The 44,988-nt window shown below is 35.5% G+C and carries 31 protein-coding genes; 13 read left to right on the top strand and 18 right to left on the bottom strand.

The window, feature by feature from the left end; translation table 11 throughout:
- From BT156_RS20125 to BT156_RS20095, 7 genes are all read left to right on the top strand, one after another.
- Nucleotides 1–316: integrase core domain-containing protein (locus BT156_RS20125; RefSeq protein ID WP_228430213.1), on the top strand; the 316-nt coding region annotated here is incomplete at its 5' end.
- A gap of 145 nt (nucleotides 317–461) precedes the next feature.
- Nucleotides 462–869, top strand: coding sequence for a nuclear transport factor 2 family protein (locus BT156_RS20120; protein ID WP_072412725.1), 408 nt, complete (start codon nucleotides 462–464; stop codon nucleotides 867–869).
- A 75-nt stretch (nucleotides 870–944) separates the two neighbouring features.
- Nucleotides 945–1,382: an NmrA family NAD(P)-binding protein gene (locus BT156_RS20115; protein ID WP_072412724.1), complete on the top strand. Its 438-nt coding sequence runs from the start codon at nucleotides 945–947 to the stop codon at nucleotides 1,380–1,382.
- Between the two features lie 14 nt (nucleotides 1,383–1,396).
- Nucleotides 1,397–1,756, top strand: coding sequence for a nitroreductase family protein (locus BT156_RS20110; RefSeq protein WP_072412723.1), 360 nt, complete (start codon nucleotides 1,397–1,399; stop codon nucleotides 1,754–1,756).
- Between the two features lie 175 nt (nucleotides 1,757–1,931).
- Nucleotides 1,932–4,436 (top strand): PIG-L family deacetylase, encoded by a 2,505-nt coding sequence (locus tag BT156_RS20105; protein WP_072412722.1) that lies wholly within the window; start codon nucleotides 1,932–1,934, stop codon nucleotides 4,434–4,436.
- Nucleotides 4,437–4,536: 100 nt separating this feature from the next.
- Nucleotides 4,537–6,228, top strand: coding sequence for a sodium:solute symporter family protein (locus tag BT156_RS20100; protein WP_072412721.1), 1,692 nt, complete (start codon nucleotides 4,537–4,539; stop codon nucleotides 6,226–6,228).
- Between the two features lie 32 nt (nucleotides 6,229–6,260).
- Nucleotides 6,261–6,779: a DUF2911 domain-containing protein gene (locus tag BT156_RS20095; protein WP_072412720.1), complete on the top strand. Its 519-nt coding sequence runs from the start codon at nucleotides 6,261–6,263 to the stop codon at nucleotides 6,777–6,779.
- A gap of 217 nt (nucleotides 6,780–6,996) precedes the next feature.
- Here the strand turns inward: BT156_RS20095 and BT156_RS20090 are convergent, their stop codons facing one another.
- The 15 genes from BT156_RS20090 to BT156_RS20020 form a co-directional block, all read right to left on the bottom strand.
- Nucleotides 6,997–8,064: a glycosyltransferase family 4 protein gene (locus BT156_RS20090; RefSeq protein ID WP_083582418.1), complete on the bottom strand. Its 1,068-nt coding sequence runs from the start codon at nucleotides 8,062–8,064 to the stop codon at nucleotides 6,997–6,999.
- 11 nt (nucleotides 8,065–8,075) lie between these two features.
- On the bottom strand, nucleotides 8,076–9,296 hold the full coding sequence (locus tag BT156_RS20085) for a DUF1972 domain-containing protein (protein WP_072412718.1): 1,221 nt from the start codon (nucleotides 9,294–9,296) through the stop codon (nucleotides 8,076–8,078).
- 126 nt (nucleotides 9,297–9,422) lie between these two features.
- Nucleotides 9,423–10,499: a glycosyltransferase family 4 protein gene (locus tag BT156_RS20080; RefSeq protein WP_072412717.1), complete on the bottom strand. Its 1,077-nt coding sequence runs from the start codon at nucleotides 10,497–10,499 to the stop codon at nucleotides 9,423–9,425.
- A gap of 1 nt (nucleotide 10,500) precedes the next feature.
- Nucleotides 10,501–11,733: a glycosyltransferase family 4 protein gene (locus BT156_RS20075; protein ID WP_083582416.1), complete on the bottom strand. Its 1,233-nt coding sequence runs from the start codon at nucleotides 11,731–11,733 to the stop codon at nucleotides 10,501–10,503.
- Entirely contained in the window at nucleotides 11,681–12,421 is a 741-nt protein-coding gene (locus BT156_RS20070) for an acyltransferase (protein WP_072412715.1), read from the bottom strand. Before BT156_RS20070 ends, BT156_RS20075 begins: the two co-directional genes overlap by 53 nt.
- Entirely contained in the window at nucleotides 12,418–14,727 is a 2,310-nt protein-coding gene (locus BT156_RS20065; protein WP_072412714.1) for a hypothetical protein, read from the bottom strand. Before BT156_RS20065 ends, BT156_RS20070 begins: the two co-directional genes overlap by 4 nt.
- Before the next feature lie 133 nt (nucleotides 14,728–14,860).
- Complete coding sequence (locus BT156_RS20060; RefSeq protein ID WP_072412713.1) at nucleotides 14,861–16,150, bottom strand: O-antigen ligase family protein; 1,290 nt, start codon at nucleotides 16,148–16,150, stop codon at nucleotides 14,861–14,863.
- Between the two features lie 3 nt (nucleotides 16,151–16,153).
- Complete coding sequence (locus BT156_RS20055; RefSeq protein ID WP_072412712.1) at nucleotides 16,154–17,269, bottom strand: glycosyltransferase family 4 protein; 1,116 nt, start codon at nucleotides 17,267–17,269, stop codon at nucleotides 16,154–16,156.
- A complete protein-coding gene (locus BT156_RS20050) occupies nucleotides 17,260–18,486 on the bottom strand; it encodes a lipopolysaccharide biosynthesis protein (protein WP_072412711.1) in 1,227 nt (408 codons plus the stop codon). The genes BT156_RS20055 and BT156_RS20050 overlap by 10 nt, the downstream gene beginning before the upstream one ends.
- Nucleotides 18,483–20,630 carry a GumC family protein gene (locus BT156_RS20045; RefSeq protein WP_139255534.1) on the bottom strand — a complete coding sequence of 716 codons (2,148 nt, stop codon included), beginning with the start codon at nucleotides 20,628–20,630 and terminating at the stop codon, nucleotides 18,483–18,485. Before BT156_RS20045 ends, BT156_RS20050 begins: the two co-directional genes overlap by 4 nt.
- A gap of 10 nt (nucleotides 20,631–20,640) precedes the next feature.
- Nucleotides 20,641–21,372 (bottom strand): polysaccharide biosynthesis/export family protein, encoded by a 732-nt coding sequence (locus BT156_RS20040; RefSeq protein ID WP_072412709.1) that lies wholly within the window; start codon nucleotides 21,370–21,372, stop codon nucleotides 20,641–20,643.
- A gap of 6 nt (nucleotides 21,373–21,378) precedes the next feature.
- On the bottom strand, nucleotides 21,379–21,819 hold the full coding sequence (locus BT156_RS20035) for a response regulator (protein ID WP_072412708.1): 441 nt from the start codon (nucleotides 21,817–21,819) through the stop codon (nucleotides 21,379–21,381).
- 123 nt (nucleotides 21,820–21,942) lie between these two features.
- On the bottom strand, nucleotides 21,943–25,464 hold the full coding sequence (locus BT156_RS20030; RefSeq protein ID WP_072412707.1) for a PAS domain S-box protein: 3,522 nt from the start codon (nucleotides 25,462–25,464) through the stop codon (nucleotides 21,943–21,945).
- 2 nt (nucleotides 25,465–25,466) lie between these two features.
- Entirely contained in the window at nucleotides 25,467–26,609 is a 1,143-nt protein-coding gene (locus BT156_RS20025; RefSeq protein WP_072412706.1) for an FIST signal transduction protein, read from the bottom strand.
- Nucleotides 26,610–27,965 (bottom strand): sigma-54-dependent transcriptional regulator, encoded by a 1,356-nt coding sequence (locus BT156_RS20020; protein WP_072412705.1) that lies wholly within the window; start codon nucleotides 27,963–27,965, stop codon nucleotides 26,610–26,612. It abuts the gene before it with no gap.
- Nucleotides 27,966–28,763: 798 nt separating this feature from the next.
- Here BT156_RS20020 and BT156_RS20015 point away from each other — a divergent pair.
- The gene (locus BT156_RS20015) at nucleotides 28,764–29,630 is read left to right on the top strand and encodes a tail fiber domain-containing protein (protein WP_072412704.1); all 867 of its coding nucleotides are present in this window, start codon (nucleotides 28,764–28,766) and stop codon (nucleotides 29,628–29,630) included.
- Nucleotides 29,631–29,652: 22 nt separating this feature from the next.
- Here BT156_RS20015 and BT156_RS20010 read toward each other — a convergent pair whose 3' ends face one another.
- The gene (locus BT156_RS20010) at nucleotides 29,653–30,624 is read right to left on the bottom strand and encodes a LacI family DNA-binding transcriptional regulator (protein ID WP_072412703.1); all 972 of its coding nucleotides are present in this window, start codon (nucleotides 30,622–30,624) and stop codon (nucleotides 29,653–29,655) included.
- A 243-nt stretch (nucleotides 30,625–30,867) separates the two neighbouring features.
- On the opposite strand from BT156_RS20010, the gene BT156_RS20005 reads away from it, so the two are divergent.
- The 4 genes from BT156_RS20005 to BT156_RS19990 all read left to right on the top strand — a co-directional run bounded on the left by BT156_RS20005 (nucleotide 30,868) and on the right by BT156_RS19990 (nucleotide 36,618).
- Nucleotides 30,868–33,285, top strand: coding sequence for a TonB-dependent receptor (locus BT156_RS20005; RefSeq protein ID WP_072412702.1), 2,418 nt, complete (start codon nucleotides 30,868–30,870; stop codon nucleotides 33,283–33,285).
- Between the two features lie 108 nt (nucleotides 33,286–33,393).
- Nucleotides 33,394–34,515 (top strand): amylo-alpha-1,6-glucosidase, encoded by a 1,122-nt coding sequence (locus BT156_RS20000; RefSeq protein WP_072412701.1) that lies wholly within the window; start codon nucleotides 33,394–33,396, stop codon nucleotides 34,513–34,515.
- 57 nt (nucleotides 34,516–34,572) lie between these two features.
- The gene (locus BT156_RS19995) at nucleotides 34,573–35,211 is read left to right on the top strand and encodes a uridine kinase family protein (RefSeq protein WP_072412700.1); all 639 of its coding nucleotides are present in this window, start codon (nucleotides 34,573–34,575) and stop codon (nucleotides 35,209–35,211) included.
- Between the two features lie 3 nt (nucleotides 35,212–35,214).
- Nucleotides 35,215–36,618 carry an MFS transporter gene (locus BT156_RS19990; RefSeq protein ID WP_072412699.1) on the top strand — a complete coding sequence of 468 codons (1,404 nt, stop codon included), beginning with the start codon at nucleotides 35,215–35,217 and terminating at the stop codon, nucleotides 36,616–36,618.
- A gap of 669 nt (nucleotides 36,619–37,287) precedes the next feature.
- Here BT156_RS19990 and BT156_RS22675 read toward each other — a convergent pair.
- Together BT156_RS22675 and BT156_RS19985 are read right to left on the bottom strand one after the other, a co-directional pair.
- Nucleotides 37,288–37,455: a bacteriocin-like protein gene (locus BT156_RS22675; protein WP_435522182.1), complete on the bottom strand. Its 168-nt coding sequence runs from the start codon at nucleotides 37,453–37,455 to the stop codon at nucleotides 37,288–37,290.
- Between the two features lie 63 nt (nucleotides 37,456–37,518).
- Entirely contained in the window at nucleotides 37,519–43,389 is a 5,871-nt protein-coding gene (locus tag BT156_RS19985; RefSeq protein ID WP_072412698.1) for a T9SS type A sorting domain-containing protein, read from the bottom strand.
- A gap of 241 nt (nucleotides 43,390–43,630) precedes the next feature.
- On the opposite strand from BT156_RS19985, the gene BT156_RS19980 reads away from it, so the two are divergent.
- The gene (locus BT156_RS19980; protein ID WP_072412697.1) at nucleotides 43,631–44,956 is read left to right on the top strand and encodes a hypothetical protein; all 1,326 of its coding nucleotides are present in this window, start codon (nucleotides 43,631–43,633) and stop codon (nucleotides 44,954–44,956) included.
- Nucleotides 44,957–44,988: the final 32 nt, after the last annotated feature.

Genomic DNA, 44,988 nt, shown 5'->3' with positions numbered 1-44,988 from the left:
CTTGATTTTCCATTCAGATAGAGGGATACAATATGCGTGTACAGAATTTACATCAATAGTCGGAAAAAACATTACTCGAAGCATGAGCGGAAAAGGAAATTGTTATGACAATGCTGTAGCTGAGAGCTTTTTCAAAACTCTGAAAACCGAACTTGTCTATCAAAATAAATATGAAACTAGAGATCATGCTAAAAACTCTGTGTTTGAATATATAGAAACATTTTACAACACTCACAGAAGGCATTCGGCTTTAGGAAATTTAACCATAAAAGAGTATCAAAATTTAATGTCTAATCAATCTAAAAATGTAGCATAAAGAGTATATAAATTTTGTCTCAAAAATAGTTGCAAGTTCATAGCACACTTACTTTCAATGTGGAAACTAATACTATTTTTAAATTTTCATCTTTATAAATTTGTTTAAAATTATATAAATAGATCAACAATATAAATAACAAAATATGACAACGGAAGTAAGAACAATTATCGATAAAATGTTTGAAGAATTTGCCAATCAAAACATTGATGGAATCGTTGAAACATTCAGTGATAATGCAGAATGTATCTATCATGGGACACAAATAATGCCTGCAGCAAAATTTAAAGGAAAAGAAGGCGTTCGTATGTTTTTTGAATTTAATATCAATGCACTTCGGGTAGTTTATTTCAATAAAACTCAATTTATTGAGGAAGGCAATAAAGTCGTAGTTCTAGGAAATGAGCATTTTATTTCCAATGAGGATAACTCTCACATCAGAAATAGCTGGGTACAGGTTTATACTGTAACCAATGGATTAATTTCCCGTATGGAAGAATTTGCTACTTCCGCACAACCGGAGCAATATGGCGGAAATGCCGGAGAACAGTGAATATAAAAGCATATTTACATTTATCTTATTCATTTATTATAAGATTTTCAATACAATTAAAAAACAAGTTAACGTATGGTTCTAATTACAGGCGCAACGGGAAATCTTGGATACGGTGTGATAGATCAATTATTGAAAATCGCGACCACAGATAAATTTGTTGCCCTAGCAAGAAATGAAGAGAAAGCATCTTCACTAAAAATAAAAAGGGTAGAAGTTCGGATGGGTAATTTTGAGGAGCCGGATAGTTTGGAAACTGCTTTTGCTGGTGTTGAGAAATTATTACTGATTTCTACAATGGAACAAAACCGGTTTGAACAACATAAAAATGTAGTAGATTCTGCTGTAAAAGTAGGTATTAAACACATTGTTTATACAGGTTTGGGAATCAGGGATATTCAAACTTCTCATGTTAAAGATTTGATGATTGACCATTTTCAAACCGAAGACTTATTGGGAAGAACAACGGCTCCGATTAACGAATTTCTAAAAGAAGTATATCAATTAAAATAGAATATCGATACATAATGAACATTATAGAAGCATTAAACTGGCGATATGCCACTAAAAGAATGACAGGAGAAAAACTTGATGAAGTTCTTGTAAACGAAATTATCGAAGCCGCTAGATTAACGCCAACTTCCGTAGGATTGCAGCCTTTTCATATTATCAAAATAAGTAATCCGGAAATCAAAAAACAGATTCAGCCTATTGCCTTTGGACAGCCACAGATTTTAGAAAGCTCGCATCTGCTTGTTTTTGCATCTTGGGATAAAGTTACAGATGAACAAATTGATATCGTGTACAACTACACAAATAATGAAAGAGGTGTCCCATTGAAAAAAGTAAGACAACCGATAGAACAGTTTGTAACAGAGATTAAATAAGATTAAAAAAATAAAATCATCTGCCAGAAGTTCTGTTTTTAAGTAGAAGTTTTAGGCAGATGATTCTACTGGATATGCAAATGAAATTTCCAGTTTGAGCTAAGTTAAACTGGTTTTTCTTTTAAGGTTGAAAGAAAAACGATTTACTTATATTTGCCTCGCAAAGCAAATTCAAATGTTCAAAAAAGTAATCATTGTATTTATTCTTGGCTTTTATTCGGTTTTTTGTTCGGCCCAACAGGTTCGGCCCTCCAAATCATCTGAAATTTACCGTGAACTCAAAACTCTTAAACAGCTGCCTAAAGTTTTATACCTTGCGGCTCATCCCGATGATGAAAATACAGGATTACTCTCCTGGTTAATCAACGATCAAAATGTAGAAACGGGCTATCTATCTTTAACCAGAGGTGATGGTGGTCAGAATTTATTGGGTACAGAACAGGGGGCTGCATTGGGTTTGATCAGAACGCATGAGCTTTTAGAAGCAAGAAAGTTGGACGGCGCCCAGCAGTTTTTTACCCGTGCGATTGATTTCGGTTTCTCTAAAAACACGACTGATACCTTTAAACAATGGAATGAAGACAGCATTATCGCTGATGTAGTTTGGGTAATCCGTAAATTCCGTCCTGATGTTATTATTTGTCGTTTTCCTCCTACTGCTGCGGCAGGCCACGGACAACATGCAGCTTCGGCCGTGGTTGCGGAAAAAGCTTTTAAGCTGGCAGGCGATAAAACCGCTTTCCCGGATCAACTAAAATATGTTAATGCATGGCAGCCAAAACGAGTATTGTGGAATACTTTCCGCTTTGGTGCAGTCAATACAACAGCTGAAAATCAACTAAAAGTTACTGTTGGTCAATATGATGCGCAACTGGGAATGGGCTATGGTGAATTGGCTGGATTAAGCAGAAGTTTACATAAAAGCCAGGGTGCGGGAACACAGTCTGTAGCCGGCATCAAAACTGAATATTTTTCCCATGTTATTGGCGAACCTGCAAAAGCAACACTTTTTGACGGAGTAACTAAAACCTGGACTTCACAAGGAAGCGCTGATATCGACCAATCATTAGATAAAATTATTTCAACTTTCAATTTTAATAATCCAGACCAGAGTTTACCTGCCTTGCTTGTTTTACGAAAAAAGGTCATGGCACTAAAAGATGCAGACCTAAAAAAGGATAAAATTAAATCTCTTGACAACATCATTTTAAGCTGTGCCGGATTTATGGGCGAGGTGGTGACCAATCAGGCTGAAGCTGTTGCCGGGGAGCATTATAATTTCAGGTTAAATTTGATTTCAAGAGCTGAAAATCCTGTCGTTTTAGACAATGTAAAATGGTTAAGTCAGTCAGAAAGTTTCAACAGAAAACTCTCAAAAGATTCTTTAATTACCATTCAGCATGACATTCAGATTCCTGCAGATGCAGCACTCACAGAACCTTATTGGTTGGCAAAATCTCCTACGAATGCAGCCACTTTCTCTGTTCCAAATGATACTTTAGTCGGTTTGCCTGAGGCAGAATCACCACTGAATGTTTTGCTTGATTTAAAAATAGGTTCAGATAAGCTTCAGGTTAAACTTCCTTTATCTTTCAAAAAATTAGATCCGGTACGTGGTGATGTGGTAGAAGCGTTGCGCATTGTTCCTGCATTGGAACTGAAATTTACACAATCACTTTATGTAGCCAAAGAAAATGAAGATTTACATTTGAGTTTAAATATTAAGGTTAATTCCAGCAAAAAGTTCAATAATGGAAAAGTAAACCTGATGTATAACGGAGAATGGTTAGGCGGCGCTGATTTAAATTCGCTCAATGGGAAAGATACGACCATCGATTATATTATTCCAAAAACTAAGCTTACTTCAATAAAGTCAGATCGTTTTCAACTGGATGCCAATTTTGTTGCAGATGGAGTCACTTATAATAAAAAACAAATATTAATTCAGTATCCGCATTTACCTTCCTTACAATATTTTGCGCCTGCAACGGTAACTGTAATGAAAGGCGATATTCAGGCAAAGGTTAAAAAAGTAGGTTACATACAAGGTGCGGGCGATTTCATTCCTGAGTTTCTGCGCATTGCAGGTATTCAGGTAGATGTTTTGAAAGACGAAGATTTTTATGGCAACATAGATGAATCTGCTGGAAACGGCAGTCAAAACAAGCTATCGCAATATGATGCCATCGTATTGGGTGTTCGTGCCAACAACACAGAAAAAAAATTAGGTCGCTGGATGCCTTTTTTATGGTCTTATGTAAAAGCCGGAGGTAATTTGGTGATGCAATATAACACCAATCAGGATACAACCGTAGACCAATTGGGGATGTACAATTTCAATATTGCCAATAAGAGGGTTACCGAAGAAAATGCTGAGGTTAAGTTTTTAAATCCAAATCATAAATTACTGAACTTTCCAAACAAAATTACTGCGGATGATTTTAAAGGATGGGTACAGGAGCGTGGCGCCTATTTCCCTGATCAATGGGATGCAGCGTATGAACCGCTTTTTGAAATGCACGATACAGGTGAAGAGCCTCTGCAGGGATCAACATTATATGCTAAATACGGGAAGGGTAATTTTATTTACACCCCGTTGGCATTTTTCAGACAGCTGCCTGCAGGAAATGTTGGGGCGGCACGTTTATTTTTTAACTTTTTATCTGCACAGAAAAACTGATGAACAAACCACTTAAAAATTGGAATATTTGGTACATACTATTAGCAGTTGCATTAGTGTTGCAGATCGCATTTTATTATTTGTTTACTAAATTTTGGGCATGAGTACTATAGATTGGACAGTTCTTATTTTTACATTGGTTGCAGTGGTTGTTTACGGCGTATTGATCGGTCGTGGCCAAAAAAGCAACGAATCCTACCTGAAAGCAGATAATAAAATGCCCTGGTACATTGTGCTTATAGGGATTATGGCTACGCAGGCAAGTGCCATTACATTTTTGTCAGCACCGGGGCAGGCTTATACGGACGGTATGCGTTTCGTTCAGTATTACTTTGGTTTGCCTTTGGCGATGATTGTGATCTGTATTACTTTCATCCCGATTTTTCAGAGATTAAATGTTTACACGGCTTATGAATATTTAGAAAACCGTTTTGATAAAAAAACAAGGGTACTCACTTCACTTCTTTTTCTTTTTTCCAGAGGTTTATCAACAGGAATCAGCATTTACGCTCCGAGTATCATCTTGTCAAGCGTTTTAAACTGGAATATTTATTTAACGAATGTTTTGACGGGTGGAATTTTATTGATTTACACCTATATTGGCGGTGCAAAAGCGATCGCCCACACTCAAAAATTACAGTTTCTCATTATTCTGGGAACCATGGCTTTTGCAGGTTATCTGCTTATTGAAAATATGCCGAATGGAATTGGTTTCAAAGATGCACTTTATCTGGCGGGAAAATCCGGAAAACTCAATGTAATCACCACAGAATTCGACTGGAAGGATAAATACAATATTTGGAGCGGGCTTATTGGTGGTTTTTTTCTGGCACTTTCTTATTTTGGAACAGACCAGAGTCAGGTCGGGAGGTATATTACAGCGAAAGACAATACCAATGCAAAAATGGGCTTGCTGTTGAACGGATTGGTGAAAATTCCGATGCAGTTTGCTATTCTCCTGATCGGTGCCTTGCTTTTCGCTTTCTTTTCTCTAAAACCGGCTCCGATTTATTTTAACGAACGCTCTTATCAACATTTAAAAGAAACACAACCTGAACAGGCCGCGGTTTTTGAAAAAGAACATCAGAATCTGCAAATAAAATTTAATGCAGAATCAAAAGAAATTCTACAATTGAAAGAAAATCATTCTCCCCGCCTTAACAAAACAATTCAGGATTTTAAAAATACACAAACCCAGGTAAAAGCACTTCACGGCAGGGTAGAAGAAGCGATCAATCATTCAAACTATAATGCTGAGAAAACGGATACCAATTATATTTTCCTGTATTTCGTAAAAAATACCTTGCCTGTAGGGATGATCGGTTTACTGTTTGCCGTCATTTTTCTGGCCAGCTGGGGTTCAATTTCCGCAGCCCTGAATTCCCTTGCCGCCTGCTCATTAAAAGATGTTCATTTGATATTTAAAAAAGAAATTCCTGATGATGCAACCGAACTGAAGTACAGTCGCCTGCACACTTTGGCCTGGGGTATATTCTCAATCGGCGTAGCCATGTTTGCCACTCAGATGGGTTCCCTTATCGAAGCGGTTAATGTATTAGGTTCTCTTTTCTACGGCCCGATATTGGGGATTTTTCTTGTCGCATTTTATTATAAAAAAATCGGCGGTTCCAATGTATTTATTGCTGCCATTTTATCAGAAATTGTGGTTATTGCTGTTTATAACTTCGATATCGTTTCTTTCCTTTGGCTTAATGTAATCGGAGCAGCGGCGGTCATTATATTTTCAGCAATCGGGTTATTGTTTTATAAGCCGAAAGCAGTAAATTCGTAAACAAACAAAATAAACATACAAACAAAAATATTATGAAAACAATCATTAAATCTGCTGCAGTAATTGTTGCGACAATGACAATCTCCTTGAATGCCTTTGCACAGGACACTAAAAAACCTGCCAGCCCTCCGGCTACTGCAACGGGGAAAATTAAAGATGCAACCGTTACCATTGCCTATAGCAGTCCGTCTGTTAAAGGGCGTACCATATGGGGTGGTTTGGAAGCTTATAATAAAGTTTGGCGTGCGGGTGCCAATGAAGCAACTACTTTCGAAACGGATAAAGACATTACCGTTCAGGGTAAAAAACTGCCTGCAGGTAAATACAGCTTTTTCTTAATCCCTAAAGAAAGCGGAACCTGGACTGCAATTTTTAACAAAGAGCCAAAACAATGGGGTGCTTATAAATACGAAGAAGCAAAAGATGCTTTACGTGTTGATGTAAAAACAAAAGCTTTACCAGCAACACAGGAAACTTTAGTGTATAAAATAAACAATAATGGATTCACAATGGATTGGGATAAGATCTCAGTTCCTGTAGAGATCAAATAAATTTGAATATCAGAAATTAAAATCCCGGTTAATCCGGGATTTTTTTTGTGAAAATTTTGATATTTGGAGTTGCTATACTTAGTACCAAAAAGTTATAATAAACCAAAAGTGAAAAAAATACTAGAACCTTATTAGGATTTAAAACCACGCTTCACTGCCGACTAAATATCATTTTTTCAAATGCCAACTCTTATATGATTTCATTTATAAGAGCTGTTTATGAATTTTCCATTTGTTTGATGTTATTTTTCCATGTTACAAAAAGATTGATAGTTTTGATCAGCTTAAATATTAGGATGAACGCAAGGAAAGAGAATAATATGGTGTAAATTGAATAGCTTTTGAAAAAAATTGCCTGAATAGCTAGAATCAAAATATTGATTGATAAAAAGATCAAAGTAATTTTTTTGTGAGACAGCCCCAATTGTAAAAGGTGATGATGGATGTGTGTTTTATCTGCTTTGAAGGCAGATTTACCTCTTAAAATTCTATCAGTATATACTCTTACAGAATCTATGACCGGGATGGTAAATACAAACAGAATGAAGAAGATGCCATAAGGGAAATGAGCTGTACTGTGGTCAAATTTCGTAATATAAATACCCAGACAAATTAATAGATATCCTAAAAATAATGCCCCTGAGTTTCCTAAAAATATTTTGTTTTTTTGAGAAAAATTGTACTTGAGGAAAGCAAGGATACTGCCAATAAACAAAATGCCAATTTTTGCAAGGCTAATGTTACCTTCTATAAGCATGATAACGAAAAAAAGACCAAAACTTATTCCCGCAACGCTCCCTGCCAATCCATCTATTCCATCGATCAGATTAAAGGAGTTCACTGCAGTAGTAATAACCAAAACGGTAAGAATATATTGCAGGTAAATGTTGATTTCATAGACTCCTAACAGTCCGTACAAAGAAGATATTCTGATTCCGGATGTTGCTATTATTACACTCACACAGAGTTGTATCCCCAGCTTATAGATTGCCTTGATGTCCGTTTTGTCATCTAAAGTTCCTACCAAAAGCATAATGTATGATGTGATGATGATGGGAAGTATCTCTTTCGGGCTGTTACTGACGGTAACACCCATTAGTAAAATAACAACAATGCCTATGACTAAGCCTCCAATTAAAGGAATTGCCGTCTGATGAACTTTTCTTGAATTGGGAACATCTACTAATTTAAGTTTTTGGGCAGCAGTTCTCATCAGCGGAATGATACACATTGATAGAGTGAAAGCAAGGATTCCCAGTATGGATAGTTCTATTAAATTTTTCATGGTGTTTGATTTTAAGCGGTTTTATTTGAACTGTTGAATAGTTGTATATTTTTCAAATGTTCCAGATTATATTTTTCAAGAATTTTTTTGTCTAATTCTGAAATCACAGGGTAAACATTGGTTTTTTTATTGACCGTAAAGGTTTCTTCAATTAGCTGACTGTATTTTTTTGCGATTTTTTTCCAGGTATATCTTCTCTCTGCTATTTTCTTCATCTGTACGGCACAATTCTGCAGATCTTCTTTTTTAATTTCAGTTAAGACATTTTTAAGATCTTCCTCATTGGAGAAATAAAAAGCCTGGTGCTCTGTTGTGGTTCTGTTGTAAGAAACTCCATTGCTTATAATGGGCAATCCTAAAAACATCGCTTCTACTAAAGAAGGATTGGTACCGCCTGCAGAATGCCCGTGAATGTAGACAGAAGCATTTCCGCGGATAAGGTCTATGAGTTCCTGATCATAAATAGGATCCAGAAGGTGAATATTTTTAAAGCCTGAATATTGCTGTTTCATATCGATACCATACTGGCTGTTTTTCCAGTTGCCAACCAATACCAGTTTTCGGTCAGGAAGTTCACTGAAAACTTTTAGAATAGTATGGACATGATTTTCCGGTTCTATTCTGCAGACTTTTACTGCATATTCTTCTGATAAAAAAGGGTATTTTTCTCTGTTTTCAGAATTTGGAGTCAAATTGACTTTTGTATGGTCTGCACCATATTCTATGACTCTGCTGATCGTTTTATATCGTAAAGAAGTATAATCCTGAATAGACTCATTATCAGAAATATCAATATGAGAAAACCCCACAGCCAGTTTTTCTGCCCACCACAAATATAATTTTGCAGGTAAAGACCATTTGTCTCTTTTCCATTCTATACCATCAATCGAAATGATGATTTTTTTCCGCGTAAATAGTTTTACAAATGGTAATAACCACGCGCCTGCAACTCCTAAAACCAATAAAACATCACTTCGGAATAATGCGTGAAAAATAGACCAGGTATCATAGGGGATACTTTGAATCCCATTGGCATCAAGAGGAAGGTATTTTAGTTTTGCGCCTTTCCAGCTTTTGATTCTTTCTTCTTTTGTATATTTTTTTGACGAGCAATAAACTGTGAAATCGTAAGTATCGGCAAGCTCTTCTACAAGGTGCGCCGTCAAAGTTTCGAATCCTCCATATTTAGCGGGTAAACCCACAGTTCCGATAATGGCTACTTTTGTCTTCATAATAGATGTATTTGATAACAGTATTACTATTCATATTCCAAAAATAAAATTGTTTTTAAGTAATTAAAAATCAGTAACTTAAATCTTATTATACACGGTGCCAAGTTCCAAAAAATGGAAAATAAATTACAAATTGGAAATAATCTGCAGAGATTCTTTTTCAAAATAGGCTTCTGAAAACAAAAGACTTGTCTGATAAGATGTCTCGCTGAAAGATTGGTACACGTCTGAATTGCTCAATATATAAGTAATCTTTTCAGATAATTCGTCGACATTTTTAGAGTTGATCAAAAATCCGTTTTTACCGTCTTTCACCAATTCGGTCACCCCGCCAACCGGAGGAACAATTGCCGGAAGACGATAGCGCATTCCTTCCAGAATAGTCAGTCCGAAAGTCTCTATCCAAAGATCTGGATGCGATAAATTGACAATGATGCTTGCTTCCCGATAAAAAGGATGGGTATTGGTTTGTGTAGGATAGATGGTAAGATTATCCGGAATTGTTTTTCCTCTAAAATACTCCTGTATTTCTTTTTCAGAAGCATTCACAACCAATTTGAATAGGTAGCTGTTGTTTTTTTCTGCTAATTTTAAAAATTCGTCAACGCCTTTGTATATTTTTAAAGAACAGATCATCAGGACAATAGGAACGGGCTTTTCCACATATTGGAACTGATCTGCCTGATCTGTAAAATCACTTTCCAAAACATTATAGAGAATGACCTGACGATCTATCAGAGATTCCTGTTGTAAGAGATACTCTGAAACAAAAACGATCTTATCAGCAGTGCGTTTTGCCATTCCGAAAAGAAAATTTTTAAATATTTTAGGTTTAACGGAGGTTTCGTGGATATGATAAATGATTTTGCAGCCTTTTATTTTTCCGGCAATCGCTGCCCCAAAAGGAAGTACCGTATTAATATAGACGACGTCTTGCTTTTTTAGAAAAAACAAAAGCTTGATCATCAAAAGAAACTGACTCACAAAAAAATTAGCTATTCTGACCCATGAGCTGGGAGAGAACCGATACCAAAAGAAGTGATTTTTAACGTTGGGTATATCGGAAAGAAACCCTGTTCTTCCCCCGGAAGTAAAAAGATGGGTGTCTATTTCGTTTTTTGTCCAGGCTTTCAAAAGCTGCATCAGCACTTTCGGACTTCCGCTGTAATCGTTCAATAAATGGATGGCAACAATTCTTTTCATCTTAAAGCTGGTTATAAATGTTGTTGAGATGTTCTCCTCTTTTTTCCCAGGAGAATCTTTCAAGATAATGCTTTCTGGCTCCGGTACTCATTTCTTTATGAAGATTTTTATCCAAAAATAATCTGAGCAATGCGCCGCTTAAGCCTTCTACGGTCTTATTATATTTCTGTTGGGGAACTGTAATACCACACTGATGATTCACAAATTCTCCTGGACCTTCATTTTGAAGGCATACCACCGGTAATCCAAACGAAAGCGCTTCCGGAACCACCATTCCTGCTCCTTCGTGGGAAGGAAAAAGAAATACGGAAGCTTTTTGGTACATTTTCATCAGGTCTCTTCGGTCGATCCATTCAATGATTTCAATATAATCATTCATCTGGTTTTCGGTAATAAGATGCAGGTAAAATTCTTTTTGTTCACCTGTTCCTACCAGTATCAGTCTGCATTGCGCCCTGTTTTTTTCCGAAAGTTTATTGATAAATCCGGCAAATGATCTTATGGTTAAATCAAAACCTTTTAACGGAACAAATCTTCCCACGCTCATCACCGTAAAATCAGATTTTACAGCAATCTCATTGCTTTGAAAAAAATCTTCTGAAGCTACGGACGGACAGAGGGAATATTTGTTTTCAGAAAGGTTGAGCTTTTCAGGAACTCCCTTATTCATACACCAGATATGATCTGAATGTTTGATGGTGTTCTTCAATGAAGGCGAAAAATTCCAGAAGAAATTTTTAATCATCCATGTGAGACGGTCTTTTATAAAATATTTTTTCGAATAATCTTGCAGATATTGCTTTGGAATCAGCGGATGATGTCCTACAGGTCCCCATACCATTGGTTTATTAAGCTTCCATAAAAAACTTGGGGTCCAGTCGTTATGAAAATTGACGTTATGCACAATATCAAAGTCTAGTTTTTGTTTTTTAATAAACGAAACAATACCTTTCTGCCACAGATAATAGTACAGCATTGCTCCCCGGTTTCCCTTTTTCCAGAAACGCATCCAATAGGGAAGATCAAAATAGAGAAAACTCATATTCTGATAAATGGTATCAGGATTTTCTGCCATATATTTCTCAATATGTTCTCTGTTATTTTCCCTTGTGATAGCGATCACTTTTCGGAATCTGGCAATTTGATACACAAAATTCCAGCCCATCGCATCTTCTGAACCTTTATACGGATTCACTGCGTAGCAGGTTGCCAGTACAGTTTGATTGGTTGTCATGAGCTCTTGTTTTTAATAGTTTTGCAGGAATACCTCCTATAATGCTGTTGTCGGGAAAAGATTTTGTAATGACACTTCCTGCCGCCAAGATGCAGCCATCACCAATCTCTACACCGTCTAAAATGGTAACTTTACTGCCGATCCAGCAGTTTTTCCCGATTTTGATCCCTTTTCTGCTAACCCCCTGATGTCTTATAGAAATATCAAGATCTTCATAATTATGATTCTCCGGATGACAGCTCAGGTACTGTCCAACGATGCATTCATCGCCGATTTCCAGTCCTCCGGAACCTCCCAGATACGCAAACTCTCCGATGCCTACATTGTTTCCTATTTTTATCTTTTCTCCGATATTATTGAAAGAAGTGGAAACGATGATTCTGCTGAAAGCTCCGATGGAAACATTATTTCCGAACTCTATTCCCTGTTTTGACAATGAAGAAACATAGACATCACTTCCCAGTCTCAGGAATTTCCCCCATTTCATTTTTGAAGGATTGAAAAAGCTGACTCTTTTCCCTAAAAGCATTCCTTTTGGATTTTTAAAGAAGAAAATAACCTTTAATCCCCTGATGATGCTCCAGAGTTGAATCCATATCAGCTGAAGAATGGCTCTGGAGTTCAATGCATCATCTATCGTAAAATCAGGATTTCTAAGTCTTATGATTTTTTCAACAATTGTTCTCATTTTGCCGTAATTATGGTGTTCATTATAGTGCCTAAAGTGGTTTCAAGATCATTATTTTCGATGGAAAGATATTTTATATTCTGGTCTTTCTTTTCCAGTTTTGAAAACAATTGGCTGTATTCTGCAGTCAGATCACATATAGATTTGTAAGAAAGTTCTTTTTTTCTACTGAGGATTTTTTCGGGTGTAGCATAAAGAAAGAAATTAAATTTAGGTTTCATCAAAAAATGGTATCCGCCTTCTGTAACAGCCTTTGGAAGTTGAATATTACTCCGTTTTGCATCAGCAATAAAGTCGAAATAATATCGGTCATACAAAACTATTTTTCCTCTTAAGACATATTTGAGGTAAATGATAAACTGCCCTAAAATATAATCTGTGTAATAATACCCGAATCTGAATAAGGAAGAAACAGAGCTTTTATTGTTCCCTTGTCTTGGCAGAGAATTTACCGCATCCTGGTGTGCTTTTTCCTTACCTTTGGTCCAGACACTTAAAATAGGAAGAAGGGAAGGTCTGTGTCTCAAGACTTTTACAGGTCTTCGGTACCGTTTCTCTATCAGCTCAGAAACTTCAGAAATGACGGTGGATTTTCCCGCTCCGTCTACACCGCTGAATGTCATGATAAATCCTTTTTCTGAGAAAGAATCTTTCAGATAATAGTATACATTTTTCACAAAATGGAATCCTTTGTTGCAAGCTTGCTTTTTCAGAGCTTTTATGATTGTTTTTTTATCATCTGTTTTTTGAGAATCCACATGTTCTGAAACAAAATTCTTATACAGATCCGGAATTTCCGATTCATTAAGATGATAAAACAGGTGAATAAACCGGGCTGTATCTTTTTCCGAAACTTGATGGACTCCAAATCTGTTTTTGATTTTGTTTTCCAGAACTTCATTTGTATTCATGATCTGCAGATATTTCCATTTCAGCTGAGAGATGAGGTCAAGGTTAAGAATTTCATTATGCTTGGTGATAATTCTTACAGAGTACATAAACGATTTTTTAACGGTTGTAACGTTTTGTACAAGACTGTTGGCAGATAAAAAAGCTATCATCTTTTTTGCATTTCGGGAAGATATAATCATATCGATATCAGAATTTAATTTCAGATTTTCAGGAGCTTCGTTGTGAAATTTTAATGTAGCATAAGGGGTATGATACAGCTGATCAAAAACATCCATGATCAAAAGTTCTCTCTCTGTATTATTTTCTGTAAGAAAAATATTCAAAGCTTCAGTCCAGGTCTGTAAAAGCCAGTGAATCTGTACATGCCATTTTTCCTGTTCCGAATATATTTTAAGATATGATAATAGGTTGGTGAGAAGATAGAATTTTAAATACTTTTCAAGTTCTTTATCGTCATACTGAAAGGCTATTGCATTTTTTTCCTTAATCTCTTTAAAAATATTTTTCCAGGACTTTTTCTGAATTAAAATACCGTTTTGGATGATGAAATGAAAAAAATCAAACCCTTTTGGTCTTTCGAAGGATGCCAGTTCCCAATCATAAATTGCCAGTGTATGATCTTTTATATAGCAGTTCCAGGAAGTAAAATCACCATGAGAAAAAGAAAGATCTATGCTTTCATTTTCATTGATATAGGTAAGAATCGTATTGAGTTTTCTTATCATGTTGGGCGGGATTCTTTCGTCTCTGATTGCACTGAAATGTTCTTTCAGGCTCTGAAAATACTTCCATTCCGATATTCTGCAGCTTCCCTGATATCTTTCTTTAACTCCCTGCAGAGCTTTGGCATGAATTTCCCCAAACTCATTTTTTCTATTCCCGTTTTCAGAAATATCGCTGAGCTGCAAAATGCTTTCATTATAAAGTAAAGCCGATGGAACAGTATACAGGCTGCTTTTTGCGGCATAGCTAATAGCGGTCCATTCTTTTTTAATGAGTTTTTTTGCATTTACGGTGTCTGCTATTTTATAAAAGCACCCATTAGAGAATAAGAGACATTTATTATTAGGACCTACAGTTCCTGTAAAAATGGCCCAATCGTTTTCAATGTCGAAAATAGGTTTTTCATCTGCGATATAATGCAATGTCTCTTTCTTGAAAGCCAGTTTCTGTAAACGAAGTACAAATAGTAATTTAACAAGCAATGAGAATATTTTTGCCTTAAAGGTGGCTATATTATAGAATTTTAAAAATAGCGGTTTTTTTGAATTTGAGTTCCAAAACCATCTCACACTTCCATCGGGATTAGGGATGTAGGAAAAAGAAATTTTCACGCTTCCCGGCTGCTGTTTTGTAAACAATCTGTATCCTGTATTCTTAAATATATTCTTCATGGCGTTTCTTGTATAGTAAAATAGGATGTAAATAGTTTGCCAAGTATTTAAATGTCTATATTTCAGTATTTTATATTTGATTGTTTGGTTTTTATTTTCCAAAAAATGGAAAAATAGTGTAAAGGTTGGAATTTCAGACTGTAAGATCCGGCCGTTTTTTTCTTAATATAATTTTTTGGGGACGGGTAAGATGATTATTGTTCCTGAAGGCAATGGAAAAAATGATGATCTGGTAAAACATGATGCCATAATTACTCTCACCAAAGATTCCAAATTCTGTGAAAGAATTAATAACAATAGGAATCAGGATTCCGATCAGCATAAGCTTAGTTTCTTTTTGTTCGGATAAAATGGATTTCACGGTAAAAAATACCTGAAATAAAACAATTGTAAAACCAACGAATCCCAGATTCATCAGTACCTGCATAAAGGTATTATGGGTCATTTTTCCGGGATAGGTATGGGCACTCTGGAAAAACTCTTTGTAGTCGATCCGCATAAAACCAAAACCAAAAAGGGGCTCTCTTGGAAGGCCTTCTGTAATGAGTGCTTTCCAAAAAGGCAGTCTTCCTGTAAGGCTCATTACTTCTTCTAATCTCTCCTGATCACCGCCTTTTAAAATAACCGTGTATACAGCAAAAGGGGCAACCATGGCAACAAGCGCCAGAATAGAAAATTTCAGTGTTTTTTGTTTGGTTTGATTGATGTGAAAAAATATAATAAGCAACACCCCGATCAGAGAAGATCTCGATCCTGTCATATATAGGGCATACATGATGATAAGAATTTTGATGATGGTCCATACTTTATTTTTAAAGCGGTAAAGGTCAAAAATAAGACAGGCACATCCTACACCGGCGAGCATTCCCAGTTCGTTGGGATTCATTAAAGTTCCGCCAAGTCTTGCTTCCTCACCGCCATCTGTGAGACGGAAAAAAACATCCGGAGCTACCCACATTCCAATAACGAAAACCAATTGAAGGATAAAAACCGTGTTTCCAAGCAAATGATAGAGCCTGATAGTATGTCCTTCAAAATAGATATCCAGAATTTTAAGGCTTTTCACAAAAAAGTAGGCAAAAACAAAGCTCTGAAAAGTCATAAACCACTGCAGGGCACTAAAACCCGGGTTGGTACTCCAGGAAAAGGAGATAAACCCCAACATAAGGTAGGTCATGTAAAGAATAGGCGAGAAGATGTTTTTGTAGGCAAGAGAATTGATGCTGCCATACCTGATTATTTTCTGATAAATAAGTATAGATGAAAACATAACGCCCATTCTTCCCACTACTTTTATGGCTCTTGTAATCGCGACATTCTCACTCCATGTAAAAAAGCAGGCAACCATTAATAAAAGGACAATAAAAAGCTGGCTGTTTATTGTTTTTAAAAATTTTTGATGGGATATAGGTAAAGTTTCCATGTTTTAAAGATGATAAAGTCTGGAATTCATTTCAGTGATAATATGTTCCCAATCGAATGCTTTTTCAACCATTTTCAGTGCATTTTGAGAAGTTGTATCATATCGGTTTTTATCTTTCCAGATGGTATATATTTCCCACATGGCCTGTAGTAATAACTCCCGGTCAGGGTAGGGAATGGTAATACCGGCACCATATTCTTCAATTAAATAACCGATATTGGTGTTTTTGGTGACGATACAAGGCTTTCCAAAATTAGCGGCTTCTATAACCGAAACAGGGAGGCCTTCATTTCTGGAAGGGTGCACAAAGACATCCATCTGATTCAGCAGCGAATTCTTTTCATCTCCAAATTTACTTCCCAACAGTTCTACTTTTTTTTCAAGCTGAAGCTCTTTTATTTTTTGCTGAAGTTGATGCTTTTCATTGCTGTCTCCAATGATCCAAAGCTTTGCATCAGGAATTTCTTTGATAAAATCTGAAAAGCTGTCCATAAGAATATCCAGTCCTTTGGTAAAAATATCGAGTCTTCCGATAAAGCCGAACAGGATCGTGCTGTTGTTTGCTTTTTCAGGAAAGCTGTTGACTATTTTGTCAAATCCATAGGGGATAAGAACGGTTTTGTCTGTCGGAAATATAGATTGGAGTCCCTCTATTTCACTTTCGCCGATGCAGTGTATTTTGGTTGCATTTCCGATTACTTTCTTTTCACAAAACCTGAAATAGATTTTTTTCACCCATTTATTTTTGTTCATGGCAATCGTATTGTAAGCGCCGTGAGGGGTAATTACAAATTTGCGCTGATGTTTTTTCAGGAATTTACTTAAAGAGTAATATACCGGAATCCATCCTCCATGAAGATGAAAAATAGTGTTATGATTTGCATTCAGAATTTCTTTTGTAAGGGCTTTAGGAATAGAAAAAGGGTTCTTACTTTTTTGAAAAACTTTGGTTTTAAAATTTCTTTCCGGATAATTAACCTCTGTGTTTTCAGCAATTCCCCACACTTCTACCTTCCCGGATTTTTCTGCCTGCTGAGTCGCCAGATTGTACACGACTTTATTCACCCCGTTCATTTTTTCGGGATTGGCTTTGCCTAATATAATATGCACTATGCCCATACAGAAATATTTTTTTTGTTAAGAAGAATCTTCCAGTACACAATCATTAGAATCTGATTGATCACAAGGCCTGAAACGGCTCCGTACAGTTCAAAATACTTTAAAAGGAAATGAAAACTCAGGAGCGAGAAAACAAAAGAAATGCAATAACCGATAAAGAAAGCTTTATTTTGTTCCAAAATTCTGATGGCGATTCGGGTAGGGTAGCTGTAAAGGATAACGATATACAAAACGGATATTAGCCGGATAACAAAACCATACTGATGATATTTCTGCCCTCCGAGAAAAGTAATAAGAGGTTCTGAAAAGATAAAGAAGCCGGCAATAAGAATTCCCAGTACCATCATTCCTTTCGACATATTTTTAAGAAGTTCTTTTTTTTCCTGTCCTTTATTTTGATAATGAAGCTGGGCCGTTTTCGGAAGATAATAGTTTTCAACAGTCTGCAGAACAATATTAATGACTCCAAAAAAAGACTGAACAAGCCTTAATGCTCCCAACGCATTAATACCAAGATAAATACCTGCGACCAGAGTAAAGAAGTTATTTGAAAACCATTGTACAACAGAGGCGCTCAGGAGCCATTTTCCTTCCATAAAATGATAGCGGAAGAATGAACTGTTTTTGAAGCTAAAGTCTGAATTTCTTATACAGTAGATGATTCCCGGAATGGATGCTGCAAAATTAATAATACCTATGATATACAGGCTTTTAAATAAATTAAGACTCTGTTCAAACCAGATTAAAGGGAAAACAGCCAGAAAAATGCTGTCAATAAAAAGTACGAGGTAAATGCGATCAACTGTCAATAAGATCTTTCTGACAAAATCCTGAAAAATATAGGCAGTTGTAAAAAGAATAACCGCGGATAAGTTTTTCTTAAAAAATTCTATGGCGGAAATAGGTAAAAACTGGGCTGTAAACAATAGCAAAGCAAAAATAAAGATCAACAGCAAAGCAGCCTGAAAAACAAATCCCAGCGATTTTCTGCTGAATTCTTTTGCTGCTGAAATCTGGAATGGCTGTACAATAACTGCATTGCAGATCCCGACAAGAAGATAGGTGACCAAAAGAACGGAAGAAAACAAACCAAAATCTGAAATACTCAGTTTCCTGGCCAGTAAAAAAGTAAGCAGAAAGTTGGATCCACTGAATATCAGCTGATCTGTGAAGACCAGAGATGATTGTTTGGACGCTATTTCTTTCAGCTTTTTCACCGTTTATTTTTTTTGATTAATTTTTTTACGGTTGTGAGAATGCTCGGATTGTAGCCTTCTTTATTAAGGATGAACCATAGATTATCAAGCTTATATTCATCTTTTAGCAGTTCTACACTCATAATGCTCTTGGTGGCTGTTTTCCGGCTGTCTAAAAGGAAAAGATTCTGATCGGCAATTTTCAGAAAAAGCAGCGGCATTTTTCCTTGTCTGATGGCCTGATTATTAACAATACAAACGTCCGTACTTTTTATTTTTTCGCGGATCATGTTGTGAATATCCGTTGAGGTAAGTTTAAGATTTTCATCTCCGGAAAAATTGATATAATGCTCTGCCTGAATATCTTTCAAGGTATTTGAAACATCCACCACCAGAACTTTTTTTGATTGCATCTGTAGTGCTTTGATGAGATTTTTGGCGTGGAAGGTATGATGTTCGGGATTGTCATAGGAAGTGATGCAGATGGTATTTTTTTCTGCGATGATGCCTTTGAGTTCCATTTCAAGAATGTTCTCAAGAAAATAATAAGGTATTCTTTCTCTTTTTTTAATAAAAGGGGTTGTGAAAGCGATGGGGATGGAACTGTTTTTCTCGATCGTATATACATCATTTACTTTTGCTTTGGCAAAATGGATGGCATAGATAAGAGCAATAGATCCGATCATGCTCATAATAGCTGCCACAATGATAATGATGGAACGCATGGGAGATACAGGATGGGTAGAAATCTCTCCTCTGGTAATAATTTTGTGAAATGAAATTTTCGCTGCTTTGGCAATTTCAGCATCTATTCTTTTTTCATTTAGAAAATTATAATTTTTTTCATAAAGATTAAACTCTCTGTTCATGATGTTGAGGAGCTTTTCTTTTTCCGGTAAGCCTACAAAAGCCTGTTCAGCGACGCGGATATCCTGATCGATATCATTGTATTTGATCTGTAGATTTTTTTGTGTATTCCTGATACTTTCGGTTTGATAGTCTGTAAGATCTTTGATTTTAGTATCTATTATTTTTACCTTTTCATGTTCTGGGGTGTAGGTGAGAAGAAGATCCTTTTTTTCTGCCTGTAATTGCTTTATATTTTTCATCATTTCCGTGGAAAGAAGATCGTTAAAGGCCTCAAAATTGGTGGCAAGATCCAGATAATTGTCTTTACCCTGTGCCACATATCCGTTAAGATCCTTTATCGCATCCAAATTCATTTTCAGATTGCTTTTCTGGATTTTGAGCTGGGATATTTTCCTAAGATCGGTCTCTGTTTCCTGTGGAATATTGATGATGTTTTCCTTATTTTTGTAGTTTTCAATTTGATTCTCTACATCAGAAAGTTTATGATTGGCCTGCCCAATTTCTCCTTTGAGGAAATCTACAGTAGTATTGGCGGCACGGTATTTATTTTCAATATAATCCTGAATGTAGGTTTCTGCAAGGGTATTGACGATCAATGCCGCTTTTTCGGGTACATTGCTTTTATAATTGATCCTGATCACCGGAACGTCTTTGTCCACAGAGACGATATCCAGGTTTTTATTGATGTTATCCAGAAGTTTTTCTCTGCTTAAAAATTCAATTTCATATTGATCGATGATTTTAACATCTGGTCTGGACTGGATGTAATTTTCATTCAGGCTGATGAGTATTTGTCCATTGTCTATATGAACCGGAGTTCCGAAATTTCCCTTTTTCGGTGTGGCAGTACCGGGAACGGTAATAGAGTAGGCTTGTTTGGATAGGACGTTTAACAGGAATTTTTTATCATTATTTTTATCATCACTGAAGGTTGCTGCTACTTTAATAGGCGAATCATTAAAAAGCTCAACCGACTGAACCTTTCCCTTTCTGTAGATTTCTGTAGATAAAGGGAGCTTCGAGAGTGTTTTCTCTATCAGTGAGGTCGATTTTAAAACCTCGATCTCTGTACTGATTTTGTTGGCAGAGGCAAACACATCGAAATCTTTAAAAAGATTGGCACTGGGAACGCCCTGCTGGGTATCAGCAAGTTTTAATTTTGCTGTGCTTTCATACATCGGTGTTACATAGTTGAGGTATTTTTTTGCCGCCAATACAGAAATGACTATTGCCAGGATAACAATGGGCAAACCTCTTAATAAAGGTTTCAGAAAGCGTACATTTTCGTTATTCATGATCGTTTTTTTATAGAAGCCCAATGAGTATTGCTGCTGCGGATGTCACTGTTGTAAAGGGGATTATGGTAGAAACTCTTTTATCAAAATCCTTGCTCTTCTTAGAAGGTACAATAACATAGTCTCCCGGATGGAGCATAATATTCTGATTGGGAACATCTTTCATTTTGGTGAGGTCTATGTTGGTAACCCTTACGTTTTCTCCTTCCTGTCTTAAAATTTTCACTGATTTTAAGTTGGCGTACATTTCAAAACCTCCTGTTTTTGAGATAAGCTCAAGTAATGTATTCTGATCCTTATCGACCTGAATTACTGCCGGATTTCGTACTTCGCCCATCACGGCAATTTCTTTGTTAAGAACTTTCACATCAACAATCGGGTTCACAAGCCATTTTTTAAGCTTGGTTTTTATGTCTTCCTTCAGCTCGGGCAAAGATTTCCCAATCACAGAAGTTGTTCCTAATTTTGGAATTTCAATATTTCCGTTAATATCCACCAAAAGCCATTTTCCATAGACCTCGTTAGAGTTATAAATTCCATATACGGATCCCACACTCAGGTCATCCTGTCCCCAAACTGAAAGCGTTATTTTGTCATCTTTGCGGATTCTGTATTCGTAATTCGGGTCGAAACTGAAATCCTGCATACTTCGCGATGGCTGCTCTTCTTCCAGTACATTATATGTTTTACAGGAAAAAAGCAACAGCATGAAAATGGATGATATGATGAATTTTTTTGCCATAGTTTTTTAAAATAAAATTGAAAAGAATTTGCGGAAACCTTTTAATTTGTTTTGAGACATTTCTTCTTTTATTTTCAAGATCTTCTCTATCGTTTCTGTCATTTTTTCGCAGACATTCGCATCTTTTACCAGATAGTCAAATGCTCCGTATTTAAGCGCATTTACAGCAGTATCGATGTTTTCCTGTGCAGAGACCATGATCACATAAATGTTGGGGTCAAAACGTTTGATTTTCTTTAGAACCTCAAAGCCGTTCAGGTCTTCCATGTTGTGATCCAGAAAAATAACATCTGGTTTCTGATGAAGCTCATCCAGGCATTCTTCGCCACTGCTGAAGCAAATAATGTCTTCATAGTGATGATTTTTTAAATACTGTTCATATACACTTGCACAGAATCTGTCATCATCTACAATAAAGAACTTTAAATTTTGACTATTTGTTTCCATCTTTTTAATTTGAAAACAATAAGTCTATTATTGTGCCTGTATTTAATTATTTGAAAATCAAATATTTAAATATTTACTTTTTCCAAAATATGGAATTGAGTCTTGATTTTGGATGGTTTCTCTTTATTTAATCTCTTCCTTCAGCTGGATTATTACGGTAGTAAGCGTTTTTTTTATACTTTCAAATAGAGCATATAGTTCAGCAAGATTTGTGTGCTGTTCTTTTGCTGATACTTCCAGCTGTTTTACTTTTTCTTTAATGGAATATATACCTATGCCTTCTATACTGGGCTTGATCTTATGGATGAGCCTGGCTATTTCTGTCTGGTCTTTCTCTTCGAATGCTTTTTCTACCAAAGGAATTGTTTCCTGGGTCTGCGAAATGAATATCGAAAGCATTTTCTGAATAAAATCCTCATCTCCTCTGCTGAGGATCTGTATATTTTTAAGATCATAAAGTGTTTTGCTCATATTGGATATCGTTGTGTTGGTTCTTCTTTGAATTTTAGTGTATTTGTGAATAATATTGAGCAGGTTCTCTTCAATAAACGGTTTGGTAATATAGTCATCCATTCCTGCACTGATACAATTGTCTATCTCGGTTTTGAAAGCGTTTGCGGTAAGGGCGATAATGGGTGTTTCAATTCCAAGTTCTTCCCGCACTATTCTGGTGGCTTCTATACCATCCATCTCAGGCATCTGGATATCCATCAGGATAATATCAAACTGTTCTTTCCTTAAGAGATCTACTGCCATTCTGCCATTGTCCGCTTTGGTAACACTGCATTTGAAATGTTTCAGAGAATTTTCAGCAACCAGCTGATTCAGTTCATTATCTTCAACCAGCAAGACATGAACTCCCTGAATAGAAATTTTCTGTTTCTTTTGGGAAGATTTTGAAGGTGATTCTTCATTTCCTTTATCCACATTGAATGTGATGGTGATAGCAGTTCCTTTATTTTTCTCACTATTCACTTCTATCTTTCCTTTCATTAATGAGACCAGCTCTTTGGTAATGGTCATTCCAAGACCTGTACCGCCATATTTCCTGGAAATAGAGCTGTCTTCCTGATTGAATTTTTTAAAGATATTGTTTACATACTCTTCACTCATTCCGATTCCGGTATCAGTAATGCAGATAGAGACTGTCTGATAATGAGAAAAGTCTTTAAGAATAGTACAATCTACCTTTATTTCACCTTTATCTGTAAATTTTAATGAATTGCCGATAATATTATACAGAATCTGTTCTATCTTTAAGGAATCACCTTTTTGAGCAGGGGCAAGAGACTTTGAAAAAACAGCGTATAGCTGTAATTTTTTTTGTTTTGCTTTAGGCTGTAGAATGGTAATAACATTTTCGATACTTTCTTGTAATGAAAAGCTTTTGTTCTCCAGAGACATTTCACCGGATTCGATTTTGGAAATGTCAAGAATATTGTTTATAATCGATAACAAATGTTGCGAAGCATTATAGCTGTTTTCTACAAACTGTTTTTGGGTGGTATTAAGGCCTATTCTTTTCAACTCTCTTAGAAAACCTATAATAGCATTAAGAGGTGTTCTTATTTCATGGCTCATATTGGCAAGGAAAACTTCTTTGGCTTTGGATGCCTCCAATGCTTTTGCTTTTTCCTGTTTTAGTTCTTCTTCCAGTTTTTTTTGGTCTGTAACATCAAGATGGATTCCTATCGAACCAAGTTGATTACCGTTATCATCATAATTAGGCGCTCCGCTTATTGCCCACCATCTGATTTCTCCTCTCTTATTTTTTACAGGAAGCTGATATACACTTGAAACTCCTTTTTTTCTTAATAGGATCTGCTCTTTTACAAACTCAAGATTATTGTCTCCGTATACAAATAGCTGTGAAGGACTTTTGCCAATTAACTCATCCGGATCATAGCCGGATACATCACAAAAACTCTGATTGGCATAGCGGATTGTTTCGTTGTTGTCTACTTCCAGCAAGCCCAAATTCATATTGGCAATGATGTTCCGGTATTTTTCTTCCTGCCTTCTGAGTTGGTCTTCCCCTCTTTTTCTTTCAGAAATATCTTTGATGAAGTAGCAGTAATATTTGTTATTATCCTGTTCTACAGCAATAACGGATATTTCTACCGTAAGTTCTTCTCCGTTTTTTTTGATAATGCTTCGTTCAACTTGTTTATTCAGCATTGATGTGTAGAGCATTTTATCTGCTTTCGGAAAGATTTTTTCAATAATTTTTTCACCTTCTACTTCTTCTTTTGTCCAGCCGAAGGTAGAAGCTGCACTTTTATTCCAAAAAGTGATTTGGCCTTTGTGGTTGGTAATGATGATGGCGCTCATGGCAGAGTCCATGATCATCCTGTTGCGTTCTTCACTTTGTCTGAGCTGGTTTTGGATAACAACACGTTCCGTTATATCATTATATTTCCAGAGATGCCCTTTGTAATAGTCATTAATAAAAATAGGAATATAATCTCTTTCCAAAAACCTTCCATTCCGGGTTTCCAGGAGCTCATTGATCACGATTTTCTTTTCCTTAAGTATTTCATTAATTCTCTGAACAAAATGATCTTCATTAGTAAACAGGGCTTTAGATTCTTCTGCAGAATTTGTACAATCTATTCCGACCATATCATCGGCGGGAACAGGTATATTAAACATTTTGCAAAATAAATCATTGGTAAAGATTATTTGTCTCTTCTCATCTTCCATTAGGATTCCTGACTGGAGATTCGCCAACAATTTTTTCAGAATTTCCACCGTTCTGGAAAGGTCTTTTTCAAGAACAAGACGCTCCCTCACGTTTACAAGAACCTGCGTAAATATGGTGAGAAGATTTTTTTCGGTATCTGATACTTTATGATAATCCCTTACAAAATCAAAACCTATAAAGCCCAGACATTCATTTTGCAGCATAGCCGGTATTACAAGCAGACTTTTGATATCCTGTTCCTGCAAGAGTTGTTTGAGATTACTTTCCGGTAATCGCTGAACATCCGGATAATAAATACTTTCCCCTTTTTGGTTGGCTTCCACCCATTCGCTGATGATGCCAAGAGGTACGTTCTGAAGATTGTCTATTTGAGGACTGATCCCTTCATTGCAATACTCATACATGTTTGAACAGGTGCTGTTTGCAAAATCATAACTGAAAATATAGGCTCTGTCTGCTTTCACAAATTCAGACATTTCCTGAAGTGATTTCTGGACACTTTTTGGCACCTTTTCAAAAGGAATATTAATATACTCAGAAGAGATATCCATTAACAGATTCTGAAATTGGAGTTGCTGATTGAGCTGTTTCTCAAGAAAGATTCTTTTTTTCAGCTGTTCAGATACATAAAAGGACAGTTCAGTCAGATCCTCAGAATCCTGATGTTCAATCGTAGGATCAAGAATTTTGATGGATTCATACAGATTAGAGATCGATTTTTGTTTTAAAATGTTCTCGTTTTTAAGGCTGATGTAGATTTCCTGATACTCTTCCTCACTCTGTTTAAAAGCATGATCCATGAGTTCTTTATCTCTTTCAAAAGATTGATAAGACTGATTTACAGCATTGATGAAATTTTTGAACTGCGGATGAGACTTACAGTCTTCTGTAAGATATTTGTTGATTTGTCTTTTTAATAGGTTGTGAAATTCCGGCTCCATTTTTATTCAGTTTCGTTAACGGTGGTAATGGTAATAGTCTGGTTATGTAAGACACAATCATCAAAGGGCTTCAGCGGGGATATCTCACCATATGAATAGAAACCTGTAATGATGGTATCAGCTCCCAATACATCCCTCACCATTTCCACTTCTTCAGCAGTCCGGTCTCCTAAAACTAATTTTCTTCCTACACAGCTCACAATAATTCCCATTTTAGGTTTATTATGACTTATTTTAAGGCATTCACTGGCCGCATCATTGGCTGCATCAATCAATCTGTCCATATTAGCCTTCATAAATCTTACTTTACTTCCTTCGGGAAGATCACCTGCAAAGACCATCATATTATCTTTCTCATTAATAGAAAGGATGGTACGTACAACAGGGGAGGAGTCGTCATCAGATTTAAGGGAAAGAGGAAAAAGAAGCGCAGAACCGGGTAACTCTTCTGCGTACTTTCCGAGATATTTTTTATAAAGATCAAGGGCATTTTTATGATCGATTTCATATAGAATATTATGATGAGAACGGGTAACAGTTCTTTCAAGTCCGAAGCTTTCCCATCCGCCGTATGATGCATGAGATAATTCCAGTTTTTCTCCATAAAACCCAATTGCTACAATCTGATTAGATGAAGGGATCTGATTTAAACCAACTGCTGTTTTTTCAAATTTGTCCCCATCACCTGCCAATCCTCCTGAAATTAATACATGATCAGGACGTACGGCGTTCAGTCCCTGAACCAGCTGACTGCCGTTGACGCGACTGCCATCCGATAAAACAAATACCCATTTGAGGTTTTCTTTAGGAAGCTTTTCCATAAGGGTTTTCCCGGCTTCATAGCTGTTCGGAAAGTTTTCTATATTAATCTGTGAAGTTTTAATATGAGATGTTGAAAAACTGATAATGGTAACAGCTACAGTATCATCGTATACTTCATTACAGAAAATTTCTCCGGACGATGATGATAAGGCAATCTCTGCATGGGGAAACTTTTCTTTGAGCTGAAAATAAAAATCATTGTTTTCGATAAGGTGTCTGGCTCCGTATCCTATGACGAGCTGAGCTTTCTGATAGTCTAGATTTTCATCATTCCTTTCATGTCTGCATTCTCCGTTTATAAAAAGTAATTTGGCAACTTTCATCTAGTATTTTTTTATTTCAACATTGTTAATAAGATTATAAATGGTTGATTTGCCTATATCCAGAGCCTTTGATGTTTTAATCACATCATTATTGTTTTTTTTCAGGAAGTGGAGGATGATATCTGTAGTATATTGTTTTAATGTTTTTTGCCCGTCGAGAAAAGAGTCTGAATCTTTTTCAAGGGTATAAAAACTAATGTCTTCTGCCGTTATCTCAGGATTATCAGACATTACACAGGCCAGATCAATGATAGATTTCAATTCTCTCACATTTCCGGGGAAACTATAAGCGAGAAGTTTTTTTTTAGCATCAACAGATAATCCCAAAGGTTTTATTTTATTTTCCTTTGAAAATAGCTCTATGAAATGTCTGGCAAGAATTAAAGTATCCTGTTCTCTTTCCCTTAAGGGAGGGAGTTCAATAGGGAGGCCTATAATTCTGTAATACAGATCCTCCCGGAAAGTACCCTTTTTTACTTCCTGTGCGAGATTTTTATGGGTTGCTGTAATCACTCTTACATCCAGCTTTATTTTCTGGTTTCCACCTACTCTTGTAATTTCTCTTTCCTGTAGAGCGCGGAGGAGCTTACTTTGGATGTTGAGATCAAGCTCTGCGATCTCATCCAAAAAAATGGTTCCTCCATTAGCCTGCTCAAACTTTCCGGAAGCTCTTTCCGCAGCTCCTGTAAATGCCCCTTTTTCATGACCGAAAAATTCGCTTTCTACAAGTTCTTTAGGAATAGCAGCCATATTCACCGCTACAAAAGGCTTGTTCTTTCTGGGTGAATTATAATGAATGGCTTTCGCTACCACTTCTTTTCCTGTACCCGTTTCTCCGGTAATTGAAACATTGATACTGGATTTTAACGCTTTGTTTATTTTTGAGAATATACCCTTTATAGATTCGCTTTGTCCAATGATGGTGTTCTCAAAAGTGTATTTTTTTTCAAGTTCATCTTTCAGGTCTTCTACCTCCTGTTTCAGCGATATATTTTCTTTCAGCCTGATAATGGAACTCCACAGGAGTTCTTTTGTGTGCTCATTTTTTACGATATAATCTTTTGCTCCCTGTTTTAGAAAATTGATGGCCACTTCTATATTTTCCTGTCCGCTGATAATTATGATGGGAAGATCAGGATACAGATGTTTGATCTGCTTAAAAAGCTCATCACCTTGAATATCCGGAAGTCCAAAATCAATACAGATAATATCAGGGTTAAGAAAAAGTCCTGAGAGACAATTCTTTGCCGTGTTAAAAAGTTGGACTTCATAGTCAGGATTTAGCTGGAGATGGTATTTTAACATTTCTCCGAAAAAAGGGTCATCGTCAACTATGAAAATTTTGCAAGTCCCCATTGGTTTTAGTTTTTAATTTACTACTAAAATAACGATTTTAGTTAGATAATACGGAATAAATAATGATAACTAAATATAAGTGTAAAATTTTAGTGAAAACAATTTTAATGGTTGGTTATGGTATTGTATATTGTTTTATGTTGATGTATTACTGAAAAATGAATATCTATGATTGTTTTACAATTTCTGTAGAAGACCAAAATTGGAGTATCGGAATTTAGAGATACATACAGTATACTGACAATCTTTAAGAAAAGTTATCAATATACTGTATGTGGTTTTGAATATAACGATCAAGGCATTATGATTGTGGTCAGGATAAAATAAAATACCACAGTGCTTTTATGTCTAAATATGTAAAAGAAAGAAACCGCGAAAAAAAAGCTGAGTTTATACGCTAAACGTCTGTTATATCTAAACCATGATCTGATTATATATCTTTTCAGAGTTGATTAGAATTTTTGTGTTGAAAAAGTTTTATTTCATTCTTAATGCTATTGCTTAGAAAATTAGAAAAAAGTTAGACAAAAAAATCCCGTTTTTTTCACTTTATGAATGTTTAGTTGTTAAAGAATCTTATTTAGAACTATTTTATGTATTGATGTATGAAAATATTTATTTGAGAGATTAGTTGGGCTTCAAATATGACTAAAAAGATTAGTATATAGGTGAATGTTATGTAACGTTTTCATTAAATTAACAATATTTTAACGAAAATATTCTATATTTACATATTTTAATATGTAAAATGATTATAAATACACAAATCAAGTTTAATCTCAAAAAAAATCAAAAACAATGAAAAAAAAATTAATTATTTTATTTACAATTTTTTGTTTTGGTTCCGCTTTTACGCAAGTAGGTATTCATACCCAAAATCCGCAGGGTATCTTTCATATAGATGGAGCGAAAGACAATCCTGCCACTGGAGTTCCAAATGCAGCACAGCAATCAAATGACCTTATTATGCTAAATAACGGTTACGTTGGAATGGGGACTATTTTACCTAAACAACAGCTACATATTACTGAACTTAACACAGCAAGTGGGATAACAAATAGTTTTATTTCAGGAATAGCCATTACGGGTAATGCTGTAGCTGCTGGATTTTCCGGACCTGGTCTTTATCTTGAAAATGTTAATGCACCAATTGGAAGCAGAGTCTTAAAAATCAACTATACTCAAAACGCTACCGAACCATTCTTAAATTTTCAAACAGTATCTGATAATGCTGGTACATCTATTGCAAACATACTATCTCTTACACGTTCAGGAAGATTAGGAGTAGGAACAACATCTCCCACTGAAAAGCTTCATGTTATTGGGAATATTCTTGCTTCGGGTACAATAACACCTTCTGATATAAGAATTAAAAAAGATATTACAGATAATCCTTACGGTTTGAAAGAAGTTTTAAATCTTCGTACAATCAACTACAGATATAAAAATGAAGAATTAGGTAAGGATAGAAAAGTGGGATTTATTGCGCAGGAGATAAAAGTCACAATGCCTGAACTTGTAACTACAGCTAATGATGAAATAAAAACATTGGGTGTAAACTATGCAGAAATGACAGTAATCCTTACAAAAGCAATTCAAGAACAGCAAAAAGAGATTGAGCTTCTAAAAGAACAAATAAAAATTCTAGAAAAGAAAATCAAGTAAAAATTTCTTATTAGTATGCAAGCTAAATTTGGTGTATTGCAGTTTCAGTTTCATGAGTTCCCGATGCTTCTTTTTTTATCGAAGTCAGTAATTGTATCGCAGCAAAAGTTCCCATTTCATATCCATCATTTATTTGATATTCGTATGTTTCATCAAGATATTTTGGTAAAGTTCCTTCACTTATTGCAACCACTTTTCTGTTGGTATTGTTCAGGCTTCTTTTAATCAATGAGCTGTGTAAACCCATCAGTGTTTCATCACTCATGGCAAAAAAACCATCGATAGAATCATCATCCAATAGTAGGTCTAATTTTTCTTTTACCAGATTGGCAGATTTACAAAATATGATACTCAGATTGATTTCAGGGACTTGATTTATGCTACTTTTAAACGATATCAGCCTGCTTTGTGTAATTTCTAAATTTTCGTCACCAAATATGGCCAATATGTTTTTGCATCCCTGATCGATTAATTTTTCAGCACATAATTCGGCATTTTTAATATTATCAAAAATGACAGATTCAAAAATGTTTTGAGGAACGGTTTTGTCAAAAATGATGGTTGGGATCTCCATCTCCTTCAATTTTTTTAAATGGTCGCAATCTTTAGTTTCGTTGGTCAGGGAAATTAAAATACCATCTACTCTTGAATTAATACATGTTTCTATATGTTCCTTTTCAGTTTCAAAAGAATCATTCGATGATAATATGAAAAAATGGTAGCCTTCCTTGTTAAGTACTGACGAAATACCTTTGATAATCGATGGAATGAAGAACATTGTTATTTCAGGAACAATAAGACCAATAACTTTTGAGGATTTCTTCCTGAAATTAACAGCAAAATCATTCGGAACGTAATTAAAGGTTTCCGCGGCCTCTTTTACTTTCATTTTCACGGCACTGCTGATGTCGGGATGATCCTTTAGAGCTCTTGAAACTGTGGATGTACTGATTTGAAGCATTTCAGCAAGGTCTTTTAGGGTAGTTCTTCTCATTTGGAGTTGTCGCATCAATTATCTGGAGAAATTAAGGATATTTTTCGAATTTATTTTTGTTAATTTTTGTTAAATAAGCAAGGTTTAATTGTTAAATAAAAGTTAATTTTAATAAAAGTTATCAACCGCAAACGTTTGCGCAAACGTTTGATATTCTTGATCCGTTAACGATCCGTTAAAAGACCTTTTTTGATGTCTTAAAAAAAATACTTTTGAGACATAACAAAAAAACTCAAAAAAATTATGGAATCACAGGTAATAAAGAAATTACTGATTTTCGGGACGATGAATATGGCAGCATTCATGTTTTCTCAGTCTGTGGTAAACGACACGTTATCCCCAAGAAGTAAAACGATCGATGAGGTAGTCATCACAGGAAATTCGAATCCAAAAGCCTCCATTAAAACAAGTACATCAATTTCCACGTTAAAGTCAGCCGATATTATCAATTCAGCTCCAAGAACTACCGCTGAAATCTTTAGAACAATTCCGGGAATTCGTGCAGAATCTTCAGGAGGTGAGGGGAATTCAAATATTACCGTGAGAGGGGTTCCTGTTTCTGCGGGAGGTTCAAGATATTTATTGATTCAGGAAGACGGTCTTCCGGTAATGCAGTTTGGAGATATAGCTTTTGGAACTCAGGATCAGTTTACAAGATTTGATTCTTTCGTGTCTCGTGTTGAAGCATTGAGAGGGGGATCCGCATCAGTTTTTGCTTCAAACTCACCGGCAGGTATTATTAATTTTATTACAAAAACAGGTGAAAAAGAAGGAGGAAGCATCACCCAGCAGATAGGCTTGAATTATAAAAATTTCAGGACAGATATCGACTATGGAACACCGCTTGGCAAAGATTTTTATATCGGTGTGGGCGGATTCTACAGAGGTGGGGATGGCCCGAGAAAAACAGGATATACTTCTAATAACGGAGGACAGTTCCGTTTATCTTTATTAAAGAAATTTGAAAAAGGAAATATTAGAATATATGGTAAATATTTGGACGATCGTACAGTAGCTTATATGCCGATGCCTATCGCTGTTTCAGGATCAGATTCAAATCCGGATTACAGCTCTTTAAATAATTATGATATTTTAACTGGTGCTTTGCAGTCTTCCAATTTTAAAAATGATGTTACACTTGGTGCAAACGGACAAATATTAAAAAGTGATATCCGTGACGGAATGCATTCAGTATCTAAAACCGTTGGAGCTGAATTTAATTATGACTTCGGTTCCGGCTGGAAACTGGATGCAAAGGCAAAATATGCTGCAAATGACGGTCAGTTTTTAGCTCCTTTTCCTGCTTCCGTCGGGAGCAAGGCTGAAATTTTAGAATCTGTTGCGGGATATGGCAGTGCAGTATATGCAGGAACAAATACCGCAGTTGATGGCAATGCAAAATATATGAAAACCGTTTTGTTCAACACCAAAATGAATAATCTTAATAATTTCTTCAGTGATATCAATATCAGCAAAAAATGGAGTAAGGTGAAAATGAATGCAGGTGTGTACAACAGTTCTCAAAACATCAACATTTCATGGAACTGGAATACTTACCTGATGGAAGTTTCTGATAACAACGCCAGATTGGTTGATATTGTAAGTAATACAGGAACTAAAATTACAGACAACGGACTTCTTAACTACGGTGTTCCGGCTTTTGGGGGAGTCAACAGAAATTATGATACCAAATACTCAGTCATTGCTCCACATGCTCAAGTGGAAATAAATCCGATTGAAAAATTAACGTTGGATTTTGGTGCCAGATATGATTTCGGAAATGTTTCGGGAAGTTTTTCAGGAACACAAAATACCACAAGGGCAATCGACATTAATCAGAATGGAACTTTGGAAACCCCGGAACTGGCAGTTGAAGTCGTGAACGGAACGGTTCCTGTAGATTATCAATACGGTATTTTCGGTTATTCTTTTGGAGCCAACTATGCTTTAAATTCACATAATGCAGTTTTTGCAAGAGTAAGTCAGGGCGGAAGTGCCTCCGCTGACCGAATTCTTTTTGCAGGCTACAATTATACTAATAATGATGATCCAGCTTTGGATGCGGTGAAAGTCAATAAATTGAATCAGATTGAAGTAGGGTATAAATTAAGAGGTTCAAACTATTTTCTGAATACAACTTTGTTTCAGGCTAAAACGATCGAAGCGAATTACGAAGCAACTACACAGCTTAGAACAGAAAATAGATATGAGTCTTTTGGAGTCGAGTTCGACGGATTCTATAAGATTAATAAAAGTTTTGACATCAAAGCCGGATTGACTTATACCCACGCCGAAATTAAAAACGCAATTGATCAGACCATTATTGGTAATATGCCGAGAAGAACTCCGAAACTGATGTATTCTTTTAATCCGAATGTGAATATTGAAAAATTAAGCTTTGGTTTCTTCGCAGTCGGATCTACAAAAGCATTTACTCAGGATAGTAACAAACTGATAATGCCTGGATATATCATTGTAAATCCTTATGTTTCTTACAAATTACTAAAAAACCTTACACTTAATGTAAATGCCAATAATGTCTTTAATGCTTTGGCAATCACAGAAGCAGAAGAAGGAACTTTGCAGGGAACAAACGGAATCATCAGAGCAAGAACACTTACCGGAAGAACTTTTGGAGCAAGTGTAAAGTTTGATTTTTAATGATGAATCATTATAATTTAATGATTACTGATTTAAACTAAAATAATTTTATACGGAAACTAACGGCATCATTTGCTGTTAGTTTCTTTAACGATATTCAATACTGATATGTTTACAGAAAAAGCCTTAAAAGTTATAGAAAATGCAATTTCAGATCAGGGGATTCTTGCATCTTCTGAAAAGAAAGACAATTATGCGAGAGTCTGGTCAAGAGATTCTATGATGACAGGAATTACCGGCATTTTGATCAAAAACCCAATGATTGTCGATGGTTTGGAAAAATCAATAAAAACCCTTGCAGATCATCAGGCGGAGAACGGACAGATTCCTTCCAATGTTTATGGAGATAAAGCAAGTTATGGGACGCTTGTCGGGAGAACAGATGCAACCATCTGGTGGATTATTGGAGCTTGCGAATATATTACATATTCTAAAGATGAGGTATTGAAAGAAACTTTAAAGGATAAAATATACCAAGCATTCTCATGTCTGAAAACATGGGAATTTAATCAGCGAGGCCTTCTGTACAGTCCGTTAGGCGGAAATTGGGCAGACGAATATGTCACGTCTGGATACGTTTTGTATGATAATATTCTTAGGTATTGGGCTCTTAAAAATGCAGCGGAATTATATGCAGATGAAAAACTAAAATCTCTTGCTGAATCAACAAAAAAACTGATCGAAAATAATTTCAGAAAGAATATTTCTGATGAAAGCAAATATCATCCGAATGCCTATCAGAAAGCTGAAGAAAAACCTTACTTATGGGCATCCCTAAATGCCAACGGCTATGATGAACGGTTTGATCTTGCGGGTAATGCTTTAGCGGTCTTTCTGGGATTTGATATAGATATGGATGGTTTTACTGAGTTTTTAGAACAATTGAGTGAAGAGTTTAGGCATTGGATGCTTCCTGTTTTTTATCCGATTATATTTCCAAAGGATGCTGATTGGAATTTATTGGAAAATAACTACAGCTATGACTTCAAAAATCACCCGTATCAATTTCATAACGGAGGTTCGTGGTCTATTTATCTCGGTTGGCTTTGCCTGGGATTGAAAAAAAGAGGGTATGATGAAATTTCCGAGAAAATTGTCAATCAGTATGAAAAACTTCTTACGGAGAAAGGTTCAAGTTTCAGAGAATATTATTCTACGGATCAGTTGATTCCTTCAGGAACAGATCAATTATGCTTTTCAGCGTCAGGATATCTTTTGATGAAGATATAATGATGAAAATTGATTAATTGTAAACAAAAACTATTTATTTTTAAAACAGATTAAGAGATGATTGGAGATGTAATTAATTTGGAGGAGAAGCATTTGACTACCGCTGAAAATATATACAGAATTATAAAGCAAAATGAAAATCACACTGAAAAATGGGCAGTTGGAATATGCGGAGAAAGTGGTAGTGGAAAATCGGTTACCGCATTTGCTTTGAAAAAGGTTTTGGAAGAAAATAGGATAAAAAGTTTAGTCATCCAGATGGATGATTACTTTAAGCTTCCTCCGAAAACTAATCATGAGAACCGTCAGGAAAGTTTTGATAATGTCGGAATACATGAGGTTCAGTTGGAGTTGATTGAAAAAAATATAAAAGATTTTAAAAAAGGGAGCTCTTCTATCGAAAAACCTTTGGTGCATTATCAGAACAACTCTGTTTCTCAGGAAATTGTGGATATTGCAGACGTTCAGGTTCTAATTATTGAAGGAACTTATATATTGAGCATTGAGGACTTTGATTTCAGTATTTTCATCGATCGCAATTATAAGGATACTCATGAAAATCGAATGAAAAGAAACCGTGATGAGCAGAGTGATTTTGTTGAGAAGGTTCTGGATATTGAGCATCAAATCATTCGTCAATTCAAACATAAGGCAGATATCGTGCTTGGAAAAAATTACCAAATTGTAAAGCCATAAATCATGAATAAGAAAATAATTCCTAAGCTCAGTTTTTGGCAGATCTGGAATATGAATGTCGGTTTTTTCGGGATTCAGTACAGTTTTGGGCTTCAGCAGACCGCTGTAAATCCTTTGTATTCCTTTTTGGGTGCTCATGCGGATCAGCTACCTATCCTCAATTTGGCGGGTCCTGTTACAGGATTGCTGATTCAGCCACTCATCGGTGCAATCAGTGATAAGACCTGGAGCGTGAAATGGGGAAGGCGGAAACCTTTCTTTCTGCTTGGTGCTGTATTCTGCAGTCTGGCATTGTTTATTTTTCCATTCAGTTCTTCAATATGGATGGCAGTAGGATTATTATGGATTTTGGATGCCGCAAACAATACAGCAATGGAGCCTTACAGAGCTTTTATCGGAGATAAACTTCCGGAAGAACAGCAGACCTATGGTTTTCAGATGCAAAGTTTGTTTGTTGGGGGCGGAATTACTTTGGCTAATCTATCTCTGTTTGTTTTTCAGAAATATTTTGGAGGAAGTTCAGAATCAGGAGGTATCCCTGCATGGGTTTATTATTCGTTTTTCTTAGGATCTTTCTGTTCTATTTCATCAGTGGTCTGGTCGGTGTACAAAACTCCAGAAATTCCTCCGACCGATGAAGAACTGATTAAGCTAAAAGCAGATAAAGAAAATGATACCGTTTTTACTCCATTTGTTGATATTTTTACTGCTATTATAAAAATGCCTAAAATACTTTGGCAGTTGGCACTGGTATATTTGTTTCAGTGGTATGCGCTTTTCTGTTACTGGCAGTTTGCAACGCCGATGATTAAACAGACTCTGTATCATGTTTCTGAGAATGATGAGCAAAAGGCAAATAGTTTCATTGAACTTTCAAAAAATGGGCTTTCGGTATCACAGAATGATATGTCTTGGGCTAAAAACATTCTTCATTTGGTAGAAACGGCTGTAGGTCAGACAGGACTGATGAATGGTTTTTATAATTTTATCACCATGATTTCAGCGCTGCTACTCATCCCTTTTGCACTAAAATATTCATCCAAAAATGTGTATGTTTTTTGTCTTTTTGCTACGGGGATAGCTTTGCTGATTTTACCCTTCATCCATAATGAATATTTAATATTATTACCGATGGTTCTTTTTGGAATTGGCTGGGCTGCAATGATGGGATTGCCTTATTCAATGGTTTCTCCTTCAATTCCTGCAGAAAAAAGAGGTGTATACATGGGGGTTATCAATATGATGATTGTTATCCCGATGTTAATACAGACTGTTTCATTTGGTTTTATCTACAAGAATTTTCTAAGTAGTAATCCTTCAAACGCAATTATGCTGGCTGGAGTTTTATTTCTATTGGCCTCACTTTCAGTAACTTTAATTAAGGTGAAGAAAATTAATTTGCATTAGTTTACTATACATTAATTTAAATAATTTTGTAAAAAACTAAAAAGTATCCCCTGCAATACAATACAGCTAAATTAAAGTGTGAGTAAAAAAGAGTTGAAACTGCCGTTAATAAAAGGTTTATAGCTTTAAATGAGCTCGAAAATAGAAATTTCCAAACTGTAGCCTTTCTTCATACATTTGTATTGATCGGGAATCTACTGCCCGAAATGTGATGTATGATTATTATTCTAGTGATGGGTATTGCTTTGAATCTTAGTGTATTAACCCTGGAATAAATGTTTTATATACTTTACTATTTAGCTACATTTAATTAATTTCAAATAGATTTAAAAAAGTGTATTTAAAAAAGACGGATACAAAAAGAAAGAGAGAGATTTGTAATTGTTTGTTTTTAAGTAATTTACAAAATTCTCTTTTAAGGTTTAGTGGCTAAGATGAGCATATCTTCAAACACTTTTGTGGATGACTTGGTTCGTTTGAGCCAGATTAAAGGAGAATCACAGAGCTCTTTTTCATCCTTAAATTTCTAATAATTTGTTAATTGATAAAAATATTATAAAATTTATATTATCCGGTTTTTAGGAAAGATTATATATTCATTAATTTTCTCTAAAATAAAAAAAATAAGCCTCATGTAACATGAGACTTAATTTTTTTGTGTTTTTTAAATTAGATAGGCTTATAACACGCATTACCTAATGGAATACATACTCCATTACATCTGTATTGTGTATGGGGGTTGCAAGGGCAATCTGCCGGCGGAATGTTTGCACAATTGTAGATTCCTCCATTGATTGATTTTAATTCACTTCGAGAAATTTTCTTGAAATTTTTCATTTTGATAAAATTTTTAAATTAATATTTATATAAAAAGGCTAAGGTTTACATTTTCGTGAGACATTATTTCTTAATAATTTTTACCATTGCTTCAGAATCATTAATCCTTATAAGATATGCTCCTGAAATCAGGGAAGAAACGTCGGTCTGCTTATTTTCAAACTTTCCGGTTTTTACTAGTTGTCCGGACATATTATAAATTTGATAATAGTAGTCTTTAGTGTCTTTTGCGTTAATGTATAATACCGTGCTTACAGGATTTGGATATACCACAAGTTTATCAGAGTTTACTTTTTGCTCAATTTCTTTTTTAGCAAAAGTATTGACCGCTTGTTTTCCTGTATTTGGCATCACAGGTATTGCATTTGGATCGTATCTTCCGATTTCTTTACCTGTTGTGGCATCGTACTGGATTTTTGCGCAGCGGCATGACATTCCTAATTGTATGTCATAATATTGTCCTGTCTGCATCTTCTGAAGACGTGTTGAAAATGCGTTGGCAATACCTGCTTCTGATGAAGCTGCCCAAACACCCATTTCGTTTACACTTGTGGAAACTCCATTCAGATTACGGATACCGGAAATAGGGTAATTTCCAATTTTGTAATTAATGGTTGCATCATTAAAAATCCATCCTGCCCATTTGTTATCCGATGTTTTTATTAATTTTCCATTATAAACATTTGATGCTGCATTTGCTATCGTCGGGTTGCTTCCATTGGTGTCCCAAATCTGTAAAACTCCTTTTTTGGAAGGATTTAAAGGATCCGCAATATCGCCAAGATACCAAGGTGAGGTTCCTTTTTGCAAAGAGCTGATATTGAAAGAAAAATCAGGGATTCTCCATCCATCCGGACAAGGATCAAAAGGCGATTTTTCTGTAGCATGCCCCCATCTGTCGTTAGCAGCTCCTTTATCATTAGTAAGCCAGTCTGTAGCTGCAGCAGAATCATTATACATAAATGTTAAAGGATTAGCTGCTGAATATCCTAATATTTTCTGAGTTTTAATATAACGTTTGTCTGATGCTCCGATTCCCGTTAACGAAGAATACTGAGAATATTTGCTTATAAAACTACTTAGGAATTGACTTGAATTAATCGTATTACCTCCTTTATAAATCATATCCTGATCCAAAAATGTAGGTAAAGGATCTTTTCTTCCCCATTGGTAATGTAATCCGATAGATTTTCTATAAATAATATCATCTACATTGTCTGTCACCGTTGGAAAAGCAACCAAAGCTCCTAAGTTCCTGTCCATAAAAATGGTTTTTAATTGAGGTGCAATTAAATTATATGGAGGGTTAATAACCTGGCCTGCAGAACTTGGCGCCGGTGTTTCAGTGGTATATACCGGTAATTCTGAAGGATCGGTTTCAGGAGCCCAAATATGCCAGCTCCATATAACAGGATCAGAAGATGTACCTGTTTCACCAACATGCATAGCAACAACTGCATTACCGTATTCACCTGGTTTTCTGTTAATAGTCAATAAGCTATTTTCAATGGTAGAACCTGAAGATAAATTAAGACTTTCTATTAAGAGAGGATTGGTTGTCCAGTAAACTTCTAATGAAGGTGTTCCCGCAGGAAAAGCATTAGTTGCAGAAGTATATAACTGATGCATTGCATATGCCTTTCTTGAATTAAATGTTTTAGAGTTTTCAGCTGTTTTTATAATATAACTGTTGGCTTCTTTAGTCCATGCCTTAACTGTTTCAACAGGATATTGTACAGAAGTTGCTGCAATAAAATCTGTTTTAAAAGCATTAAAATCTACAGCAGTAAATGTACTATTGTAATATGGATCTCTCATACATCTTACCGTACCTGCTCCTTTAGTTGGAGCTGTCTGATTAACACTGATTTTATAAGCTGCATTTTCAGGTGTGGTATGATAATCTGATACCAAACCAAAACCTCGAACTCCATTCCATGGAGAATAAGTAGAAGTAGGTGCACCACCGGTAGAAAGCCAATTGATATAGTTTACCATTGGTGTACTGTGGTAGTAATCACTTAATTCATTAGGGCCAACAAATACAAATGCGCCTGTTATTGGGAATAGTCCCATATTTCTGTCTGTACTTCCACCTGAAGTGGTAGTTTGATTTCTAAAATCAAAACCAATTTGAGGATATACTTTAACCTTTTCTAAAAATGTAGTTGGGGTATTCAAATAAAATTGAGCTTTTGCAGCATCTGTGTCATCATTTACTCCACTATTTGATCTTCCAAAAGGATTAAGATTGTTATTAACAGTAGCTCCTCCTAAATGAGACGGGATTCTCCATCCGCAAGGACAAGGGTCAAACGGAGATTTTAATTCATATGAATATCCGTCAACACTATACGTGGTAGTACTTGATGTTGCATTTGAAAAGAAGCCGCTTCTATTATCTGCCCATAAATCCCAAGATACTCTTGTCGCTTCATTGGATCCTAGAGATTTATATTCCTGATCAGAGAACCAGGTTTCGTTCAATCTACTGATATAGGTAATAAGCTGTGCAGGATTCTGAGTGGCATATTTTAAATTTTTTGCCACCTCTGAGTGATTCGTAGAATTATTATTAGGCCTAACAATCCATCCGTATGGTGAAGCATTTTGCTGAAAGTTGGTAGCAATAAGTCTACCCACTTCTCCGTATACTTCATAAGCTGTTCCGTCTTTATAAGTAAGAGGAGGTATAGGATCTTTTCTTCCCCACTGATACATAAGACCTGAAGATTTGTTCCAGTCATTTCCTAAAAACTCGGCATTGGTTGCCCCTAAGTTTCTATCCATCCATTTCCAGTCTGAAGCCGGGATGGGTTCAGTTCCTCCCGCGATATTTTTTCTGGTTTCTGATCCGCTAGATCGATAGGTGCTTCCGTTTATCGTAGGATTGTCTGTTTTCCAAATATGCCAACTCCAGTAAATAGGGTCTGTGTTATTACCATTTGCACCTGCGTGAAGTGCAATTAATGCATTTCCTTTCCCTTTAGACTTATCTATTAATACTTTAATTTTAGAAGCGTCACCCGTTCCTTCCATTTCCAGCTTATAATCACCTGCTGATTTTACTAAGCCTGAAACATCTTCCCAATATACATATGCAGATAATACTGCCGTACTTGGGATTGCATTATTGAAAGAAATTGTTGGATCCATATTATCTTTCCACATTTCAAAAGCTTTCTTTACAGGTATTTTTATACCGTCTGCTTCAGCTCCTGAGTCATCTTTTCCTGTAAAAATATAGCTGTTTGGTGCATACGCCCATATAGGCTGGTCAGATGCCAAAATCTTTACTTTTACCGTTTCTGTAGCGGTACAACCACTTTGTACACAAGTGAATTTTATAGTATAATCACCAGGAAGAGCAGTTGCTTTTGTTCTTATGATACGGGTATATCCTACAAGTTCTGATATAGTACCAAAATAGAAATTGGCATCACTCGAAATATTTGTAGTAGTACCCGATGAATTAGTAACAGTACCTGAAAAAGTTGCAGTAGTGGGCATATTAAACCTTGCTATTTCATTAATAGCTCCCGTTCTTACTGTTGCATTCAGACCTCCGGCAATTAAACTCATATTTTGAGTTACTGTAATAGTATGATTAAAACTAATACAAGGATTATTGAATGTATTATTTGAAGGTGTAAAAGTATAGATAGTAGTAATTTTATTATCAATAGAAGCAGGATACCAGGTTCCTGTCATAGATTGGGTTACTCCATTTACTGTTACAGATACGGTATTTGGTAAGATGGTTGTAGAAGTTCCGTTGATAGTTGGAATTGAACCATAACAAATAGTAGTTGGCAACTGGCTAAAAGTGGCTTTATACGTTGAATATATACTAATATCTTTTGTAATTGTACCACATGTAGCTGAAGTAAACTTGACAGTCGCAGTAACTTTAGCTGTAGGATTAGTCGTTGCTGCCACAGTTAAAAGACCTGTATTAGAAATACTGATTCCTGCTGTTGTAGGCGAAGTCGTTACAGACCATGTACCGGTAGCTGTACTGCTAAGAGAAAGCTGTAATGTGCTTGCTGTATTTGCGGTTTTACAAATAGTACTGCTCGGCGAACTTATTGAAAGAGTAGAATTTATAGTAACCGTTTTTGGTAATGATGTACATTCATTTACCATATCTTTTACTAAAACAATATAATCTCCACCCAATAGACCTGTTTTTGAATTTGATGTTTGGTAGGTTTGTCCGTTATCAAAACTATACTCTGTCGTAGCTGTTACAGGTGTAGCTGTTATAACAATACTTCCCGTAGTTGTACAGGTAGCCTGGGTCACCTGAGATGTGAAAGTAGGTAATACAGGAGTATTTAATGTTACATTTGGAGAGGCAGTTGCCGTACAACCTCCCGATGTGGTCACCGAAACAGAGTATGTTCCTGGCTGTAGACCCGTAAATGTATAACTGCTGTCTGTACCACTTGCAGAATAGGTATAATCTGAACTAGCTGCTTTTAATGACCATCCTGTAATTGGCAAGCTATTTACGGTTATACTTCCTCCGTTAGAACATATTGGTTGAACAACAGTACCTATTGACAAAGTAGGATTCGCAGCCGGTGCAATAGTTACGCTGTCTGAATTTAAAGAAACGCAGCCTGTTGCTAAATCCGTAACCGCAAAGGTATAAGTTCCCGGTGATAAATTGGAAATATTTTGCGTAGTTCCTGTTTGATTCGTCAAAATTACAGTCCCGTTTTTACTAATATCATATGGTGAATTTGCGGGCAGATCACTTAATACAACAGAACCTGATGAAGCAGAACAGCCGGACTGACTTAAAGAAACGATAGGTGCAGAAGGTGCAGCAGAGCTCTGTATGAAATTGTTTATTTTTAATGAAGAAAGCATATAATCCCCAAAATCCGAGGTAAGTTCAGCATAATGGGCTCCTGCATTGGTAAATGAGACAGAAGGATTGTTCTGATTGGATGTCAATACATTTGCTCCGTTATCAAATTTCCAGTTATTACTTATAGCTCCTGTGGGGCTTGGGTTAGTGGTCAGTTGCACACTGTTTCCGTTACAGATTGTTTGAGCAGAAGCCGAAAAATCAAGTATAGGAGAAACTGTGACAGCTTTTCCGAATGAAATATTGGCATTTACATCTGTTGCCTGTCTTTGTGCTGTACTATTGGTGTATACTTTTACTCGTATAAAATATTTACCGGGAGACAAAGCATAATTAACAACCTCAGGACTTCTGGAATTCAGCCAGCCTTTGGCGCCATCACTCATCCAAGTTGTGGCGGTAATTTGGATTTCGGTAAGAGTACCGTCGGCATTCACTTTTTCCAGATACGTCCAGTTTCTTACGAATGATAGCGAGCGAAGATTAAGAACCGCATCCGCAACATTCTCCGGAATCGTAAATTGCTTACTGTCATATAAATGATATCCATTATCTGCATTATTACCTGTTATCCAGCTTGTAACACCGGCGATTCCTCCTGTAGAAGCAGAGGACCATCCTGCTGCAGTTGCAGTATATCTTGCTAGAGGAGTGGTAATTGTGCCGTTAGGATGGGTATATGTCCAGTCCGGATCAGCAACACCATCGGCAATTATTGTTCCGTCATCATATTTACCGGATGATAAATCAATAATGTTTCCTGCAGAAATTTTTATCGTTCTTGTAGACACGGAATTTCCTGACGCATTGCTGACGGTAAGTTTTGCTGTATATATTCCCGCTGCCAAATAGGAAACAGAGGGATTGGGGTCAGTAGATGTAGAAGGACTACCTCCCGTAAACTCCCATAAAACAGAATTTGGGCTTCCACTACTTGTATTTGAAAAATTAACAGTATTTGTTCCTACAACTGTTGCAGTGAATTTTGATAATGGACTTTGTGCATGGATATGCATGATCAACAATAATCCAAAAAAAAGAATAATTTTTTTCATAGATGTTTTTTTAGTTAAAAATACAAACCTATCTAAATACTATGCTGTTCAAAAGAACATAGTAATCAGATTTATAAATTTGAAAATATTGTTTAATTTTAATGTCTATAAACTATTGATAATCTAGTTGTTGGCGTATTGTGTTATTTTGTGCTATTTTCTAATTTTACAATATAATTTTTCGTTATTATTTGTTTTATGCGAATAATTTAAATTAAATTTGAAATATTTTAAAACACAAATGATTCCAGTAAAAAAGATATTTTATATACTTTTCTTTATATCTATAAGGGTTTTTTCCCAAAATTCATTTAATGAAAAAACATCATTAGAAATTGATAGTCTTATTAAAAAAGACCAGTGGGAATTGGTGCATTTTAAATTAAATAATGAAAATTTAAAATTTAAAAGATTATCAAAATACAAATTGCAGTATCATTTGTTGATTAAGTTGGATTCTGCTTCTGTCTTATATAAAAAAGGGAAATATTTGGAGGCCAAAAAAGCAGTTTTAGCCTCATTAAAACAATTAGAAAATAATAAAAGTAGGCTTACAATATCGCATTACGAAGGGCTAAAGCATATTGGGATAACAAGATTATTTTATATTGAAAAAAGACTTGGAAATATCCTGCAGGGTCTTAAATATTTAAATTCTTTTTCAAAAGGGATGAGTCCGGTGTATAAGAAAAAGCAAATAATTTTTTTAGCTGTTGCCTATTCCGAATTAGGAAATTATACAAAAAGTATTGAACTTTTGAATGTACATTTAAAGGATATCAGATTTGATGCAAAAAACTCTCTTTACAGCAGTTTTCTTAAAAATGGAGAAATAGCTGCAGCCTACAATACGAAAGGAGATACATTTGTTAAATGGTATAAAGATGTTGGTGATCGTAAACTTTTAGATTCTGCTCAATATAGTTATGAAAATGCTTATGAAATAATGAAAAGTCTTTCAAATTTTTCTTTGTACTCCAAAGCTTTATTAATAAGCAGGCAAGCTAATCTCAAATTACTGAAAAAACAATATGCGGCTTCATTGTTACTTTATAACAAATGCGAAAAAGATTCTGTAATAATGAATAAAAGCTTATCCAGAGAGATAATTTGGCTTGGAAAAGCAGAAATATATACCTTTATTAAAAAACCGGACTCAGCTTTTTATTATATCAATAAGCTGTATAACGAGAAATCTTCTTCAAAATGTACTTATGAAAACAAGCTAAAAATATATCATTTGCTAAGTATCAATTATGAGAATATAAAAGATGATAAAAACGCATACAAATTTGCTAAATTAAGTCTTGTCGAAATAGAGAAAAAAAATATTCAGAATACTTCCGGTACTAGCTTTTTAGGGAAATATGAACAGCAAGAAATTAAATCTATTTCTGAGGAAACGATAAAAGATAATAAGAAATATACCTTTTTATTAATAATCTGTACAATACTAATGGCTGTTGTTATTATTTTTTATATCAAATATCGTTACAACAAGAAGATGAACTTGCAACTATTTTTGAGACAAAATTTATATACTCTTTATGCTACATTTTTAGATTGATTAGACATTAAATTTTGATACTCTTTTATGGT

Origin of the sequence: Chryseobacterium limigenitum (genome assembly GCF_900114875.1) — a bacterium.
In the GTDB taxonomy this organism is placed as follows: domain Bacteria; phylum Bacteroidota; class Bacteroidia; order Flavobacteriales; family Weeksellaceae; genus Chryseobacterium; species Chryseobacterium limigenitum.
This window is presented reverse-complemented; position numbering and strand designations above follow the sequence as displayed.

What these genes read in the sequence shown, in the direction of transcription:
- BT156_RS20030 (WP_072412707.1), bottom strand. Translation starts at nt 25,464, where the DNA reads ATGGAGCCGGAATTTCACAACCTATTAAAAAGACAAATCAACAAATAT.
- BT156_RS20000 (WP_072412701.1), top strand. Translation starts at nt 33,394, where the DNA reads ATGTTTACAGAAAAAGCCTTAAAAGTTATAGAAAATGCAATTTCAGAT.
- BT156_RS19985 (WP_072412698.1), bottom strand. Translation starts at nt 43,389, where the DNA reads ATGAAAAAAATTATTCTTTTTTTTGGATTATTGTTGATCATGCATATC.
- BT156_RS20080 (WP_072412717.1), bottom strand. Translation starts at nt 10,499, where the DNA reads ATGAAAAGAATTGTTGCCATCCATTTATTGAACGATTACAGCGGAAGT.
- BT156_RS22675 (WP_435522182.1), bottom strand. Translation starts at nt 37,455, where the DNA reads ATGAAAAATTTCAAGAAAATTTCTCGAAGTGAATTAAAATCAATCAAT.
- BT156_RS19995 (WP_072412700.1), top strand. Translation starts at nt 34,573, where the DNA reads ATGATTGGAGATGTAATTAATTTGGAGGAGAAGCATTTGACTACCGCT.
- BT156_RS20060 (WP_072412713.1), bottom strand. Translation starts at nt 16,150, where the DNA reads ATGGAAACTTTACCTATATCCCATCAAAAATTTTTAAAAACAATAAAC.
- BT156_RS20085 (WP_072412718.1), bottom strand. Translation starts at nt 9,296, where the DNA reads ATGAAGACAAAAGTAGCCATTATCGGAACTGTGGGTTTACCCGCTAAA.
- BT156_RS20015 (WP_072412704.1), top strand. Translation starts at nt 28,764, where the DNA reads ATGAAAAAAAAATTAATTATTTTATTTACAATTTTTTGTTTTGGTTCC.
- BT156_RS20110 (WP_072412723.1), top strand. Translation starts at nt 1,397, where the DNA reads ATGAACATTATAGAAGCATTAAACTGGCGATATGCCACTAAAAGAATG.
- BT156_RS20005 (WP_072412702.1), top strand. Translation starts at nt 30,868, where the DNA reads ATGGAATCACAGGTAATAAAGAAATTACTGATTTTCGGGACGATGAAT.
- BT156_RS20045 (WP_139255534.1), bottom strand. Translation starts at nt 20,630, where the DNA reads ATGAATAACGAAAATGTACGCTTTCTGAAACCTTTATTAAGAGGTTTG.
- BT156_RS20010 (WP_072412703.1), bottom strand. Translation starts at nt 30,624, where the DNA reads ATGAGAAGAACTACCCTAAAAGACCTTGCTGAAATGCTTCAAATCAGT.
- BT156_RS20115 (WP_072412724.1), top strand. Translation starts at nt 945, where the DNA reads ATGGTTCTAATTACAGGCGCAACGGGAAATCTTGGATACGGTGTGATA.
- BT156_RS20025 (WP_072412706.1), bottom strand. Translation starts at nt 26,609, where the DNA reads ATGAAAGTTGCCAAATTACTTTTTATAAACGGAGAATGCAGACATGAA.
- BT156_RS20075 (WP_083582416.1), bottom strand. Translation starts at nt 11,733, where the DNA reads ATGACAACCAATCAAACTGTACTGGCAACCTGCTACGCAGTGAATCCG.
- BT156_RS20100 (WP_072412721.1), top strand. Translation starts at nt 4,537, where the DNA reads ATGAGTACTATAGATTGGACAGTTCTTATTTTTACATTGGTTGCAGTG.
- BT156_RS20065 (WP_072412714.1), bottom strand. Translation starts at nt 14,727, where the DNA reads ATGAAGAATATATTTAAGAATACAGGATACAGATTGTTTACAAAACAG.
- BT156_RS20035 (WP_072412708.1), bottom strand. Translation starts at nt 21,819, where the DNA reads ATGGAAACAAATAGTCAAAATTTAAAGTTCTTTATTGTAGATGATGAC.
- BT156_RS20105 (WP_072412722.1), top strand. Translation starts at nt 1,932, where the DNA reads ATGTTCAAAAAAGTAATCATTGTATTTATTCTTGGCTTTTATTCGGTT.
- BT156_RS19980 (WP_072412697.1), top strand. Translation starts at nt 43,631, where the DNA reads ATGATTCCAGTAAAAAAGATATTTTATATACTTTTCTTTATATCTATA.
- BT156_RS19990 (WP_072412699.1), top strand. Translation starts at nt 35,215, where the DNA reads ATGAATAAGAAAATAATTCCTAAGCTCAGTTTTTGGCAGATCTGGAAT.
- BT156_RS20090 (WP_083582418.1), bottom strand. Translation starts at nt 8,064, where the DNA reads ATGAAAAATTTAATAGAACTATCCATACTGGGAATCCTTGCTTTCACT.
- BT156_RS20020 (WP_072412705.1), bottom strand. Translation starts at nt 27,965, where the DNA reads ATGGGGACTTGCAAAATTTTCATAGTTGACGATGACCCTTTTTTCGGA.
- BT156_RS20095 (WP_072412720.1), top strand. Translation starts at nt 6,261, where the DNA reads ATGAAAACAATCATTAAATCTGCTGCAGTAATTGTTGCGACAATGACA.
- BT156_RS20070 (WP_072412715.1), bottom strand. Translation starts at nt 12,421, where the DNA reads ATGAGAACAATTGTTGAAAAAATCATAAGACTTAGAAATCCTGATTTT.
- BT156_RS20055 (WP_072412712.1), bottom strand. Translation starts at nt 17,269, where the DNA reads ATGGGCATAGTGCATATTATATTAGGCAAAGCCAATCCCGAAAAAATG.
- BT156_RS20120 (WP_072412725.1), top strand. Translation starts at nt 462, where the DNA reads ATGACAACGGAAGTAAGAACAATTATCGATAAAATGTTTGAAGAATTT.
- BT156_RS20040 (WP_072412709.1), bottom strand. Translation starts at nt 21,372, where the DNA reads ATGGCAAAAAAATTCATCATATCATCCATTTTCATGCTGTTGCTTTTT.